Here is a 44,662-nt window from a genome sequence, read left to right on the forward strand (position 1 = left end):
GTTCTCGGTCCTGGTGGCGGGCCTCGGCCTGCTGCTGTCGCTGGCGCTGGCGGTCTTTGCCGACCGCGTGCTGCGCGGCGCGTCGGTCTACAAGGCACTGCTCATCTGGCCCTACGCCGTGGCGCCCGCGGTCGCCGGCGTGCTGTGGCTGTTCATGTTCGCCCCTTCGATCGGCATCGTGAGCTACTGGCTGCGCAAGGTGGGCGTCGAGTGGAACCACCTTCTCAACAGCGATCAGGCGATGACGCTGGTGGTGTTCGCCGCCGTCTGGAAGCACATCTCGTACAACTTCCTGTTCTTCCTGGCGGGGCTGCAGTCGATCCCCAAGAGCCTGATCGAGGCCGCCGCCATCGACGGCGCCGGCCCGTGGCGCCGTTTCTGGAGCATCGTGTTCCCGCTGCTGTCGCCCACCACGTTCTTCCTGCTCGTGATCAACATGGTGTACGCCTTCTTCGACACCTTCGCCATCATCGACGCCGCCACCGAAGGCGGCCCCGGCAAGGACACGGCGATCCTCGTCTACAAGGTGTACTACGACGGCTTCAAGGCGCTCGACCTGGGCAGCTCCGCCGCGCAGTCCGTCGTGCTGATGGCGATCGTCATCGCCCTCACGGTCATCCAGTTCCGCTACGTCGAGAAAAAAGTGAACTACTGATATGGTCGAACGACGTCCCCTCGCCACGGCCGTTTCCCACCTGGTGCTCGCGCTGGGTGTGCTGGTCATCGCCTTTCCGCTCTACGTCACCTTCGTCGCCAGCACCCATACGGCGCTGGACATCGTCCAGGTGCCGATGCCGATGTTGCCCGGCCCGCACCTGGTCGAGAACTACACCGCCGCCATCATGGGCACCAGCGACAGCGCCGCCTCGACAGCGCCGGTGGGCCGCATGATGGTCGTGAGCCTGATCACCGCCTTGGTCATCGCCATCGGCAAGATCGCGATCTCGCTGCTGTCGGCCTTCGCCATCGTCTACTTCCGTTTCCCGGGACGGATGTTCTTCTTCTGGGCGATCTTCGTGACGCTCATGCTGCCGGTGGAGGTGCGCATCGGGCCCACCTACCAGGTGGTCTCCGACCTCGGCATGCTCAACTCCTATGCCGGGCTGACGGTGCCGCTGATCGCCTCGGCCACCGCGACGTTCCTGTTCCGCCAGTTCTTCCTCACTGTCCCCGACGAGCTGGTGGAGGCCGCGCGCGTCGACGGCGCCGGCCCGATGCGCTTCTTCAAGGACGTCCTGCTGCCGCTCTCCACCACCAGCGTCGCCGCCCTCTTCGTGATCCAGTTCATCTACGGCTGGAACCAGTACCTGTGGCCGCTGCTGGTCACCACGGACGAATCGATGTATCCGGTGGTGATGGGCATCAAGCGCATGATCTCCGGCGGCGATGCGGCCAACGACTGGAACATCGTGATGGCCACGGCCATCCTGGCGATGATCCCGCCGGCGCTGGTGGTGCTGCTGATGCAGAAATGGTTCGTCAAGGGCCTGGTCGATTCCGAGAAATAGAAATGTCAGCAATCTCCTTTCGCAATGTCGTCAAGCGCTACGGCGCCGGCAAGCATGCAGTCCAGGTGATCCACGGCGTCAACGCCGAAGTGGAGACCGGCGAGTTCGTCGTGATCGTGGGGCCTTCCGGCTGCGGCAAGTCCACCTTGCTGCGCATGGTGGCCGGCCTCGAGGAGATCACCGAGGGCGAGATCCACATCGGCGGCCGCGTGGTCAACCGGCTCGAACCGGCCGAACGCGACATCGCCATGGTGTTCCAGAACTACGCGCTGTACCCGCACATGAGCGTGTTCGACAACATGGCGTACGGCCTGAAGATCAAGAAGGTGCCGGCCGCCGAGATCAAGGCCCGCGTCGACAAGGCCGCCGGCATCCTCGAACTCGGCCAGCTGCTCGAGCGCAAGCCGCGCCAGCTCTCCGGCGGCCAGCGCCAGCGGGTGGCCATGGGCCGCGCGATCGTGCGCCAGCCCAAGGTGTTCCTGTTCGACGAGCCGCTGTCCAACCTGGACGCCAAGCTGCGGGCGCAGACCCGCATCGAGATCCAGAAACTGCACCGCGAGCTGGGCATCACCTCGCTGTTCGTCACCCACGACCAGGTGGAGGCGATGACGCTCGCGCAGCGCATGCTGGTGATGAACGCCGGCGTGATGGAGCAGTTCGGCACGCCCGAGGAGGTCTATCACCGGCCGGCGTCCACCTTCGTCGCGAGCTTCATCGGCTCGCCGCCGATGAACCTGCTGAAGAACGCGCCCGGCAGCAAGCCCGGCACCATCATGGGCGTGCGCCCCGAGCACCTGGACATCGCCGACGCCGGCTGGCCGCTGCGGGTGGAAACCACCGAGTTGCTGGGCGCCGAGCGGCTGGTCTATGGCCGCCTGGGCGACGAGCAGGTGATCGTGCGCCACGAGGAGGGCCACGTCGAGCCGCCGAAACCCGACAGCACGATCCACGTGCGCCCGCGCGAGGACCGCGTGCACTGGTTCGACGCCGGCAGCGGCAAGCGCATCGCGAGCTGATGAAGCCCTGGCCGTACCCGCGCTGGATCGCGCACCGCGGCGCCGGCAAGCTGGCGCCGGAAAACACCATGGCCGCCTTCCGCCTGGGCGCGAGCCACGGCTACCGCATGTTCGAGTGCGACGCCAAGCTCTCAGCCGACGGCGTCGCCTTCCTGCTGCACGACGCGACGCTGGAGCGCACGACCAACGGCGCCGGCATCGCCGGCGAGCAGCCGTGGCGCGAACTGGCCCGGCTCGACGCCGGCGGCTGGCACTCGCGCGCCTATGCGGGTGAACCGGTGCCCACGCTCGAGAACCTGATGCGGTTCTGCCGCGCCGGCGGGTACTTCCTGGACCTGGAGATCAAGCCGACCCCGGGCGTCGAGCGGCACACCGGCGAGGTGGTCGCGCGCGAGGCGGCGCGCTGCTTCGCCGACGCGGCGGTGCCGCCGTTCCTCACCTCGTTCCGGCCCGAGGCGCTGGCCGGCGCCCAGGCCTCGGCGCCGCACCTGCCGCGCGGGCTGCTGCTGGACACGCTGTGGAACGGCTGGTTCGACGTCGCGCGCCAGCTCGATTGCGCGGCGATCGTCTGCAACCACGCGCTGTGGGACGAGGCGGTCGTGGCGCAGGTGCACGGCGCCGGGATGCGCTGCCTCAGCTACACGGTGAACGACGAATGGGCCGCCGCGCGCCTCATCGCGCTGGGGACCGACGGGATCGTCACCGACCGCGTGGACCTGTTCAGCCCGGCGGACTGAGCGGCGCTCAGCTCTTGCCGCCGCCGGCCGCGCGCCCGGCCACGCTGGCGGGATCCTGGGCGGGGGCGCCGATCGGCCCGCTGGAAGCCAGCAAATCCTTGTTCCCGCCGACCAGGTCCACCCGCAGCACCTGCGCGATCAGCTGGCCCGGCCCGGGGCCGATGGCCGCTTCCTGCACGAACACGTAGACGCGCAGCGAGCCGGTGAGCGCCAGCGGCGTATTGGTGCGCAACTGCTCGATCCTGCGCGCCGCCGCCTCGTCCTCGACCCGCAGCAGGGCGAAGTCGGCGCCGTTGGAAAACGCCAGCGAGTAATCCGCCGCCGTCCGCGCGAGGTCGAAGCCGCGCATGAAAGTGATCTTCGAGTCGGGGCCGACGGCGCGCAGCGGAAAGCCCTTCCTGAACACGTCGTACGGGCCCAGCGTGGCCTCCGTCTGGACCACGCGGTAGCGCAGCAAGGGATTGGCGGCGATGCGCCGCGCGCCCTCGCCGATCTGCGCGGCCAGCTGCGCCGTCGTTTCCTTCTTCTTCGCCTCGTCATACTGCGACTTGACGATCGGGGCGTCCGCGGCCTCCTTGGCCGCATCCACGGGTTGGCCGCTCACGGCGTAGAACAGCTCCGCCAGGTCGCGCCGGGTGGCGATGTGCTGGGAGGCAAAGGATTCCGGCTGGACGGCCGGGTCGGCCAGCGGCACCGCGGGCACGCGCGGGGCCGGGGCAGCGGCGGGCGCGGTGGACGAGGAAGCGGCGTTGGCCTGCGTCCATACGTCGGCGCCCTGGCCGCTGCACGCGCCCAGCAGCGACAACGAAATCCATGCGGGCAACAAACGACGCATCCCGGTGCTCTCCCTAGCTCGACTTCAGGCCGGCTCCACGGGGGCGCCGACGGCGCACCTGTCCTGCAGAGCCATAGCGTGAGATTAAGTCACTTCCATGACCATCTGTGTAACACGGTTGGGCGACCGGCGCGAACCGTGCAGTAGTACCGCACTCGAGTTGCGGGGCGGCGACTGGAGCGGCGCGCTACCGCAGGTCGCCCGCCAGGCAGGCGAGGGTCTCGGCGGGGATGGCGACATGCGCCGGGTAGTTGCGGTGGTCGCACCCGAGCTTGACGCCGGCACCCGCCCGGATCGCCGCCGCCGTCGCCGCCGGGAATTCGAACCGCAGGAAATGCACGGCCGACGTCTTCTGGTCGTTCTCGCGGTCGAGGTCCTCGTCGGCGATCGCGTACACCCTCGGCTGCCCTTCCACCTCGACGAACATGCGGTCCTCGATCCCGATCAGCCGGGCCAGTTCGCGCTGGCGTTCGTTGACGTCGGGATACTCGATCAGCATCGTGGCCTTCCAGTTGCTGCCGTCCGGCGCCAGCGGCGCGTAGGTCTCCAGTTCGTGCCCGATCGCGTCTTCCTCGAAGATCTTCTCGATCCGCAGCATCTCCTGGATCTGATAGCGGATGGTGCGCTCGTCCTCGAACTGCAGCGTGACGTGGTCGCCCAGCGCGACACTGCGCAGCTTGCGGTGCGCGATGACCTCCGCCTTGTGCTGCTTGCGCCAGGTGCTGTAAGCCTCCAGCGTCATGAGGCTTTCGCGGGTGATCTTTCCGGTCAGTTGCATGATCATTTCAATCCATTGGCGACGGGGCCGAAGACCTGTTCAGTCAGTTGGGGACAGAGCTGGAGATCTGTCCCGCAAGACATTCCGGGAATCAGCTCAATCCATAGGCCTTGCGCAGCAGCGTCAGCGGATGCGCCAGCCGCGGCTCGCCGAGCTGGTTGACCTCGAAACCCTGCTCGATGTGGTGGCCGCCCAAGGGGCAGTCCGAGCTGATGTAGTCGGGCAGCCCGCCCTGCGGGTGGTCGGCCATCTTCCTGAACAGCGGCTTGCCGATCTTCATCGCCATCGCATGCCCGTGCTTCTTGACGCCGTAGGTGCCGGCGTGCCCTGAGCACCGCTCCACGGTCTGCACCGAGGTCTGCGGAATCAGTTTCAGCAGCTCCTCGGTCTTGCGGCCGATGTTCTGCACCCGGCCATGGCACGGGACGTGGTAGCTCACCTTGCCGAGCGGCTGCGGGAACTCGGTCTTGAGCAACCCGTCGCGCTGGCGCGCGGCCAGGTATTCGAACGGGTCCCACATCGCTTCCTTCACCGCCTGCACGTCGGGCTCGTCCGGGTACATCAGCGGCAGTTCCTGCTTGAACATCAGCGTGCAGCTCGGCACGGCGCTGAGGATCGCGTAGCCCTCCTTCGCGTATTTCGCGAGGACGGGGATGTTCGCCTCCTTGGCGCGGTTCACCGAGTCGAGGTCGCCGATCTCCAGCTTGGGCATGCCGCAGCAGCGCTCCTTGTGCACCAGTTCGTAGGGAATCTCGTTGTGCCGCAGCACGGCCAGCAGGTCGTGGCCGATGCCCGGCTCGTTGTAGTTGATGTAGCAGGTGGCGAAGATCGCGACCTTGCCCGGCGTCTTGGCGCCGTCCTTCACCGGGAACTGCTCCGACTTCCCGGCGCCGGACCGGAACTTGCGCGTCGCCAGGTCCGGCAGCCAGGCGTCGCGGTCCACGTGCATCACCTTCTCCAGCGCGGCGCGGGCCGGCTTCGTGTGGTTGATCGCGTTGGCGGCCTGCACCACGACCGGGATGCCGGCCAGCTTGCCGTGCACGTCGGTCGACGCCAGCAGGCTGTCGCGCCGCGACACGCCGCCGTTCCTGAACTTGATCGCCTTGGCGCGCAGCATGGTGTGCGGGAAGTCCAGGTTCCACTCGTGCGGTGGCACGTACGGGCACTTGGTCATGTAGCACAGGTCGCACAGGTAGCAGTGGTCGACCACCTTCCAGTAGTCGGCCTTGGCCACGCCGTCGACCTCGCCCGACGAGCTTTCGTCGACCAGGTCGAACAGGGTCGGGAACGACCCGCACAGGCTCACGCAGCGGCGGCAGCCATGGCAGATGTCGAACACCCGCTCCAGCTCGGCGAACGCCTTCGCTTCGTCGTAGTACTCGGGATTGCGCCAGTCGACGGGATGGCGGGTCGGCGCTTCGAGGCTGCCTTCGCGTGCGGCCATGATGCTTTCTTTCTAGAAGGGCTCGGGTGAGGAGCGCGCCCTCACCCCAGGCCTCCGGTGGCGGGGGGTATTTGCCCCCACCCCAACCCTCCCCCGCTGGGGAGGGAGCCAATGCGCCCTCCCCGGAGGGGGAGGGAAGCAAAGACCTCAGTCGGTCAGTTCGTTCAGCGCCTTGGTGTAGCGGTTGGCGTGCGAGCGCTCGGCCTTGGCCAGGGTCTCGAACCAGTCGGCGATCTCGTCGAAGCCTTCGTCGCGCGCCGTCCTGGCCATGCCCGGGTACATGTCGGTGTACTCGTGCGTCTCGCCGGCGACGGCGGCCTGCAGGTTCTCGCGGGTCCGGCCGATCGGCAGCCCGGTGGCCGGGTCACCGCACTGCTCCAGCCACTCCAGGTGGCCGTGCGCATGGCCGGTCTCGCCCTCGGCGGTGGAGCGGAACAGCGCCGCCACGTCGTTCTGGCCCTCGACGTCCGCCTTGTTCGCGAAGTACAGGTAGCGCCGGTTGGCCTGGGACTCGCCTGCGAACGCGGCCTTCAGGTTCTCTTCCGTTTTGGAGCCTTTGAGTGCTGCCATGGTGACCTCTCCTTGGGTTGATGATCGGCGACCGGGCGCCTCGCGGCGCCCGGACCGACCGAAGATTAGACGCGGGTCCGGGCTGCGTCTAATTGGATGGATTAATTCACATCATAGCCGTTGGCTATGGTAGAGATAGAAATCATTGCCTTGTTCGCGACGCGGTCCGCCGGCATCTCGCCGCCGGCGGCCGGCTTAGCATCGCACCGACAGTCCGCACCAGTGAATCCAGGGAGACTTCCATGGCCGCCGTTCCGCAAGCAGGCGCGATTCCCGCGCCGCCGCCGATCCAGCAACTGCACCACTACGCCTACCGCGCCCGCGACGCCGAGGAGACGCGGCATTTCTACGAGGACATCCTCGGGCTCCCGCTCTACCACATCATCCAGAGCGACCACGTCCCCAGCACCGGCGAGTACTGCCCGTACACGCACTTCTTCTTCCGGCTGCAGGACGGCTCGTTCATCGCCTTCTTCGACCTCGGCGACGACGTGAAGTGCGAGCCCTCGCCCAACACGCCGATCTGGGTCAACCACATCTCGTTCCGGGTCGACTCGATGCAGGCCCTGCTGGACATGAAGGCGCGGCTGGAAGCGCACGGCATCGAGGTACTCGGCGTCACTGACCACCACATCTTCCACAGCATCTACTTCTTCGACCCGAACGGGATCCGCCTGGAGCTCACGGCGCAACTGGCCGACGAATTCCAGATGCTGCAGGAGAGCCGGACGGCCCATGCGCGCCTGCAGGAGTGGACCGCGCGCAAGGAGCAGTGGCGGCGCGAGCGGGCCGCCGGCCAGGCCGCCGAGCCGCTCAAGCCGCAGCGCAACGACCGGCCCGAGGTCGGCGCGCGACAATAGGGCCGTCCGCCTGGTCCGCGCGGCGCCGCGCGCCGCCGGCCAGCCGCGGCAGCACGAGGAGAAGCACATGCCGGCCGACTACGCCGAGACACCGTTTGCCAGCGGCTACGAATTCACCGAAGGCAGCGGCTACCAGCTGCCCGAGTATCCGTTCGAGGCGCCGCCCGAGATCGCGAGCGGCCAGACCAGCCATCACCACGTCGTGATCGTCGGCGCCGGGCTGGCCGGGCTCACGCTGGCCTGCGCCCTCGCCCGCTACGGCGTGCCGGCGCTGCTGCTGGACGAGGACAACACGGTCGGCGCCAAGGGTGCATCGTCGCGCGGCATCTGCTACACCCAGAAGTCGCTGGAGATCTTCGAGCGGCTGGGCGTATACGAGCGCATCGCGGCCAAGGGCATCCAGTGGAGCGTGGGCCGCACCTTCGCCGGCAGCGACGAGATCTATTCGTTCGACCTGCGCCAGCAGAGCAACTACAACCTCTCGAGCCAGCCGCCCTTCATCAACATCCAGCAGTTCTACATCGAGGGCTACCTGGTCGAGCGGCTGGCCGAACTGGGCCACGTGCAGGTGCGCTGGAAGAACCGGGTCACCGCGTTCCGCCAGGACGGCGAAGCGGCGACGCTCACGGTGGCCACGCCGGCCGGCGATTACCAGGTGCGAGCCGACTACGTGGTGGACGCCACCGGCGCGCACAGTCCTTTCCGCGGCTGGGTGGGCGCCTCGGTCACGGCGAAGAAGGGCGACGACCGCTGGTGCATCGCCGACGTGCGCTTCTCGAAGCGGCCGCCGGTGGAGCGCCACACCTGGATCGAGGCGCCGTTCAACGACAACCGCGCCGTGTGGCAGCACCTGATGGCCGACAACGTCTGGCGCATCGACTACCAGATGGCGCCAGACTCGGATCCGGTGGCGGTCAGCAAGGAGTCGGTGGTGCGCGAGCGGCTGGCGCGCCAGTTCGGCGCCGACTGCGAACTGGACATCGTGTGGGTGGGGCCGTACGCCTACCGCAGCGAGTGCATGGACCGCATGCGGCATGGCCGGGTGTTCTTCATGGGCGATGCCGCCAAGGTGGTGAGCCCCTTCGGCGCCCGCGGCGGCAACACCGGCGTGTCCGACGCCGACAACCTGGCCTGGAAGCTGGCGGCCGTGATGAAGGGCCGGGCCGACCCGGCGCTCCTGGACAGCTACGACGAGGAGCGGCACGAGGCGGCGCTGCAGAACGTGCGCGTCACCAACCGCACCTCGCGCTTCCTGCGGCCGCAGCCCGGCCAGCAGAAGCTGTTCCGCGACGCCGTGATCAGCCTGGCGCGGCGGCACGCCTTCGCCCGGCCACTGGTCAACACGGGCCGGATGGCAATCGCCAATCCGTACACCCGCTCCAGCGCCTGCGACAGGACCGGCGGCCAGCCGGTGCAGAACGTGAGCTTCGGCTGGGCCGACGGCTCGCCCGGCAGCGTCAACGACCTGGTCGAATGGGCCGAGGGGCGCCTGTTGCTGCTGGTCTTCGGCGACACCAGCCCGCAGGCGCTGCAGCGGCTGGCCGCGATCACCGAGACCATGCCGGTGCGCGCGGTTCAGGTGGTGGGCACCGAGGACATGCCGATGGCGCTGGAGCACGTGCTCGATCCCAAGGGCCACCTGCAAGGCGCCTGCCACGTGTTCGGCCACGCCTGGGCGCTGGTGCGGCCGGACAGTTACGTCGCGGCCACCGGCGAGAGCATCGATGCGACGCTGGTGCATGCGATCGCCAGGGCGCTGGGCCTCAAGGACGAAGCCGCCGGCCCGGCCGCCCAGATCCACAGCCCGCAACTGGGCGCGGAGCCACCCAGCTTCGAAGCGACGGGCGAGGAGGCGGCGTGAGGCCGGCGTGCTCGCCGGCGCGCGCCGGCGGCCCCAGGCGACTCTAGTGCGACTGCGATTGGCCGATGTGCGCGACCAGCGCGACAATCCGCCTCTGGACGTAGCCCTGCTGCGGATACGGCACGTCGCGGCAGTACTCGGCGGCTTCGCCGGTCTCTGCGGCGAGCAATCGCGCCCCCAATACCCTGGGGAATGTCAGGCGCCGACGACCTCTCCGTAGAAGGCGACACCCTCTCCACTGACACCGACCAGCGCCAGCATCGAGTGGTATTCGGCCGCGTCCGCGGTGAAGTAGTGGCCGCCTGAACTCCCGTTGGCAGGGTTGAAATCCTTGTCTTGAATCCAGACGCGGTAGACGGGTATGGCGGACTTGCCGGAGCTGTCCGTGGGCGATGAGTCTCTATAGACGCGGAAGCCTTCACCCTCGAGCCGCCAGTCATAGCCATTGATGCCGCTCGCTGACCACGTAAGGATTTGATCCCTTTCGGCAGTGTTGATGGTGAAGAAATGAGATTGGTGCTTTTCCGACCAGAACCGATACAGCGAGACGGCAGAGTCTGGGTTGCTATGGGCAGCTTCAAACGTAGATGTCCTCTGTACCCACGGCCATGCCGACTGCGACTTGACGAAAGCTGCCTCACTAGCTTGGACCGTATAAAAGTATGCGTAAGAGGCAGGGTTCACGCCGGGTCCGACCTTCTCGCTCTTGAACACGTACACCACATCCTTATCTGCGTCGCCTTTCGCCTGGTCCGTGGCCGACGGCTGTGATGCTGCTGAAACCACCGTGAAGGTATATGACTTTTTGTTGTTGGCTTCGACGCTCTCCGTCACCCAATTATTGTCATCGGGATTTAAATACAAGGTGTGCGTTCCGACAGCCAGGCTTGTGGTGTCCAGCGTGTAGTTGTAGGTGAATCCATTCGCCGGAGATATCGATGGAACTGCCGAGAAGCCGTAGTAGACGCTCGCACCGTTCGCACTCGTTTCCGAATCCAGCCGTATGCCAGGGTAAACCACAACGCCAGACGCGGCCGTCCCGATGTTCGAGACAGTCATCGAAAACTTCAATGCGCTTCCTTGAACGATGCTCGTACTTTCGAGCGTGGCGTTAACGATCAAATCGGGAAGAAGGGAGGAGGAGGCCGGTGCAGTAACCGTCAACGCCACTCCAGGCGAGGGGTTGTTGGTCTCGTTGCTCTCGCTGATCGCTGCGTCGTAGTCCGCAACCACGCCGATGTAGTAAGTCCCCGCGGCGGTCGTGTCCGGAATGGTCACCGTCGCGTTCTCGCTGGACCATGAGCCTGCCCCAATCGCGCCCACCGCGTCCGATGCCAGCAACACGTCTGCCGTGCTGATCGTGCTGTTTGTCGACAGATAGATGCCCGCCAACGAGGCACCCGCCGCAGCCGTACCCAGGTTGTCTACTGAGTAGGAGAGCGCGACCGTGCCGCCTTTGACCACCGACGTGCTGCTCAGCGTGGGGGTATATGCAGCGTCAAGGTCCACCGACGTCACGGGTGCAGTAACCGTCAACGCCACTCCAGGCGAGGGGTTGTTGGTCTCGTTGCTCTCGCTGATCGCTGCGTCGTAGTCCGCAACCACGCCGATGTAGTAAGTCCCCGCGGCGGTCGTGTCCGGAATGGTCACCGTCGCGTTCTCGCTGGACCATGAGCCTGCCCCAATCGCGCCCACCGCGTCCGATGCCAGCAACACGTCTGCCGTGCTGATCGTGCTGTTTGTCGACAGATAGATGCCCGCCAACGAGGCACCCGCCGCAGCCGTACCCAGGTTGTCTACTGAGTAGGAGAGCGCGACCGTGCCACCTTTGACCACCGACGTGCTGCTCAGCGTGGGGGCATGTGCGGCGTCAAGGTCCACCGACACAGCAGGCGTCGGCGCTGGAGCCGGGCTCGGTGCTGGCGTCGGCACCGGGCTGGAAGACGCGAGCAGTTCTGCTCCAGTCTTGATTACGCCGTCCGAGAACTGAAAACTCTCAATGGACCGAAGCGTGTCCTCCCCCGCGGAACCCGAAAGCAAAAGGCCGCCGCCCGTCGCAGCCACCGTATACCCCCTTCCGAACGCATAAGGGAGCTTGACGATATCGGTGCCAGCACCTCCATCGACAATGTTATTGACATTTTCGGCAGACATCGTCACGGTGTCCGCGCCGCTCCCCCCGACGATATTTTCGATGCTGACGATAGTTTCAACGATCGAGTCTGCGCTGGCCGTGCCGCTCGTCGCCAGTTCGATGCTCCACGTTGCCGAACTGTGCGAGAAATCAACAGTATCGGTCCCTGTGCCGCCGTCGAAAAAGTCGCGGCCAGGCCCCCCTACCAGCAGATCGTCGCCCCCTTCGCCATAAAGCCGATCAGGCCCGGCCCCGCCGAAGATGCGGTTGTTCGCGCTCGTGCCTCGAAGGTCATCAGAGTCGCTGGAAGTCGCGCCCGCCCAGTTCCCGGTACCGAATATATCCGTCGCTGCGATCTCCGATGGATTGCTGACATTGATGGTGTTCCCGACAAAGGCGAAATCGAAGAAGTCTGCAAAGAACGCCGGCGGAGCCGCATCGCCGCCGCCCCACGCGCGCATGATGTCGCCTGTGCCCTCAACCGCCGTCCGCGTGGTGGTGGACCCGAAGTGCACGTGAATATGCGGCCCGAAAGACATGCCGGTGTTGCCCGAGTACGCGATCTGAGTACCTGCGCCGACGAACTGGCCCACCCGCACCACGTCGGAATTGAGGTGGGCGTAAGTGGCATAGAAACCTCCGGTATGCAAAACCGTGACGAAGTTGCCGTACCCGCCGGCACCGCCCTCTCCGTTGTAACTGCCCGTGCGGATCGACACGACCGTGCCGGATGCGACAGCCAGTACGGGCGTGTTGGCGGCTGCGCTGAAGTCTACTGACCACGGATTCGGGCCATGGCTCGTGTCGCCCCCGTATCCCTGCGTGACCAAAGCACTCCCGCCCAACGGGAACTGAGTAAGTGCAATAGGTTTCGCCACGACTGCTATCGCTGGAGTTCGGCGCGCGTCGGCTCGTCGAGCATGCCGGTCGCGGGCAACTTGCGGTCAGCCTGGAATGCGCGAACCGCGGCCGCGGTTTTGCGCCCCAGCAGCCCATCCGGTGTCCCGGTGTCGTACCCCAGACTGCGAAGCCTTTCCTGCGCCTCCTTGACTGTGAGCCCGCTGCGCGGCGCAGGCGCCGCTGCCGCCCCGTCCACGGCCAGCTTGCCACCGGCGCCCAGCCCCTCGCCGCCCATCGACTGTGGCGTGTAGTTTCGGACGGCTTGGACCAACTGGTTGTACGCATTCAGGAAAGCCGCCGCGACGACCTTTCCCTGCGGTGTGTTGGTGTATCCGCCCAAGCCCACGGCACCGGCGCCACCGGCGACCAATCCGCCGAGACCGAAGTCGGCATTCTTGGCGCTACCTTCCGCAGCGGCTACTTGCACTCCCGACCGGTTGTCCACAAGCGTGAGAATGGCTGCGGCTTCGTTGGTCCTGATGCCTGCGACGAGCGCGCCGACGATCGGATTAAACATGGCTACCGCACCGCCAATGCCGCCTGTGCCTTGCTCGCTAAACAGCACTTCGGGGTTGATGCTGTAGTCAGCACTGACCATCTGCCCCTTGCCGAAGTTGCTGTTTGCCCGAAGCTCACCGGTTTGTTGGAACGCCCGTTCCTGCTGCATGTTGGCGAGCGCCCGCCCGCGGTCCACGACGACGAAGCAATTGCTCTGCTGCACCAGCAGGCGCAGCACCGGGACGGTGGAAGGAAGCCGGTACTGCGACGTCAATTGCTGATACCAGGCCGCCTGTTGGTCTTCGACCAACGCCATAGTGCCCAATGGTTGGGAGCATTTCTCCAGTTGGGATGAAGCGTTCTGTGCGTTCGCACCGCCTGCGGACCCGGTCGCGGCAGTCTTGGCTGAGCCATCTCCCAGTTTGGGCGCCGTAGCGACGCATGCCTGGAGGGCCGCTGCCAGCGTGGCGAGCGCGATGAGATGCACACTCTTCTGACTCATGCGTCTTCCCCGGTCTGTTACGGAAAGTAATTCAAAACCTTTGTCACGGCGCGGTCAAGGTGCATGCCTGGGGGGTTGCAGCCGCGGCGGCGAATGCGGCAGACGTCCGCGAACAAGCTATTCAATCCATCGCTCGCGCCGCGACGGGAGAGGAATACGTTTGCGTTCGAGCATCCGACGCTGACAGACAGGCGACTTCGCGCTGCGTGTGACGGTACGACCCCCCTCGTACTTACCCTTAGAGGTTTGCTACCACTTGATGACCTGAATCAAACGTGACGTGGCTATGGTCAGCAACTCCGTCCAGGTGTATCTCGGTCGCGGCGGCCGCAGCGCTATAGCTGGCATCGCCTGCACCAGGGCATAGGAGGCGCCGCCCCATCTCACGACTCAACAAATCGAGGAAGCAACCTCTTGACTCGCCGGTCGGGTCTGATCGAGATGCGCAGCCGCGCGCGAACACGGTATAAGACTGCCGTCGAGATCGCCCTGACCATGAAAGGAAAGCGGATCAAGGGCACCGCCGGCGCACGGGGCGTGCGCGCCGGATTTCCGCGCGAGCCATGAAGACCACATTCCACATGCAGGACGGCGACGGCTTCTACGAGCAGTTGCTCGACGCCCACGAAGGCCTGACGAAAGAGCAGTCCGACCTGCTCAACGCCCGCCTGATCATCGTGCTGGCGAACCAGGTCGGCGACGCGAAAGTGCTCAAGGAGTGCATCGCCACCGCAAAATTGGGGTCAGATTCCAATTAATCGGGCGCGGACCGCGAGGCCCGTGGCCCCGGGCCGCTCTCCCCGCCTGGCTAAAATCGAGCCCCAAGTTCCATGCCCGCGGGGTCGGATTCCAATTGAGGGATTAATTGGAATCTGACCCCATTTATATGACCACCCTCCAGCAGCCCGGCCTCGAAAGCCTGTCGAAATCCTTCGAACCCGCCGCCATCGAAGCCAGGTGGGGGCCGCTGTGGGAAGAGCGCGGTTACGGCCGCGCGGGCCATCGCGGCACGGGCGCGCCGAAGGCCGGCGAGCCCTCCTTCGCCATCCAGCTGCCGCCGCCCAACGTCACCGGCACGCTGCACATGGGGCACGCGTTCAACCAGACCATCATGGACAGCCTCACGCGGTACCACCGCATGCGGGGCTTCAACACGGTGTGGGTGCCGGGCACCGACCACGCGGGCATCGCGACCCAGATCGTCGTCGAGCGCCAGTTGCAGGAACAAGGTCTCTCGCGCCATGAACTGGGCCGCAAGAACTTCGTGGCCAAGGTCTGGGAGTGGAAGGAGAAGTCCGGCAACACCATCACCACGCAGATGCGCCGCATGGGCGACAGCGTGGACTGGTCGCGCGAGTACTTCACGATGGACGAGAAGCTCTCGCCCATCGTCACCGACACCTTCGTCAAGCTCTACGAGCAGGGCCTGATCTACCGCGGCAAGCGGCTGGTCAACTGGGACCCGGAGCTCAAGACCGCCGTGTCGGACCTCGAGGTGGAGAGCGAGGAGGAAGACGGTTTCCTCTGGCACATCCGCTACGAGCTGTCCGACGGCTCGGGGCACGTCACCGTGGCCACCACGCGGCCCGAGACCATGCTGGGCGACGTGGCCGTGATGGTCCACCCCGAGGACGAGCGCTACCGGCATCTGGTGGGCAGGACGGTGCGCCTGCCGCTGTGCGACCGCGAGATCCCGGTCATCGCCGACGACTACGTGGACCGCGAATTCGGCACCGGCGTGGTCAAGGTGACGCCGGCCCACGACGCCAACGACTATGCCGTGGGACACCGCCACCAGCTGCCGATCATCGGCGTGCTGACCCTGGACGCGAAGATCAACGACAACGCACCGGCCGCTTACCGCGGCATGGACCGCTTCGAGGCGCGCAAGAAGGTGGTCGCCGACCTGGAGGCGCTCGGCCTGCTGGAGGAGACGCGCAAGCACAAGCTGATGGTGCCGCGCTGCGCCCGCACCGGGCAGGTCGTCGAGCCGATGCTCACCGACCAGTGGTTCGTCGCCATGACCAAGGTCGGCGAGCAGGACCCCACGGGCAAGTCGATCGCGCAGAAGGCGATCGATGCGGTGCAGTCCGGCGCCGTGACGTTCGTGCCGGAGAACTGGGTCAACACCTACAACCAGTGGATGAACAACATCCAGGACTGGTGCATCTCGCGCCAGCTCTGGTGGGGCCACCAGATCCCGGCCTGGTACGACGAGCAGGGCGAGGTCTACGTCGCGCGCAACGAGGCCGAGGCGCAGGCCAAGGCGCCGGGCAGGAAGCTCACGCGCGACCCCGACGTGCTGGACACCTGGTACTCGTCGGCGCTGGTGCCTTTCTCCACGCTCGGCTGGCCGGCGAAGACGCAGGACCTCGACCTGTACCTGCCCTCCACGGTGCTGGTGACCGGCTACGACATCATCTTCTTCTGGGTCGCCCGGATGATCATGATGACGACGCACTTCACCGGACAGGTGCCGTTCCGGCATGTCTACATCCACGGCCTGGTGCGCGACTCGCACGGCAAGAAGATGAGCAAGTCCGAGGGCAACGTGCTGGATCCGGTCGACCTGATCGACGGCATCGCGCTCGCGCCGCTGCTCGACAAGCGCACCACCGGCCTGCGCAAGCCGGAAACGGCGCCGCAGGTGCGCAAGAACACCCAGAAGGAATTCCCCGAAGGCATTCCGGCCTTCGGCGCCGACGCGCTGCGCTTCACCTTCGCGTCGCTCGCCACGCTGGGCCGCAACATCAATTTCGACCCGAAGCGCTGCGAGGGCTACCGCAACTTCTGCAACAAGCTCTGGAACGCCACCCGGTTCACGCTGATGAACTGCGAGGGCCACGACCTGGCCGAGGCCGGTGCCACCCTCACGCCCGCCGACCGCTGGATCGTCTCGCGGCTGCAGCGCGCCGAAGCCGAAGTCGCCGAGGGCTTTGCCACTTATCGCCTCGACAACGTCGCGAACGCCGTCTACCAGTTCGTGTGGGACGAGTTCTGCGACTGGTACCTGGAGATCGCCAAGGTGCAGATCCAGACCGGGGGCGCCGAGCAGCAGCGCGGCACCCGCCGCACCTTGATGCGCGTGCTGGAAGCGATCCTGCGCCTCGCCCATCCGGTGATCCCCTTCATCACCGAGGAGCTGTGGCAGAAGGTCGCGCCGGTCGCCGGCAAGCAAGGCGAGTCGGTGAGCATCGCGCCGTATCCGCAGGCGCAGGAAGCCAACATCGACCCGCAGGCCGAGGCCGCGATCGATCACCTCAAGCAGGTAGTCGACGCCTGCCGGGCGCTGCGCGGCGAGATGAACGTGTCGCCGTCGACGCGCCTGCCGGCCTACGTGCTGGGCGACGCCGACTTCATGCGCCAGGCCGCGCCGGTGCTGCAGGCGCTGGCCAAGCTGAGCGAGGTGAAGGTGTTCGACGACGAAGCCGCGTGGGCCGCCGCCAGCCAGGCCGCACCGGTGGCCGTCGTCGGCGACGCGCGCCTGTGCCTGCACATGGAGATCGACGTCGCCGCCGAGAAGGTGCGCCTGTCCAAGGAAGTCGCGCGGCTTACCGGCGAACTGGCCAAGGCCAACGGCAAGCTGGCGAACGAGGCGTTCGTGGCCAAGGCGCCGCCCGCCGTGATCGAGCAGGAGCGCGGCCGCATCGCGCAGTTCACGCAGACGCTGGGCAAGCTGCAGGACCAGTTGAAGCGGCTGGGATAAGGGACGGCGCGGACGGGCGCCAGTCCCGTCTCACCGCTCGGAACGAGCGTCGTTGCGCAGCGGACGCTCCGGCGCTGTTCAACTACACCAGACGTCGCGTCCACCGGCGGCGTTCCAGTCCTGTTGGATGGAGCGCGCATCCTCGTCGGAGCGCGGTTCGACCATCATCAGGATGCCGCCCGCCTGGATGCCTGCTTCGTAGTGGCGGACCCGCTCCTGCGGGATGCCCCAGTCGCCGAGGGCGCCGATGAGGCCCGCCGCCAGTCCGGCCGCGCCGGCGCCAGCGAGTGCCGCGGCGACGGGGCCGGCGGCAACGAAGCCAAGGCCTGGCAGCGCCAGCGCGGCGCCCGCCGCGGCGAAGATCGTCACCAGGATCTCGACGCGCCCTCCCGCGGGCCCGCCGAGCTCCCCTCCTTCCGCCTTCTTGCGCGCCAGCACCGTGGCGGCCTCGCTGCCGTCGGCGAAGAGGCGATGGCGAGTGTCCTCGGACATGCCGATGTTCACATCGCCGATCTGGTAGCCGCGGTCGGCGCAGGCCTGCCACGCGCGCCCGGCGCTGTCGCCGTCGCCGAACAGGCCCGTGATCATCCTGCGCTTGCCGCTGTCGGATGCAGTGGCCATCGATTCCTCCCCGCCGGCCCTCCAGGCGCGAGCCGGCTCTTTCGTCAGACGACGAGGTCCTCGATCACGAGGAAACGATAGCGCTGCCCGTAGGAGATGTGCGTGTCCTTCAGCAGGTCGATCACGTGCTGCGAGTTGACCTTGGCGCCGGCGTGCACGAACAGCGCGTAATGGCCTTCGTGCGCGAGCTGGCGAAAGTGCTGCGCCGTCTCGCCTTCGGTGCCGACGGAGGGCAGCACCCAGTCGCTGTCTTCCTCGGTGGCGCCGGTGATCTGGCTTTCGAATTCCCGGGGCGTCGCGAGGCTCATCTCCTCCTCCGATACGCCGTCCTTCTTGAGCAGCTCGCACGCGTGGCGAGCGTCCTGTTCGGTCGGGAACATCAGCACCATGTGCCCGGTGGGGTAGAAGACGCCGCGCATCGCGGACTTGAAGGGAAAGAGGCTGAAGTGTTTCATCGGCGACTCCTGGACGAACTTCAACGAAAGTGAGCATAGGCTTGCCATCTCCGCGCGGAAACAGGAGACCATGACTGCGCAGGGGCGAACGCATCGGGTGTAAAAGCTGGTGCTCTGCGCTGTCGCGGCGCAAGGGAGGCACCATGGACACACTCCTGTGGTTGCGTCGCGCGGGATTGCGCGCGATGCACCGGACTGCGGTGGCATCCGGTTCGCTCTCCACTCCGGTCGAGCTGCCTCGCGGCGCCGGCGGCACCGCACGCTAGCCAGCCATGGCGCTCGCGATCGCACTGGTCGGCCTGGCCCTCGGCTCCGTCCTGTTCCACTTCCTCAGCCCCTGGTATTTCACGCCGATCGCGTCCAACTGGGGGGCCATCGACACCACGATCGCCATCACCTTCTGGGTGACCGGGATCGTGTTCGTCGCCGTGAGCTTCTTCATGGCGTGGGCGTTGGTCCGTTACCGCCACCGCGCCGGTGCGCGCGCGGCCTACGAGCCCGAGAACAAGAAGCTGGAGTGGTGGCTGCTCGTCCTCACGGGCGTCGGTGTCGCCGCCATGCTGGCGCCGGGGCTGGTCGTGTGGGCTGAGGTCGTCCAGGTACCGAAGAATGCCCAGGTGGTCGAAGTGCTCGCCCAGCAGTGGCACTGGAGCTATCGCCTTCCGGGCAAGGACGGAAAGCTCGCGACGGTGCATTCGCGTTTCGTCAACGACGGCAATCCGTTCGGAATCAACCCCGCCGATCCCAACGGCGGCGACGACGTGCTGTTGTCGACTGCCGAAGTGCATGTGCCGGTGGGCCAGCCCGTCAAGCTGCTGCTTCGGTCCAAGGACGTGCTGCACAACTTCGCGGTGGCCCAGCTGCGCGTGAAGATGGACATGGTGCCGGGCCTGGTCACGTATGCCTGGTTCACGCCCACCCGCACCGGCTCGTACGACCTGCTGTGCGAGGAACTTTGCGGCGTCGGCCATTTCGCGATGCGCGGCCGGCTCGTGGTGGACGAGCCTGCCGCCTACCAGGCCTGGCTGGACCGCCAGCAGACGGCGGCCCAGGCCCGGGCCCGCCCCGCGGCCGACGTCGCGGCGGGCAAGGCCGCCTACGCGCCATGCGCTGCCTGCCATGGCGCGAACGGCGAAGGCAACGTCGCCCTCAACGCCCCACGGCTGAGCGGCCACGGCGCCTGGTACCTCGAGCGGCAGCTCAGGTCGTTCAAGCAGGGCCTGCGCGGCACGCACGAGAAGGACGTGTTCGGCAGGATGATGGCGCCGATGGCCGCGACCCTCGCGGATGACAAGGCCGTGGCCGACGTCGCGGCCTACGTCGCCGGCCTGCCGGACGCGCCCGTGCCGGCCACCATCAAGGGCAACGTGAAGAACGGGCGCGAGCGCTACGCGACCTGCGCCAGCTGCCACGGCGCGGACGGGCGCGGGATCATGGCGACGAACGCGCCGCGGCTCCAGGGGATGAGCGACTGGTACATGGCGACCCAGCTGAAGAATTTCCGCGACGGCGTCCGCGGCGGCCATCCGCAGGACATCTACGGCGGCCAGATGGCGCTGGTGGCCGGCATGCTCGCCGACGACGCGGCGATCGGCGACATCCTGGCCTACATCAACTCGCGCTGACCCCCGTGGAGGAGCGATGACCACTTACGTTGCACACGAGGAATCGGAGTTCGCACCGGCCGCGGAGGTGGGCGAGGTCGAGCTCTACCACCCCAGGACGTTCGTCGGCAAGTACATCTGGAGCCAGGATGCGAAGGTGATCGCCATCCAGTACTCGGTGACCGCGATCGCGATCGGGCTGGTGGCGCTGGTGCTCTCCTGGCTGATGCGCCTGCAGCTGGGCTTTCCGGGCCGGGCCGGCTTCATCGATCCCAGCACCTACCTGCAGCTGGTCAGCATGCACGGGATGATCATGGTGATCTACCTGCTCACCGCACTGTTCCTGGGCGGCTTCGGCAATTACCTGATCCCGCTGATGGTGGGGGCGCGCGACATGGTGTTCCCCTACGTCAACATGCTCAGCTACTGGCTGTACCTGCTGGCGGTGCTGCTGCTCGCGGCGAGCTTCTTCGTTCCGGGCGGACCCACCGGCGCCGGCTGGACCCTGTACCCGCCGCAGGCCATCCTGGACGGCACCCCGGGCGCGAGCTGGGGCATCATCCTGATGCTCGTCTCGCTGATCGTCTTCGTCATCGGCTTCACGATGGGCGGCCTGAACTACGTGGTCACCGTGCTCCAGGCCCGAACGCGGGGCATGACGATGATGCGCCTGCCGCTGACGGTGTGGGGCATCTTCATGGCCACGATCCTGGCATTGCTGGCGTTCCCGGCCCTGTTCGTCAGCGCCGTCATGATGCTGCTGGATCTCACGCTGGGCACCAGCTTCTTCATGCCCGCGCTTGTCTCGAAGGGACAGCAGCTGAGCTACTCGGGCGGCAATCCGCTGCTGTTCCAGCACCTGTTCTGGTTCTTCGGCCATCCCGAGGTCTACATCGTGGCGCTGCCTGCCTTCGGCATCGTGTCCGACCTGATCAGCACGCACGCGCGCAAGAACATCTTCGGCTACCGCATGATGGTCTGGGCCATCCTGGTGATCGGCGGCTTGAGCTTCGTCGTGTGGGCCCACCACATGTACGTGAGCGGCATGAACCCCTACTTCGGGTTCTTCTTCGCCACCACCACCCTCATCATCGCGGTGCCGACCGCCATCAAGGTCTACAACTGGGTGCTGACGCTGTGGCGCGGCAACATCCACCTGAACGTGCCGATGCTGTTCGCCATCGCGTTCATCTTCACCTTCGTCAACGGCGGCCTCACGGGCCTGTTCCTGGGCAACGTGGTGGTGGACATGCCGCTCTCGGACACCATGTTCGTGGTCGCGCATTTCCACATGGTCATGGGGATCGCTCCGGTGCTGACGGTGTTCGGCGCCATCTACCACTGGTACCCCAAGATCACCGGACGCATGCTGGACGACACGCTGGGCCAGGTCCACTTCTGGATCACCTTCGTCGGGACCTACGCGATCTTCTACCCGATGCACTACCTGGGCTTCATGGGCATTCCGCGCCGCTACTACGCGATCGGCGGCACCAGCTTCATCCCCGACTCGGCGCACCTGCTGAACGCGTGGATCTCGCTGGCCGCCTTCGTCGTCGGCGCGGCGCAGCTGGTATTCCTCTACAACCTGTTCGCCAGCTACTTCAGGGGCAAGCCGGCCGGACCGAACCCCTGGAACGCCACGACGCTCGAATGGCAGACGGCGCACACGCCGCCCCGCCACGGAAACTTCGGCAAGGAACTGCCCGCCGTCTACCGCTGGCCCTACGACTACGGCGTTCCCGGCCTGAAGACCGACTACATCCCGCAGAACGTGCCCCCGGCGGCGGTCCCGGCCGAAGGCTGGACGCGGACCGCGCAACCGGCAGCAGGGTAGCCACATGACCATCGGACTGGTCTTCCTCACCGGCCTGATGGCCGTGATCGTGTGGTGGCTGTTCCGGCAGACGATCGACGTGCAGCCGTGGCTGGCGCACGCCACAGCGGGCGACACGCGCGGCGCGGCGGCGCGGCCGGCGGTCAAGACGGCCCTGTGGGTGTTCCTCGGCGTCGCCACGTCGCTGTTCGTGCTGTTCGTCAGCGCCTATGCCATGCGCCTGCCGCTGGCGGACTGGACGCCGCTGCCGCGGCCCCGGTTGCTCATGTTCAACACCGCGCTCCTGGTCGGCGCGAGCCTGGCGATGGAGTGGACGGTGTACGCCGCCCGCCGCGCGAATCGTGACGGCGTCGCCCGCGGCCTCTGGGCGGCCGGCCTGCTGACGTTCGGCTTCCTCGCGGGGCAGTTGTTCGTCTGGAAGCAGCTCGACGACGCGGGCTACTTCGTCGCGGCGAGCGCGGCCACGGCGTTCTTCTACCTCTTCACCGCCGTGCACGGCCTGCACGTGCTCGGCGGGCTCGTGGCATGGGCGCGCGCCGTCCTGCGGGTGTGGCGCGGAGCGGAACCGGCGAGGGTGCGGCTCGGCGCCGAACTGTGCGCGACCTACTGGCATTACCTGCTCGCCGTGTGGGTGGCGCTGTACGCGCTGCTCGTGTCGGACGGGATCGGATTGGCGATCTGCTCTTCGGCCACCTTGTGAACCACGGCCGCCAGCGATGAAGGAGCCGCTCTCATGACGCACCAGGCAACCGGCACGGCAGGACCGCTGCGCTCGCGCGGCCAGTGGCAGAACCTCGTCGCGGACGTGTCCTCGGACCAGCGCGCCTTCAAGGGCGTGCCCTGGGGCAAGCCGATGATGTGGATCTTCCTGCTCAGCGACACCTTCATCTTCGGCAGCTTCCTGGTCTCGTACATGACGGTGCGCATGTCCACCACCGTGCCATGGCCGAATCCCAGCGAGGTGTTCGCGCTGACCATCTTCGGCAAGAGCGTTCCGCTGCTGCTGATCGCGATCATGACCTTCATCCTGATCAGCAGCAGCGGCACCATGGCCCTCGCGGTCAACTTCGGCTACCGACGCGACCGCAAGCTCACGTTCATGCTGCTGATCGCGACGGCGGTGCTGGGTGCGACCTTCGTCGGGATGCAGGCATTCGAATGGTCAAAACTGATCCACGAAGGCGCGCGCCCGTGGACCAATCCCTGGGGTGCGCCGCAGTTCGGATCGGCGTTCTTCATGATCACGGGCTTTCACGGCACGCACGTCACGATCGGCGTCATCTTCCTGGTGATCGTGGCGCTGAAGGTCCTGCGCGGCGATCTCGACCGCGAGCGGCCCGGATTCCTTACCGGGCGCCGAGGGAATTACGAGATCGTCGAGATCATGGGCCTGTACTGGCACTTCGTGGACCTGGTCTGGGTCTTCATCTTCGCGTTCTTCTATCTCTGGTAGGACGGAGGCCGCACATGGAGCACACCGAGCACGCACCTGCCCCGCCCGCGGGGGAACGCCGGTCCGCCGACGTCCATGGCCAGCAGCATCCGCTGGGGGTCTACTTCAAAATATGGGGCCTGCTGTTCGTGCTCAGCGCGGCCTCCTACGCCGTCGACTATTTCCAGTTGCAGGGCCTGCTGCGATGGTCGCTGATCATCGTGTTCATGCTGCTGAAGGCTGGCCTCATCGTCGCCGTCTTCATGCACATGATGTGGGAGCGGCTCGCCCTGGTCTACGCCATCCTGGTGCCGCCGCTGCTGCTGGTCACGCTGGTCGGCATCGGGGCGTTGGAGGCCGACTACACCTTCCTCACGCGCGGCACCTTCTTCGCGCCCGCGGGCGAGCAGGCGGCGACCCCTGCCCGGTAGAGCCAGGCGATGCGCACGCGCGTCTACTGGCTGCTGCCCGACCTGGCGAGCGCGCGGGCGACCATGGAAGACCTCATCGGCTCGCGCGTCGAACGCCGCCACCTGCATTTCTTCGGCCGCAGCGACTGCGACCTGTCGGACCTGCATGCCGCCAACGTGCTGCAGACTTCCGACGTCATCTGCTCGGCCGAGGCCGGACTGGCCGTGGGCGCCGCGGTCGGCGGCCTGCTCGGGTCGGTGGCGGCGGTGAGCTATCCCGGCGCCGGGGAGCCGCCCCAGTGGAGCCTGATCCCCCTGCTGGTGCTGGTGGGGGCCCTGTTCGATGCCTGGACCTCCAGCATGATCGGCATCTCCGCTCCCAACCGGCGGCTGCGGCGGTTCGCGGCCGCCATCGAGCAGGGCAGCATCCTGCTGGCGGTCGACGTGCCGGCGGCGCGGGTCGCGGAACTCGAAGCGCGCCTGCAGGCGCTGCACCCGGAGGCACGTCTCGCGTGGAGCGAACCGGGCAAGCCGTCCTTCCTGTAGGGAAGCTCTGAACAAATCGCGTCGCGCGCGCTCGAGGCAAGAACGGGATGATTTGTGCGCCAACGTTTCGCAGCCGGTGCTGGACGCACCGGCCAGGAACTTGGTGCGCAAAGCGCCCGTTGTTGCCCGAGCCCTTCGGGACGGCGCTTTTCCGGGCGACCTGCCGCGTTGCCAGACCAGGCAAGCCGTCCAGGCTTGCCTTGGGTCCGGCGCCTTGCATCTCATCCCGGAAAAGCACCGTCGCGCACGGCGGGATTTGTTCAGAGCTTCCCTAGCGCCGTTACGACGTGTAGCGGTCATCCGCGCGATGTCGAGCAGCCCGCCCTTGTCCGGGCGCGCCCGGCCGCAACCGGACCGCCCGCGCGGCGACACCGCCGGTTACCGGACCTGTGATAGTTGACAGGGGACCGGCTGTGCCTCGCGGCAGTACAAGTGCGGTTCGCGCGGCTCGGCAACGGCCGGATCCGGCAGGACCGGCCACCGACTGCGCCGATGGCGCCGCACGGCCCCGCTCTGGCCGGCGGGGGACGGCCGGGAGAGCACAACTCATCGGGGAGCCGCCATGTTGTACCTCTACCTGTTCGGCCACCTGTCCGTCGCCCGGTGCGACCGGCCTCAACCGTGGCCGGCCGTCGATCTCGAGGGGCGGCCCGGCAGCTTGCTGGCCTACCTGGCGCTGGCGCGCGGACGCTTCTTCGCGCGCAGCGAGCTGCTGGCCGCGCTGTGGTCCGGGCAGAACGACACCGGCAGCCTGCACTCGTTCAACACGGCGCTCTGGCGGCTGCGCAAGGCGCTCGCCGGACCGCCGCTGGAGCAGACCGACGTGGTGGTCTGCGACCGGCGCGGCGCGGTAGGCCTGCGGCCCGACGCGCGGCTGCGGCTGGACGTCGACGAGTTCTCGGCGCTGGTGAATCCGGTGCTGCGGAAGTCCCTGGAGGAGCTCGACGCAGCGGACGTGGAATGCCTGCGGCGCGGCGCCGGCCTGTACCGCGACGACGTGCTCGCCGGCTTCACCGACGACTGGGCGCTGCGCGCGCGCGAACTGCACCGGCGCACGCTGCTGAACGCCCTCGGGCGGCTGATGCAGGTGAGCACGCTGGCGCAGGACTGGGCGGGCGCGATCCGCTTCGCGCAGGAGATCCTCGACCGCGACACCTTGCGCGAGGACGTGCACCGCGAACTGATGCGCCTGTTCGTCCTGAACGGCCAGCGCGCCATGGCGCTGCGGCAGTTCGAGCTGTGCCGCGCGACGCTGCGCAAGGAACTCGCGATCGAGCCGATGCGCGAAACGATCGCGGCCTACCAGCGCATCGCCGACGGCGCCATCCGACGCGGCGGCGACATCCCGCCGGCGCCAGCCCCGCTCGCGCCCGTGCCGTGGTTCCCGCCATCGCCGGTGCGCGCGTCACCCGGCAGCGACGGCGCCTTGACCCTGGAGGAGCTCGTCAGCCGCGCCCACTGGTACGTGGCGCAGGCCGATGCGCGGCTGAAGCGCGGGCCCTCGGCGGCGGCCGCGGAGGAGCCGGGAACCGGACCGACGTAGAGGCTCCTTCCCCCGCGCGGGAGGGTTGCCGAAAGGAACTCCCTCCCCCGCTGGGGGAGGGTTGGGGTGGGGGCCGTGCGTGCCCTCACCCCCGCCCTCTCCCAGGGGGAGAAGGAGGAAAACCCGTCAGGGTGCCGGTGTCGGTGCCGGTGTCGGGGCCGGCGTCGGGGCCGGCGTCGGGGCCGGCGTCGGGGCGGCCGTCGGCGCCGGCGTCGGATTGCTGCCCGGCTGCGGCACGCGCAGCGGCTCGGCGGACATCGCCGGCGGCGTCACCGAGCGCACGCTGCCGTCGACCCCGGCCCGGCGCGCTTCCTCCGCCGTCCGCGCCCCGGCGATGCGCTCGTTCATCGCGCGGCCGGCCGCCAGCTCCGCTTCGTGGTCGGGATTCAGGCTGGCATTGCGCACGCGGTCCGCCTGCGCCTGCGCGGCCAGCCGGTTCAGCGGAATCGCATCGGTATGGAAGTGCAGTTCCACCGACGAATTGAGGTCGGCGCTGGTGTTGATCTCCTCGGTGGTCTGCTGCCGGTTGGTGCTGACGAACGAGATCGTGTTCTCCACCTCGGCGCTCACGCCCCAGGGGCCGGCGCCGAAACTGCCGCCGGCGCGGATGCGGTTCTGGATGCTCGACTGGTTGGCGCGGTCCTGCGCGGCGGCGCTGCGGGTGTCGATGTGGAAGCGCATCGCCGCGTTGATCTTCCCGGCGTCGATGACGATGCGCTGCATCCCCATCTGGACCATGGTCGCCAGCATCTGCTGGCGCTGGCGGGCGAGCTGCCGGCGTGCCAGCGGCACCAGCGCTTCCGGATTGCTGGCGTTGAATTCCTGTCCCGGCTGCACGCCCAGCGCCGCGCGCAAGGCTTCCTCGGGCGGCATGCCGGCGCCGGCCACCAGGCGCAGCCGCGGCGGCTCGACGTCCTCGGGATCGGGCGGCGGGTCGCCGGGCTCCGGCGGCTCGGGCAGGTCCATCTCGAACTTGTCCGGGAAGTGGTCGACCAGCCAGGCGCGCACCTGCAGTTCGCTGGTTTGTGTCTGCTCGAAACCGCCGGCGGTGCTGGACACGGCGTTGAGCAGTTGCAGGTACTGCTGCATCTGCGCCTGGCTCGAATCGTTCATCGCGCGGAACACACCGTTGAGCAGGTCCGTGACGAAGCGCGGAAACGAGATCGCCTGCAGCGTGTCGCGCGTGATCTGGCCGATGCGGCGCGCCGATTCGCCGAACTCAGGCTGCTCGGCCAGCGTGCGCGACAGCGGCGGGGCCGCATCGATCTGGGCCTGTGCTTCCTGCTCCTGCGCGATGCAGTCGGCCGCCAGCTGGCCCACCCGCACCATCGCCTGCGCCAGGTCGCGGCGCTCGGTCGCGCCCATGTCCTTGTAGCTGCGCGTGCCGCGCAGCACGTCGCGCACCGCAGTTCGCAGCCAGGGCGGCGGAGGGTGGGTGGCCGTGGTCCGCTGGTCAGGCAGCGGCGACGCCAAGGCGGTCATGGTCGTGGCCCGGCTCGGCAGCGCCCGGTTCGGTGTTGGACAGCCACCGCTGCGCGTGGGCCATCAACGTCTGCAACTGCGCCGCCTGCGGGTCGATCGCGAACCCCTGCGCCGCGGCCGTCGCCAGCCAGCGCAGCACGGCGGCGCCGGCCTGGGCCCGCTCGGCCAGGCGGCGGGCGCGCTGCCCTTGCCGGCCGCCGGCGCGCTCGCTCAGCTCGATCAAGGCGTAGAAATCGCGCACGGCGAACGCCGTCTGCAGCGCGCGCGGCGACAAGAGGGCGACGGCGGCGCGGGTCTGCGCCAGCAGGTCGGCGGCGGCCGCGGCGGGCGCACCCTCCAGGCGGGCGGCGCCCAGGTCCAGCAGGGCGGCCGCGGCCACCTGCAGCCCCACTTCCTCGCGGACGTCGCGCTGGCCGGCGTTGTCGGCCAGCGCCACCAGCGCCGTGCACAGGCGCCGCAGCGCCGGCTCGAAATCGCGCGGATCGAACACGAGGCCCAGCAGGTGGGCGCGCTCCGGCGCCGTCAGGCGCTGGCGCCGCGCTCGCCAGTAGTCCTGCAGCGCCTGGCCGCGATCGGGCAGCGGCACCTGGATCGCCCCGCTGGCCCACAGGCCGGCCACCGTCTCCGCGGCCTGCAGCAGCCCGGCCTGGTCCAGCCCCCACACCCAGTAGAGCGTCGGCAGCACGGCCAGCGTCCCGGCATGGCGCGGCGGCGCCGCCGGCGCCGGCAGGTCGATGTCGCCCAGCGACGCCAGCGCCAGCGTGAGGATCTCCGGCGTCCAGTCCTGCGCCTCGGCCAGCGCCGACGCGAGTGCCTGCGCCTCCCCGGATGGCGCCTGCGACAGCTCGCCAGGCACCTGCGATGCCGCCGGCGCGGCGTCGGCGTCGGCGGGCGCGGCGTCCAGCGGAACGAGCACGGCGGCGTCCATGGGTCGGCCCTCAGGCGGTCACCCGCGCCGCTGCCGGCGCCGGCGCGGCGGCGGCACCCGCGGCCGGGCGCGGCGGATTCGGATCGAACGGCGTCGCGTTGCCCTGGATCGAGGCGATCATGCCGGGCGAGGCCAGCTTCTCCATCGGGAAGTAGTCGCTCTTGAAATTCACGCGCACCTCGCCGCTCAGCCTGGCTTTCAGTTCGGCCTTGGATTCGCTGGTCTCGTCCACCGACGACTGAACGGTCGTGACGTGGCTCTGCTGGTTGGTGTTCACCGTCGCGGCGCCACCCCAGGGCATCACGAAGCCGCCACCGGTGGTGTTGGTGTTGCTGCTGGCCTGCCGGTCGTACAGCGACGCCCGGGCGCGGCGCTGGGCCTGGTCGCTGGCGCGGAAGTCGAACATCACCTTGGCGTTGATCAGGCCGTCGGTCACCACGATCCGGTTGATGCCCAGCAGCACCATCGACGACAGCATCTGCTGGCGCATGCGCGCCATCTGCAGCCGCGCGGCGCCCACCAGCCGCGCCTCCTGTTCGGGATCGGCGAGGTCGGTGACCGGTTTGAGCAGCTGCTGCTCCTCGTTGATGCGGCGCAGGGCCGCATCCTGGTCCTCGCCACGCACGGCCAGCCGCGGGCCCGCCGCCGCCTCCTCGTCTTCACCGCCGGTCTCGATGGTGAGGAGGTCCGGGTACCTCTCGGCCAGCCAGTCGCGCGCGTTGTTCATGCTGATGTTGTCCTGCGCGAACTGGTCCACCGTCTGCGCCACCGCCTTCAGCAGCTTGCCGTAGGCCTCCATCTGCTGCATGGAGGCGGTGACGATCGCCTGGAACACGTTCTGGATCAGGCCGCCGACGAACGCCGGAAAGTCCACCGCCCCCACCAGGTTCTTGAACTCCTGCGTGCCTTGCTGCAGCGCGCCGGCCTTGAAGTCGGCGCCGGCGAAGGTGCCGAGCTTGGCCGATGCCTTGTTCTTCGCGTCGTCCACGCCGGCCAGAGCCTGCGCCACCGGCTCGCCCGGGCCGGCGCCGCCGCCCAGGTCTTTCGCCAGCTGCGGATTGGCGAACTCCTCGCGCGCCAGCCCGTGCGGGTTGGCCATGTAGGCCGCCACCCGCACCATGGTCTGCGCGATGTCGCGCTGCTGCGCCGCCGACAGGCCGGCGAAACCGGGCGACTGCTCCAGCAGCGCGCGTACCGGCCGGCGCACGGCGTCCAGCGTCGCATCGTCCGGTGCCGGCGGCGCTGCGCCGACGAGCGTGGCGGCGGGTGCCATGATGGTGCTCCGGTGGGCCGCGCGCGTCTCAGGCAGCCGGGGTCGTGGCAGGCGCCGCCGCGGGCGCCGCGGCGGCCGGAGCGGCGGCGGGCCGCTGCGGCCGGCCGGCCATGGTCTTGACCATGCCGGGCTGCGCGTTCATCTGGATCGCGGCGATGTTCTCCGGCGTGGCCATCTTCTCCAGCGGCAGGTAGTCGCTCTTGAAGTTGACTTCCACGTTGCCGAGCAGCGAGGCCTTGGTCTGCAGCGACGAGTCGTCCGCCAGGCGCGAGCTGCTCATCGCGGTGATGACCGGCTTCTCGGAGTACTTGTACGTGCCCTTGCTGTAGTAGCCGGCGCTGTCGCTCGAGACCGAGCCGTCCTTGTCCCGGGTGTAGCTGCCGCCCTTCGAGCCGCTCTCGTACTCGCCTTCGTAGCCGCGGGTCTTCTGCAGGTTGCCGTACGCGTCCTTGGCGTAGTCGAACTGCGACGCGCTCGCCTGGTAGCGCCGGTTGTCCTTGGCCTGGAAATCGAACATCACCTTGGCCTGGATCTTCCCGTCGGTCACCACGATGCGGTTGATGCCCATCATCACCATGGTCGCGAGCAGTTGCTGGCGGCCGGTGGCGATCTGCGTGCGCGCCGCCGGCACCAGCAGCGCCTCCACCAGTTCGTCGTCGAGCTTCGTGACCGGCTTGTCCAGCGGCAGCGAAGCGTTGACGCGCGCCACCGCCTGGCGCTCGTCCACGCCTTCGCGCAAGGCCACGCGCGGGCTCGCGGGCGCGGAGGAGTCGCCGAAGCTGGCGAACGGATCGTCGCCCGGCATCTGCAGCTCGAAGAGGTCGGGGAACTGCTCCACCAGGTGGTCGCGTCCCTGGTTGGCCGTCGTGTTGTCGTCGCGGAACTGGTTGAGGCTCTTGGACACGTCGGCCACCAGCTTGCCGTAGGCCTCCATCTGCTCGATCGAGCTCTTCACGATCGAATGGAACACGCCTTCGATCAGGCCGCTCACGAAGGCGGGGAAGTTCACGCCTTCGATCAGCGCCACCGCCTGCTCGACGCCGGTCCGCACGGCCTGGCCGAACTTGGGCTGGTCGCCGACCTTCGTGGAACCCGAGTCGGCCTGCGCGAGCGACAGCACGTCGGGGCTCATGTGTTTCGCCGGCACCCGCATCCCCGGCTCGGCCAGGAAGGAGCCGACCTGCACCAGGTCGTGCGCCAGCGCCTTGCGGCTGGCCTCCGGCATCCGGGCATAGGCCTCGCTGCTTTCGAGCAGGGTGCGGACCGTGTCGCGCGCGGCCTGCAGGGTCTCCGCGCTGACCGGTGGCTTGGTTGCGGTGGCCGACATCGTGCTCTCCTTGGGCTTTACGGGACTGGGGACCGCGGGTCGCTACGCCGCCTTGCGCTCCTGCAGCGTGTCGCGCAGCTCGAACTCGATCGGCCGCACGTACAGGCTGATGCGCGCGCTGGACTTCGGCGTCACGCGCACCGACAGCACCGAGAAGTTGCCGCCCTCCTGCGCGTCCTCGACGCCGAAGGCGCCCAGCCAGCGCTCCAGCGCGCCGAGCTGGCGCGGCCGCTCGGCCAGCCCCAGGCGCAGCAGGTCGAGGAAGCGCACCGGCAGGTCCGGCAGCGCCGCCAGCAGCACTTCGAGCTTGAGCTCGACGCCGCTCTGCGTCTCGCGCAGGCCGATCAGCACCGCGCCCTGCGGCAACTCGAAGCGCCCGCCCAGCGCCACGCCGACGGTGCGCATCAGGCTGGGCAACTGGTGGCCGATGCCCAGGTGGTTCATCAGCGGCCCCAGGCTGTTCAAGGCGAGCGGCCCGCGGTGCATGAAGGTGACGCGCTGGCTCCCGGTGTCGCGCTTGCAGCCGATGGAGGTGAAGATCGGCGCCAGCCGCGGCATCACTTCCATGGCTTCCCGCGTCAGGCGCGCCAGCGACGGCGCCAGCGCCTCGATCTGCTGCGGCGCCAGCTCGTAGTAGATCTTGGTCGCGTACAGGCCGTCCTCGTCGAACGCGCTGCCGAACCAGGCGCCGTAGTTCATCCAGCCCATGCCGGAGAAGCCGCGCCACGCCTCGCTGCGGGCGTCGAACCAGCGCAGCGAGTCGCGGCCGAACGCGGGCCCGACCAGCCGGCGCATCTCGCGCGTGGCTTCGTCGCGCCGCGCCATCGGCGAGGCGTCCGGGCCCAGCGGCTCGATCGTGAAGCGCAGCGCCTGCGGTTCGGTCTCGGAAAACGAAGGCTCGTAGGCCACCGCCCCCGGCGCCAGGTGGTTGTAGGCGTAGCGGATGTCGTCGTCGGGCCGGGCGAAGCTGCGCCGGATCAGCCCGTCCAGGTAGGGGACCGGGTCCCTCACCCCCAGCGCCCGCGATGCGTTGTGCAGGGAATGCAGGACGTGCTCGGCCATCGGCGTGGCGCTGCGGTCGGCATCAGGCATGGTGGTTCTCCGTTGGGGTGGGGACGGCCTCCGTCACGCCGGCAGGCTGATGCCGGCCGAATCGAGCGCGTCGCGCGCGAACTGCGGCATGCCGATGGGCCGCGCCGAGGTGATCGGCGCCTCGATCGGCTGGGCGTACTGCTCCACGCTCTGCCCCTGCACCCCGCCGACCGCCAGCCACTGCTCGCAGGCGTTCACCAGGTCCCAGTCGGTCGGATCGATCGTGGGCTTGTGGTTGGACTCGACGCGGAACATCTGCGGGTCGACGATCTGGTCGATCAACAGCACGGGTCCGGCGATGTTGGTGAGCGCCTGGACGTGGTTGGCCAGCCAGCGGATGATGATGGCGCCGTTGCGCGACTGCGTGCGGAAGCGGTGCGTGTTGCGCGCGCCGCCCAGGTAGTTGGCGTTGACCAGGTCGATCACCTGCCACATGTCGCGCGCGCCGAACACGTTGCGCAGGTCGGGATTGGTCAGCACCGTCTTGAAGTCCAGGATGGACTGCTGCATCTCGATGGCCGCGTTGTAGGCGATGCCGTAGCCGTTGCGCGAGAGGTTGGCGGCCAGGTCGCGTCCGGCCTTGCGCACCTGCTCCTGCGACACGGCCACCGGCACGTTGCTGCGCAGCATGCGGTCGACGCTGAGCTGCCGGGAGAAGCTGGAAACCGCGGACAGGAAGCGCAGCCACAGCTCGTTGAAGTCGCGATTGGGTTCGCCCATGTTGGGGTTGCCGCCCGGCGCGCCGAAGCAGCGGAAGTACAGGTCGCGCCGTTCGCCCTCGGTCATGCGTTCCCCGGCCTTCTGGTAGTAGTGGTAGAGGAAGTCGCTGACGTAGCCGCGGCCGAGCGGCAGCATGCCCTGCCGGAACAGGTCGACGATGCGCTCGACCACCTGGAACATGCGCATCTCCTCCAGCTGGTAGGTGAAGTAGATGGCCTGCACCGCCTGCAGGTTCTCGGGGTCGATGTCGACGCCGCTCTCCACTTCCAGGTCGGGCAGGTCGATCTCGATGGAGGACGGCGGCGCGCCGTCGATGGCGCCCGTGAGGCGGCTGAAAGCCGTGTCGATCCGGCTGGCCAGCCAGGGGTCGTTGGGCGTGATCTTCTCGGTCGCCAGCCGCCGCACCACCTGCGCGACGGTGCGCGCGGAGATCGCGCGCACGAGTTCGTCGGCGCCGGGCACCTGCTTCCTGGTCTCGTCCACGCGGTCGTCGATGGAGTGGTCCGGCTCGATGCAGCCGATGACCGACTTGCTCACCGTGCCGTTGTCGATCTGGCTTTGCAGGGTCACCTCCGAGCGCTGCTTGGCGCGCTCGTAGGCGGCGTCGAACAGCGCGAGGTGCTGCCGGTACTCGCCCTGCCGCTCGGCGATCCTGGTGGTGAACTTGTCGTGCGCGGGATCGGCGAGGTTGTCCAGCTGCAGCAGCCCGCAGACCATCGCGATCTCGCGTTCGTTGACGCCCAGGTCCGCCGTCATCGACGTGCGCTGCGAGCCGAACAGGCCGTACTTCAGCACGTACTCGGGATCGGATCCGGCCGACAGTTCCTTCCAGGTCTTGCGCGCCACCTCGGCGGCGACGGCCTTGTAGAAGTCGTCGACCGGGTTGTCGGAGTTGAGCCTGGCCAGCAGTTCGGCGAGCCGCGCCGTCTGGTCGATGCTCAGCGCACCGCGGGCGGTTTCGGGCAGCTCCCTCTGAAGCTCCTGCCCCAGCTGCTCCGGCGTGATCCCGGGCTTCTCCCTGGTGATGCGCTTCACTTCCTTGAGGATCACGTCGAGCTGCGCGGACTGGCCCGACACCCGTCGGCTTTGGGTCTGCAGCTCGTCGATGCGGTTCTTCAGGCGCGTGCGCGCCTGCATTTCACGTTCAGCGAGATCGATCAAGAGAATGCGGCTCATGGCACGGGCTCCTTCGGAGGTGGACTTGGCAAAGGCGGAAAACGCGGCGGGCGGGACCGTTGGAATGGCCGGCCCCGCGGGAGCGCGGGCAACGACCGGGATCGGGGCCTGCACCTGGGGCGTCCCGGAGGCCGGGAGACGCCGGCGGGGCGCCGGGGGCGGTGGGGTTCTGGGGCTCTTGGCCATGGCGTTCTCCTTCGTCGGCGCTACGGGGCCTTGACCGGATCGCCGTCGCCGGCGTCTTCTTCGTCGTCCATGCTGGCTTCCAGGGCGCGCAGCGCGGCCCACACGTCCAGCACGCCGGCGCCGCAACCGGTGGTGTCGGCGCGCCGGTGGGGCTGGCAGCTGGCCGCCAGCAGCGTTCGCGCGTCATGGCTGTTCAGCGGCCAGGCGCGGGCGTTGGCGCGCGCGGCCAGCAAGGCGCAGGCGGCGCTGACGAACGGCGCGGCGAAACTGGTGCCGTTGGCGCGCTGCAGCCCGGCCCCCGCGCCGTCGAGGCCGCAGGTCCAGATGCCTTCGCCCGGCGCGCACAACGCCACGTGGTCGCCGCGCGTCGAAAAGCGCGAGGGCTCGCCGCGGGCGTTGACGGCGCCGACGGCGATCACGCCGTCGTGCGCCGCCGGGAAGTAGCGCTCGGCGAGGCCCGAATTGCCGCTGGCGGCCACCAGGATCACGCCGCGCGCCAGCGCGTAGCGCACCACCTCCAGGTGCGGCAGCGCGCCGCCCGGGGGCAACTGCCCTTCCGCCGTGCCGAAGCTCATGTTGATGACTTTCACCCCCAGGTCGACCAGGCGCTTCATCCCGGCGTCGATGTTGGCGATGGAGCCAACCCCGACGCGGCGCTCGCCCGACATCGCGGCGGCCAGCACGCGCACCGGCAAGAGGCTGCATTGGCCGGCGGCGCCGGGCGGCAGTTCCAGCCCGTCGGCGCGCAGGATGCCCGCGCAGCCGGTGCCGTGGCCGACGTCGTCACCGGGGTCTTCGTCGCGCTGCCGGCTGTCGCCGACCAGTCCCAGGCCGCCGACCGAAGCCGGATCGAGGTCCACGGTGTCGAACCCGCGCCGCACAGCCGCCTCCGGCAAGGCCAGGTGCTGCGCCATCACGCCGGTGTCGACCAGCCCGACGATCACCGCCGGGTCGCCTTGCGTGTACCCCAGCGCCTGCGGCAGGCGGATCAGTTCGCGCGCCTGCCACGCCTCCTGCGCGTCGTACTCCCGCGCGGCCTGCGCCTGCGCGAGCGACCCGAAGTTCTGCGCGTCGAGCGGCGCGAAGCTGAGGTGCTCGCACAGCGCAGCCTCCACCGTCGGCACCTGCTGCAGCGCCTGCAGCAGGTCCGCGAGCCCGTCGTCCTGCTGCACTTCGATGCGCAGCACCCGGCCCACGCCGCTCAACTGCTCGACGTCGTCGAAGCGCCGGGCGCCCGGCACCGCCGTGCTGCGCGGCAGGCGCGCGCTGTGCACCCGCGCGCAGCGGAAGTCGCCGCCGTGGCGGTGCAGCAGCCGGTCGACGATGCCGCCGTCGATGCGTTCGGCCGGCGCCACGCCATAGCGCGTGGTGGCACGCCAGGCCGGCATGTCGTCGGGCACTTCGCCCAGGTGCAGCGTCACCAGCAGGCGCCGCGGGACGCGTGGCACGGTGGCGTTCACGGCGACTCCTCGCTGGCCGCCTGCCAGGCGCCCACGCTGCCGTCCTCGAGGCGGACCGACGCCAGCTGGCCGTCGCCGAAATCCAGCTCGGCCACGCTGCCCAGTTGATGCGCGAGCGGCTGCAGCACCAGCGTCTGGTCGACCGCCTGCACCACCGGCACCGGCAGGCCGCGGGCGCGGATCGTCGGGAGGCGGCCGGCCTTGAGCAGCGGCGCTTCCAGATGCACCCGGGCCGGCTGCGGCAGCGGACCGGCCTTGACCGGGCCGACCGCGACGTCGGCCTTGGGGACGACGCGCGGCGGGATGACGGACGGGGCGACCGGCGGCGCGCCGGTCGGCGTCGCTCGCGGCGGCGGCGTGAACGGCGCCACGGCGACGGGCGGCGACGGCGGCGCGTCGCGCTCGACCTTCGTGACGCGCGGCGCGCTCGCCGCCAGCATCGCCTGCTGCAGCCGGTTGACCGGCATGCGCGCCAGCCGCGCGACCACGTCGGCGCCGGCTGCCCGCCGCAGTTCGTTCAACTGCACGATCGAGCGCACGCCGATGCGCTCCAGGCTGCGCTGGTCCTGCTCGCTGATCTGCTGGCCGAGCGCCTCGCGCAGCGAGAACTTCGGGTCCTCGGCCTGGAAGCTCATGGCGTTCTCCTCGATCATCGGCTTGGTGATCGTGGTCAGCGCCAGCTTGATGCTGCTCGCCCCGCTGTCGCCGGGACCGGCCGGCCGCACGTACACGTCGTCGTCGACCAGCTGCACGAAGGCACGCAGTTCCAGCGACACGTCCTTCACCGCGAACGTCATCGGCAGCTTGCCGACCCGCGCCTTCAGCGCCATGCTGGCCTGCGCCTTGTCCAGCTGCTCGGTCAGCGCCTGGATCAGCACGTCGAACGGCACACCCGCGTTCTGCAGCAGCGGCGGCAGGGCTTGCGCCGTGGCAGTGGTGGTCATGCGCCCTCCCCCTGGCCGGCCGGCGTCGCCGCCAGCGTGAACTGGAGCCGGTTGGGTTCCTCGTTCCAGCTGGCGTCGGCCAGGTTGCGCGGCACGTCGGCCAGCAGCGTGCAGCCGCCCCCGCGCAGCACCAGCGCCATGTCCAGCGGCAGGTCCACTTCGACGGCGCTCACGCGCATGCCGGCGCGGGCGGCGGCCGCCAGCGGCGCCACGCTGTCCTGCAGCTCGGCGACGACTTCATGCAGTTCGCGCAGCATCAGCGTGCTCCCGGCGTGGCCACGGGTGCGGGCAAGGCGGGCGCGGCCGCGACCGGCGCCGTGGCACCGCGCACCGCGTGCCGCTGGATCAGGTTGCGCTGCACCGGATCGGTCAGCTTGTCCAGCGGCAGCGTCTCGGAAACGAAGTTCAGCTTCACCTCGCCGAACAGGTCGGCGCGCAGGTCGGTGCTGCTCTGGGCGTTGACGCTCACCGTCTGCACCAGGGTCTGCACGCCGGCGTAGGCGTTGTTGCCGCGTGTGCCCCAGTTGCTCGCGCCGCCGGCGCTGCCGTCGGGGCTTTGCGCGTACTGCACGTTCGAGGCGTCCTTGGCGGCGGCGCGGAACATCACTTTCGCGCTCACCGACCCATCCTTCACCGCCACGCGGTTCAGGCCCAGCGTGACCATGGTCGACAGCAGTTGCAGCCGCTCGGAGCCGACCTTGTTGCGCACCTGCGGCAGCACCTGCTGCTCCAGGATTTCGGCCGTCAGCTCCTGTCCCTCCAGCCCGTATTCGGCGAGCCACGCCGGACTCGCGCCTTCGGTCCTGGGCGCCAGTTGCGCGCCCACGGCCACTTCGTCGGTGCCGCGCGGCAGCAGCAGGGCCACGTCGCCCGGATGGCGCTGTGCCAGCCAGTCGCGCGCCTGGTCGGGCGTCACGTTGCGTTCGGTGAACTGCTCGGTCGTCATGGCCACGGCGGCCAGCAGGTCGGCGTAGCTCTCCATCTGCCGGATCGACGCGTCGACGATGGCGTCGAAGGTGCCGTGCACCAGTTGCGCCACGAAGCCGGGGAAGTCGACCTCGTTCACCAGCGCGCCGGTGCGCGCGGCCAAGGTCTCGGTGGCCGGCGCCGCCTTGGTCGGGACGGGCGCGGCCGGCGCGCTTGCCGCCGGCTGCGTAGCCGCCGCCGGACGCGCGCCGCCCGGCAGTCCGGGCAGCATCCCCGGCAGGCCGGCAAGCGCCTGCACCGGTGCGTCGGCGTCGGCAAAGCCGATGTGCGCCGGCGGCGGGCGGGATGGGCGGGCGTCCATGGCGGGGCGTGCTCGACGTGGGGCCTACAGGAAGGTGTTCTGCGTCCAGTCGCCGGCCAGGTTGTAGCTGCCGTTGGCGAACAGGTGCACCTCGCGATAGGCCAGCCGGTCCGAGCCCACCACCGCATGGAAACGGTAGTCGAAGCGGATCCGCAGCGCCGCGAAGCTCGGGTTGTTGCGCGGGTAGACGATGTTGTCGTCCATGATCTGCGCCTTGACGTGCAGGCCCCAGCCCACCGCGTCGTTGGTGCCGACGTTGGAGATCTGAACGTTGCCCAGCGACTTGCCGTTGTACTGCCACGCGATCTCGAAGCCGGCGCTGATCTCGTCGACCAGGCCGACGTCGAACTTGGGCCAGCCGACCAGCCGGATGACCGGGCCGTCGTTGAACGCCGGCACGGGGTCGGGCGCCTGGTCGTTCGGGTGCTTGAGGCCGCGCAGCTGGTCCAGCTCCCAGGTGATGTCGCCGACGTTGTTCATGACGCGCGTCATCGTCGCGCCCAGGATGGTCGTGGCGATCGGCACCACCACCGGCGCGGCCTGCGCTTCGGACACCGGCTGCTGCACCTGCGGCGGCGGCGCCGGCATGGGCCGTGCGTCCGCCACGGCCGGCTGGGCCGCGGGCGCGGCCCTCGTCTGCTCCTCGGCGGCGGCCTGCGCGGCGGCCACCGGTTCGACCGCCGGCTCGGCCAGCGCGGCCGGCTCCGCGTCGTCGACGCTGAGCGTGAACGGCGCGCCGAGCGCGTCGGCCAGGCCGAGCTGGATGCCCAGCGGCACGTCCTCGGCCTTCAGGTGGCCGACGTAGGCCAGGTTGCTGCGCGCGATCTGCACCACCTGGCTGGGCGTGCTCTGGCCCGGCCGGCCGGTGGCCAGCGGCACGCCGGCCCGCTCGAAGCTCTCGAGCACCAGCTCGGAGCAGTACACGGCGCCGGCCTGTCCCACCTCCACGCCGAGGCGCCGGCCGATCGCGTCGACGACGGCCGCCGGCAGCGGATTGAGCAGGCGATAGCCCTGGTAGGCGACGCCCGCGTAGTTGTACGGATTGCCCACCCGCGTGCGGGCGTAGGCCACCAGCACCGTGGCGCGTGCGGCGTCCAGCTGCGGATGGCGATAGGCCACCGCCAGGATCGCGTCGTCGATCGCCGCGGCCAGCGTCGTCTCGCGCACGCCGGAGCCGACGGCTTCGATCACGCGGCCGTCGCCCACGTACAGCATCACGTGGCTGACCGGCGACAAGGTGCCGAGGCGGATCGCGCGCGAGACGAACTGGCGCGTGGTGGAGACGATGATGTCGCCGGCCTGCAGCGCGCTGGTACCGATGGAGCGCCCGCCCACGCCGGGATCGAGGGGGATCGCCAGCGCGTCGGCCAGCTCGGCGTCCTCGACTTCCATCGCGTTCGACTGGCCCCACTCGGCGGCGCGGGCGCGGATCCAGGCGATCTTGGCGTCCGTCAGGCGGCAGCCCCGGTTGGTGACGTCGTCGGCGCCGGCCACGTGCACGCCCACCAGGTGGGCCCGCGGGTTCGCGCCGCCCTCGATCCAGTACACCGGCGAGCCGCTGGCCCCGGGCAGCGTCTGGATGTCGTAGGTGAAGGTCTCGTCGTCCACCGTGCGCACGGCGCCGGCATGCAGGTGCTGCTTGCGCGTGTCGATGGTGCGAGAGACCAGCCGGCTGACGATGTCGCTCTGGCGCGAGCGCACCGAATAGCCGCACACCGCCACGCCCTCTCGCCGCGACTCGCGCAGCTCCTCCAGCAGGTTGAACCAGCGGCCGCCCGGCGCCGCGGTGGTGGTCTTCACGATGGCCAGGTCGAAATTTCGGCTGCCCGTCGTGTAGCGCTCGTGGGCCCGCCAGTTGCTGCTGGCCACCGTGAAGCGCCCGAACGGCTCGTGCGTGGCGTCGATGCCCTGGCCGTTCTTGCCCGGCACGAACACCAGGTTGCGCTTGCCGGCCACCACGTGGGCGGCGGTGAGCAGCAGGTTGCGGCCGATGTAGAAGGCCGTGCCGTGTTCCTGCTCCGGCCCGGCGGCCGGGTCGAACACCTGGCAGATGGCCGAGTGCGGGAACGACCGCGTGCTGGGCACGCCGGCGAACCACTGCACGCTTTCGGCGAAGAAGCGCAGCTGCTCGGCCAGGCCGTCGTGGTAGTCCTTCAGCAGCAGGTCCAGCGCGCCGGCGACCGGCGGCGGCTCGGGTTCCGGGAAGGCGCCGAAGCCGTCGTCGTAGGTGTCGCCGGCGGCCACCGCAACCGGCGCGACCTGCGCCGGCGCGGCCGGGCTGGCGGCGGGTTGGGTGCGGATGGGGGCGGGCGTTCCCGGCGCGGCCGGCGCCGCGGCCGGCGTGGCCGGGCTGGCGCCCGCATCACGCACGGCATCGCCACCCCAGTCCAGGCTGGGATCGCGGCCGTTGACCTGGCCGTACGACGAGACGATCTGCGGTGACAGCGAGCGGCGCAATCCGCGTTCGGTGAGCTGGCGCATGCTCACGTACATCGAGCCGTCGCTGGGCGCCTGCACGAAGTCGGGCGCGCCGCGCGAGTTCTCGCGGTAGGTCGCCAGGCCGAAGTACAGGCGGGGCTGGCCCACGAAGTTGCCGAGCACGTCCGGCGGCACCAGGTACACCGCTTCGCCGCGGCGGGCGCGCGTGACGCCGTGGGCGCGGCTGGAGAAGAAGTTGCTGCGGGCGCGGCGGCCGCGGTTCTCGGGCTTGAACAGGTTCGGGTCGGTGGCCACCGCCACTTCGAACAAGGGGCTTTCCGTGCGCACGGTGAAGCCGAGCACGCTGAAACGATCGTCGATGGTGTCGCGGTTGGCCTGGATGCGGGGCATGGCGCTCTCCTGATGTTGACGAGTGCGGCGGTGGGTGCGGTTTGCTGCTGGCGTGGCGGCCGGGTCAGCGGCCGTGGCGTTGCGCCTTGCGGGCAGCCGCGGGCGGTGCGGCCGCGATGTCGGGACAGGCCTGCAGCGGGGCGGCGACCAGGTCGTCCATGCGTTCCCAGAAGCGGTTGGGCTCCTCGATGCCCAGCGCGACGAGATGCGGTCTCATGAAGGCAATCACGGCATCCAGCTCCGTAAAGAAAACCCGTTGGCCGGTGGACACATGCTCGATCGACCCGCGCCAGGCGCGCACCGCGCCCGGCACTTCGCCACCGCTTTCGCACCAGACCCGCACGATGAATGCGGCGCTTCGGTCTTCCAGCAACGCCATGGGAGTTCCGGTGTGCAGGGTCGGGTGGGTCTTTGCGAGCTCGAGGCCAGTCTCGCGCCCGCCGATCACCGGCCGGTCACATCCGGATCACGTGGCCATCACCGAGGTGGAAGCGGGATGGGAAGGTCGAGCAGGCGCGGTCGAGTTTGTTGCTCGCGACTGCCGCTGCGACGAGGTCGAGTCATCGGGGTCGGATCACGATTCGCGCGTGGTGCTGCCGGAGCGGGAGGGCTTGCACGAATCGTGCTCTGACCCCGATGACGGGGGGGAAGAAGACCTTCATCCTCCGGCTACAACGCAATCGGGGTCAGAGCGGAATTTCGTCCACCACCGAGCCCTCCGGCCACACCATCGTCATGAATTCCGATCTGACCCCGATTGCTCGCGGCTGCCGTTGGCGCCGAGGTCGAGTCATCGGGGTCGGATCACGATTCGCGCGTGGTGCTGCCGGAGCGGGAGGGCTTGCACGAATCGTGCTCTGACCCCGATGACGGGCGGGGGAGGGGGAAGAAGACCTTCATCCTCCGGCCAGAACGCAATCGGGGTCAGAGCGGAATTTCGACCACCATCGCGCCCTCCGGCCACACCATCGTCCTGCGATCTGACCCCGATTGCTCGCGGCTGCCGCTGCGACGAGGTCGAGTCATCGGGGTCGGATCACGATTCGCGCGCGGTGCTGCCGAAGCGGGAGGGCTTGCACGAATCGTGCTCTGATCCCGATGACGGGCGGGGGGAAGAAGACCTCCATCCTCCGGCCAGAACGCAATCGGGGTCAGAGCGGAATTTCGTCCACCACCGAGCGCTCCGGCAACACCATCGTCCTGAATTCCGATCTGACCCCGATTGCTCGCGGCTGCCGCTGCGACGAGGTCGAGTCATCGGGGTCGGATCACGATTCGCGCGTGGTGCCACCGGAGCGGGAGGGCTTGCACGAATCGTGCTCTGACCCCGCATGACGGGGCGGGAAGAAGACCTTCATCCTCCGGCCAGAACGCAATCGGGGTCAGAGCGGAATTTCGACCACCAGCGCGCCCTCCGGCCACACCATCGTCCTGAATTCCGATCTGACCCCGATTGCTTGGCGATTGCTCGCGGCTGCCGCTGCGACGAGGTCGAGTCATCGGGGTCGGATCACGATTCGCGCGTGGTGCCACCGGAGCGGGAGGGCTTGCACGAATCGTGCTCTGACCCCGATGACGTGCGGGGGGAAGAAGACCTTCATCCTCCGGCTACAACGCAATCGGGGTCAGAGCGGAATTTCGTCCACCACCGAGCGCTCCGGTAGCACCATCGTCATGAATTCCGATCTGACCCCGATTGCCTGGCGATCGCGTCCTGAATTCCGATCCGACCCCGATTGCTCGGCGCTGCGGCACCCTCACCCTAACCCTCTCCCAGAGGGAGAGGGAACCAGACAGGTCTACAGCGGCGCCGGCGCGCTCAGGATCTGGTCGAAGGCCGTGCTGCGCGGCATGGTCAGCGTCTCGTGGATCCGGTGCGCCACGTACCAGCTGGCGCGCAGGCGCGCCTGGTGCGTGTGCGCGCCCAGGCGCGGCGTGAGGTACAGGTTCTCCACGTCGTGCAGCGGCGAGCCCCTGGCAGCGAAGCCCTCCTCGCCACCATCGAGCATGCAGGCTTCGATGCGCCCGTCCTGCAGCGCCTCGGACAGCGCCTGCGCCTCGAACAGCGACGACCGCGTCGTGCCCACCCACACCTGCCCCGGCTTGCAGTGGGCGAGCAGCTTCTCGTCGATCATCCCGCGGTAGCGCGACGCGTACAGCACGGTGACGCACACCGCGTCGGCAGTGGCCACCACCTCGCGCGCGGTGACCGGGCGCACCTTCAGCCGCTCCCAGATCGGCGCCGTGTGATGCACGGCCGGGTCGTAGCCGATCATCCTGACGCCCAGCGCCGCGAGCATCCCGGTCAGGACGTGCGCGCTGGGCGCCAGCCCCAGGATGCCGACGACGCTGCCATGCAACTCCTGCCCGATCAGCGGCGGCGCGTGGCGCTCGCCCGCGAACGACAGGCCGATGCCCTGCCGCAGCAACAGCAGCAGCGCACCCAGCAGGTATTCGGCGTTGGAGCGCACGCTGGCCGTGGACGGATGGATCACGCGCACCCGGCGGTCGCGGCAGGCCTCCAGGTCGGTGTTGTCGGTGGCCACGTGCAGCCTGGCCACCGCATCCAGCAGCGGCGCGAAGTCGAGGAACTCGCGGTTGACCGGCAGCTTGCGCGGCAGCACCAGCGCGCGCACGTTGTAGATCGCCTTGCGCAAGGCACTGGGGTCCTTGGCGAGCTCGGGCCGGTATTCGACCGAGTGGCGCTCGGCCAGCCAGTCCTGTGCTTCGGGCGCCAGGTCGTCGACGAGTAAGATTTCCAAGGCTGAATGCGTCCTTGTCTGACAAGATGAGGCGGCATTTGCCCGGATAGTGACGCAGCCGCCCCGACGAAGGGCAAAACTCTAGCGCCAAACCACGAGCGAGTCGATGACGAAAACCCCCAGGATTCAAAAGGCAGTCTTTCCGGTGGCCGGGCTGGGCACCCGCTTTCTCCCCGCGACCAAGGCCATCGCCAAGGAAATGCTGCCGGTGGTGGACAAGCCCCTGATGCAGTACGCCGTCGAGGAAGCCTACGACGCCGGCATCCGCCACATGATCTTCGTCACCGGCCGCAGCAAGCGCGCGATCGAGGACCATTTCGACACCTCGTACGAGCTGGAACACGAGCTCGAGGCGGCCGGCAAGAACGACCTGCTGCAGCTGATTCGCTCGGTGATGCCCGAAGACATGGTCTGCTCCTACGTGCGCCAGCCGCGCGCGCTGGGCCTGGGCCACGCCGTGCTGTGCGCCCAGCCGCTGGTGGGCAACGAGCCGTTCGCCGTCCTTCTGCCCGACGACCTGATGTGCGGACCCGAGGGCGGTTCCAACGTGCTGGCGCAGATGGTGGACGTGTTCCAGGACTTCCCCACCTCGCTGGTGGCGGTGCAGGAGGTGCCGGTGGAACACGTCAAGCGTTATGGCATCGTGGCCGGCGCGCAAGTGGGCGATCGCATCATCAAGGTCGACCGGATGGTGGAAAAGCCCAGCCCCGAGAACGCGCCTTCACGCATGGGCGTGTCGGGCCGCTACATCCTGACGCCGGCGGTGTTCGAGGAGATCCGCAACAACCCGCGCGGCGCCGGCGGCGAGATCCAGCTTACCGATGGCATCGCCAAGCTGATGGCCACGGAAGGCGTGCACGCGTACCAGTACCAGGGCAAGCGCTACGACTGCGGCAGCAAGCAGGGCTTCCTGGAGGCGACGGTGGATTTCGCGCTGAAGCACGAGGAAGTGGGCGCTGCGTTTCGCGAGTTTCTGAAGAAGACGGTGGGCTGAGGGGCCTGCCCTCACCCTAGCCCTCTCCCGGAGGGAAAGGGAACTCTCAAACGCCCTCTCCCCTCTGGGGAGAGCGAAGCGAGGGGCCGGGCGGGGGTGAGGGGCAAGCCCGTCATCGGGGTCAGAGCACGATTTCGTACGAGACCGCGCGCTCCGGTGGGACCTTCGTCCTGAATCGTGATCTGACCCCTGCCCTCACCCTAACCCTCTCCCAGAGGGAGAGGGAACTCTTCACTCCCTCTCCCCTCCGGGGAGAGGGTGGGGGTGAGGGGCAAACCTAACGAGGCTGTGCAAAAACCGCCTTCGCGGCCGCAGCGAAGTGGGCGATTGGATCGAACAGGAATTGCATCGCGGTCATGCTCGCTCGGGGCGCCGATTTGATCTCCAGCCGATTCTGGCAGCCT

Annotated in this window: 38 protein-coding genes (1 of these 38 only partly in view); 16 read left to right on the forward strand and 22 right to left on the reverse strand. The window is 68.7% G+C overall.

Going from position 1 to position 44,662, the window contains the following annotated elements; all coding sequences use genetic code 11:
• The 4 genes in view from ugpA to ugpQ are tightly spaced (at most 2 nt apart) and all read left to right on the forward strand, a layout consistent with a single transcriptional unit that may run on beyond the window.
• Nucleotides 1-655, forward strand: the 3' portion of a protein-coding gene (gene ugpA / locus RAMLITH_RS15870) for a sn-glycerol-3-phosphate ABC transporter permease UgpA (RefSeq protein ID WP_168108405.1). The gene continues 233 nt to the left of window position 1, outside the view; the window shows 655 of its 888 coding nt (coding positions 234-888); its start codon lies beyond the left edge, outside the window; it ends in the stop codon at nucleotides 653-655.
• Between the two features lies 1 nt (nucleotide 656).
• Nucleotides 657-1,508 (forward strand): sn-glycerol-3-phosphate ABC transporter permease UgpE, encoded by an 852-nt coding sequence (gene ugpE / locus RAMLITH_RS15875; RefSeq protein WP_168108406.1) that lies wholly within the window; start codon nucleotides 657-659, stop codon nucleotides 1,506-1,508.
• 2 nt (nucleotides 1,509-1,510) lie between these two features.
• Nucleotides 1,511-2,524 carry a sn-glycerol-3-phosphate import ATP-binding protein UgpC gene (locus tag RAMLITH_RS15880; RefSeq protein ID WP_168108407.1) on the forward strand — a complete coding sequence of 338 codons (1,014 nt, stop codon included), beginning with the start codon at nucleotides 1,511-1,513 and terminating at the stop codon, nucleotides 2,522-2,524.
• A complete protein-coding gene (ugpQ, locus tag RAMLITH_RS15885) occupies nucleotides 2,524-3,261 on the forward strand; it encodes a glycerophosphodiester phosphodiesterase (RefSeq protein WP_168108408.1) in 738 nt (245 codons plus the stop codon). The genes RAMLITH_RS15880 and ugpQ overlap by 1 nt, the downstream gene beginning before the upstream one ends.
• A gap of 7 nt (nucleotides 3,262-3,268) precedes the next feature.
• Here the strand turns inward: ugpQ and RAMLITH_RS15890 are convergent, their stop codons facing one another.
• From RAMLITH_RS15890 to RAMLITH_RS15905, 4 genes are all read right to left on the reverse strand, one after another.
• The gene (locus RAMLITH_RS15890; protein WP_168108409.1) at nucleotides 3,269-4,096 is read right to left on the reverse strand and encodes a hypothetical protein; all 828 of its coding nucleotides are present in this window, start codon (nucleotides 4,094-4,096) and stop codon (nucleotides 3,269-3,271) included.
• 187 nt (nucleotides 4,097-4,283) lie between these two features.
• On the reverse strand, nucleotides 4,284-4,874 hold the full coding sequence (locus RAMLITH_RS15895; RefSeq protein WP_168108410.1) for a DUF3501 family protein: 591 nt from the start codon (nucleotides 4,872-4,874) through the stop codon (nucleotides 4,284-4,286).
• Between the two features lie 91 nt (nucleotides 4,875-4,965).
• Complete coding sequence (locus RAMLITH_RS15900; protein WP_168108411.1) at nucleotides 4,966-6,318, reverse strand: heterodisulfide reductase-related iron-sulfur binding cluster; 1,353 nt, start codon at nucleotides 6,316-6,318, stop codon at nucleotides 4,966-4,968.
• 147 nt (nucleotides 6,319-6,465) lie between these two features.
• Nucleotides 6,466-6,888, reverse strand: coding sequence for a rubrerythrin family protein (locus RAMLITH_RS15905; protein ID WP_168108412.1), 423 nt, complete (start codon nucleotides 6,886-6,888; stop codon nucleotides 6,466-6,468).
• Between the two features lie 242 nt (nucleotides 6,889-7,130).
• On the opposite strand from RAMLITH_RS15905, the gene RAMLITH_RS15910 reads away from it, so the two are divergent.
• Together RAMLITH_RS15910 and RAMLITH_RS15915 are read left to right on the forward strand one after the other, a co-directional pair.
• Complete coding sequence (locus RAMLITH_RS15910) at nucleotides 7,131-7,748, forward strand: VOC family protein (RefSeq protein ID WP_168108413.1); 618 nt, start codon at nucleotides 7,131-7,133, stop codon at nucleotides 7,746-7,748.
• 67 nt (nucleotides 7,749-7,815) lie between these two features.
• Nucleotides 7,816-9,609: an FAD-dependent monooxygenase gene (locus RAMLITH_RS15915; RefSeq protein WP_168108414.1), complete on the forward strand. Its 1,794-nt coding sequence runs from the start codon at nucleotides 7,816-7,818 to the stop codon at nucleotides 9,607-9,609.
• Nucleotides 9,610-9,652: 43 nt separating this feature from the next.
• Here RAMLITH_RS15915 and RAMLITH_RS26085 read toward each other — a convergent pair whose 3' ends face one another.
• Genes RAMLITH_RS26085 through RAMLITH_RS15925 form a run of 3 tightly spaced genes read right to left on the reverse strand, consistent with a single transcriptional unit; the run spans nucleotide 9,653 to nucleotide 13,643 of the window.
• Nucleotides 9,653-9,778, reverse strand: coding sequence for a hypothetical protein (locus RAMLITH_RS26085; RefSeq protein ID WP_272954192.1), 126 nt, complete (start codon nucleotides 9,776-9,778; stop codon nucleotides 9,653-9,655).
• 26 nt (nucleotides 9,779-9,804) lie between these two features.
• Complete coding sequence (locus RAMLITH_RS15920; RefSeq protein ID WP_168108415.1) at nucleotides 9,805-12,573, reverse strand: CARDB domain-containing protein; 2,769 nt, start codon at nucleotides 12,571-12,573, stop codon at nucleotides 9,805-9,807.
• A gap of 53 nt (nucleotides 12,574-12,626) precedes the next feature.
• Nucleotides 12,627-13,643, reverse strand: a complete 1,017-nt coding sequence (locus RAMLITH_RS15925) for a peptidoglycan-binding protein (protein ID WP_168108416.1) — start codon at nucleotides 13,641-13,643, stop codon at nucleotides 12,627-12,629.
• A gap of 563 nt (nucleotides 13,644-14,206) precedes the next feature.
• Here RAMLITH_RS15925 and RAMLITH_RS15930 point away from each other — a divergent pair.
• Nucleotides 14,207-14,401, forward strand: coding sequence for a DUF2783 domain-containing protein (locus tag RAMLITH_RS15930; protein ID WP_168108417.1), 195 nt, complete (start codon nucleotides 14,207-14,209; stop codon nucleotides 14,399-14,401).
• A gap of 128 nt (nucleotides 14,402-14,529) precedes the next feature.
• Nucleotides 14,530-17,349 carry a valine--tRNA ligase gene (locus tag RAMLITH_RS15935; RefSeq protein ID WP_168108418.1) on the forward strand — a complete coding sequence of 940 codons (2,820 nt, stop codon included), beginning with the start codon at nucleotides 14,530-14,532 and terminating at the stop codon, nucleotides 17,347-17,349.
• A 78-nt stretch (nucleotides 17,350-17,427) separates the two neighbouring features.
• Here the strand turns inward: RAMLITH_RS15935 and RAMLITH_RS15940 are convergent, their stop codons facing one another.
• Nucleotides 17,428-17,970 carry a hypothetical protein gene (locus RAMLITH_RS15940; RefSeq protein ID WP_168108419.1) on the reverse strand — a complete coding sequence of 181 codons (543 nt, stop codon included), beginning with the start codon at nucleotides 17,968-17,970 and terminating at the stop codon, nucleotides 17,428-17,430.
• Between the two features lie 44 nt (nucleotides 17,971-18,014).
• Nucleotides 18,015-18,425, reverse strand: coding sequence for a hypothetical protein (locus tag RAMLITH_RS15945; protein ID WP_168108420.1), 411 nt, complete (start codon nucleotides 18,423-18,425; stop codon nucleotides 18,015-18,017).
• A gap of 272 nt (nucleotides 18,426-18,697) precedes the next feature.
• Here RAMLITH_RS15945 and RAMLITH_RS15950 point away from each other — a divergent pair, with 272 nt between their 5' ends.
• The 7 genes from RAMLITH_RS15950 (at nucleotide 18,698) to RAMLITH_RS15980 (ending at nucleotide 25,797) form a co-directional block, all read left to right on the forward strand.
• A complete protein-coding gene (locus RAMLITH_RS15950) occupies nucleotides 18,698-20,050 on the forward strand; it encodes a c-type cytochrome (protein WP_168108421.1) in 1,353 nt (450 codons plus the stop codon).
• Nucleotides 20,051-20,066: 16 nt separating this feature from the next.
• Nucleotides 20,067-21,866, forward strand: a complete 1,800-nt coding sequence (locus RAMLITH_RS15955) for a cytochrome c oxidase subunit I (RefSeq protein WP_168108422.1) — start codon at nucleotides 20,067-20,069, stop codon at nucleotides 21,864-21,866.
• 4 nt (nucleotides 21,867-21,870) lie between these two features.
• Entirely contained in the window at nucleotides 21,871-22,566 is a 696-nt protein-coding gene (locus tag RAMLITH_RS15960; protein ID WP_168108423.1) for a cytochrome c oxidase subunit 3, read from the forward strand.
• A gap of 33 nt (nucleotides 22,567-22,599) precedes the next feature.
• Nucleotides 22,600-23,319 carry a heme-copper oxidase subunit III family protein gene (locus RAMLITH_RS15965; protein WP_168108424.1) on the forward strand — a complete coding sequence of 240 codons (720 nt, stop codon included), beginning with the start codon at nucleotides 22,600-22,602 and terminating at the stop codon, nucleotides 23,317-23,319.
• A 14-nt stretch (nucleotides 23,320-23,333) separates the two neighbouring features.
• Nucleotides 23,334-23,729, forward strand: a complete 396-nt coding sequence (locus RAMLITH_RS15970) for a cytochrome C oxidase subunit IV family protein (protein WP_168108425.1) — start codon at nucleotides 23,334-23,336, stop codon at nucleotides 23,727-23,729.
• 9 nt (nucleotides 23,730-23,738) lie between these two features.
• Nucleotides 23,739-24,254 (forward strand): DUF1269 domain-containing protein, encoded by a 516-nt coding sequence (locus tag RAMLITH_RS15975; protein WP_168108426.1) that lies wholly within the window; start codon nucleotides 23,739-23,741, stop codon nucleotides 24,252-24,254.
• Between the two features lie 562 nt (nucleotides 24,255-24,816).
• Nucleotides 24,817-25,797 carry an AfsR/SARP family transcriptional regulator gene (locus tag RAMLITH_RS15980; protein ID WP_168108427.1) on the forward strand — a complete coding sequence of 327 codons (981 nt, stop codon included), beginning with the start codon at nucleotides 24,817-24,819 and terminating at the stop codon, nucleotides 25,795-25,797.
• 126 nt (nucleotides 25,798-25,923) lie between these two features.
• Here RAMLITH_RS15980 and RAMLITH_RS15985 read toward each other — a convergent pair whose 3' ends face one another.
• The 13 genes from RAMLITH_RS15985 to RAMLITH_RS16045 form a co-directional block, all read right to left on the reverse strand.
• A complete protein-coding gene (locus RAMLITH_RS15985) occupies nucleotides 25,924-27,279 on the reverse strand; it encodes a hypothetical protein (protein WP_168108428.1) in 1,356 nt (451 codons plus the stop codon).
• Nucleotides 27,251-28,207 (reverse strand): hypothetical protein, encoded by a 957-nt coding sequence (locus RAMLITH_RS15990; protein ID WP_168108429.1) that lies wholly within the window; start codon nucleotides 28,205-28,207, stop codon nucleotides 27,251-27,253. The genes RAMLITH_RS15985 and RAMLITH_RS15990 overlap by 29 nt, the downstream gene beginning before the upstream one ends.
• 10 nt (nucleotides 28,208-28,217) lie before the next feature.
• Complete coding sequence (locus RAMLITH_RS15995; protein WP_168108430.1) at nucleotides 28,218-29,480, reverse strand: hypothetical protein; 1,263 nt, start codon at nucleotides 29,478-29,480, stop codon at nucleotides 28,218-28,220.
• A gap of 28 nt (nucleotides 29,481-29,508) precedes the next feature.
• Complete coding sequence (locus tag RAMLITH_RS16000; protein ID WP_168108431.1) at nucleotides 29,509-30,807, reverse strand: hypothetical protein; 1,299 nt, start codon at nucleotides 30,805-30,807, stop codon at nucleotides 29,509-29,511.
• A 42-nt stretch (nucleotides 30,808-30,849) separates the two neighbouring features.
• On the reverse strand, nucleotides 30,850-31,899 hold the full coding sequence (locus RAMLITH_RS16005) for a hypothetical protein (protein ID WP_168108432.1): 1,050 nt from the start codon (nucleotides 31,897-31,899) through the stop codon (nucleotides 30,850-30,852).
• 33 nt (nucleotides 31,900-31,932) lie between these two features.
• The gene (locus RAMLITH_RS16010) at nucleotides 31,933-33,795 is read right to left on the reverse strand and encodes a hypothetical protein (protein WP_168108433.1); all 1,863 of its coding nucleotides are present in this window, start codon (nucleotides 33,793-33,795) and stop codon (nucleotides 31,933-31,935) included.
• 206 nt (nucleotides 33,796-34,001) lie between these two features.
• Entirely contained in the window at nucleotides 34,002-35,441 is a 1,440-nt protein-coding gene (locus RAMLITH_RS25800; protein ID WP_202883275.1) for a S8 family serine peptidase, read from the reverse strand.
• Nucleotides 35,438-36,385, reverse strand: a complete 948-nt coding sequence (locus tag RAMLITH_RS25550) for a hypothetical protein (protein ID WP_202883276.1) — start codon at nucleotides 36,383-36,385, stop codon at nucleotides 35,438-35,440. Before RAMLITH_RS25550 ends, RAMLITH_RS25800 begins: the two co-directional genes overlap by 4 nt.
• Nucleotides 36,382-36,642 carry a hypothetical protein gene (locus tag RAMLITH_RS16025; protein ID WP_168108434.1) on the reverse strand — a complete coding sequence of 87 codons (261 nt, stop codon included), beginning with the start codon at nucleotides 36,640-36,642 and terminating at the stop codon, nucleotides 36,382-36,384. The genes RAMLITH_RS25550 and RAMLITH_RS16025 overlap by 4 nt, the downstream gene beginning before the upstream one ends.
• The gene (locus RAMLITH_RS16030) at nucleotides 36,642-37,673 is read right to left on the reverse strand and encodes a hypothetical protein (protein ID WP_168108435.1); all 1,032 of its coding nucleotides are present in this window, start codon (nucleotides 37,671-37,673) and stop codon (nucleotides 36,642-36,644) included. Before RAMLITH_RS16030 ends, RAMLITH_RS16025 begins: the two co-directional genes overlap by 1 nt.
• 24 nt (nucleotides 37,674-37,697) lie before the next feature.
• A complete protein-coding gene (locus RAMLITH_RS16035; RefSeq protein WP_168108436.1) occupies nucleotides 37,698-40,502 on the reverse strand; it encodes a trypsin-like peptidase domain-containing protein in 2,805 nt (934 codons plus the stop codon).
• A gap of 64 nt (nucleotides 40,503-40,566) precedes the next feature.
• Nucleotides 40,567-40,881: a hypothetical protein gene (locus RAMLITH_RS16040; RefSeq protein WP_168108437.1), complete on the reverse strand. Its 315-nt coding sequence runs from the start codon at nucleotides 40,879-40,881 to the stop codon at nucleotides 40,567-40,569.
• A gap of 1,420 nt (nucleotides 40,882-42,301) precedes the next feature.
• A complete protein-coding gene (locus RAMLITH_RS16045) occupies nucleotides 42,302-43,264 on the reverse strand; it encodes an NAD(P)-dependent oxidoreductase (protein WP_168108438.1) in 963 nt (320 codons plus the stop codon).
• A 106-nt stretch (nucleotides 43,265-43,370) separates the two neighbouring features.
• On the opposite strand from RAMLITH_RS16045, the gene galU reads away from it, so the two are divergent.
• Complete coding sequence (gene galU / locus RAMLITH_RS16050) at nucleotides 43,371-44,258, forward strand: UTP--glucose-1-phosphate uridylyltransferase GalU (RefSeq protein WP_168108439.1); 888 nt, start codon at nucleotides 43,371-43,373, stop codon at nucleotides 44,256-44,258.
• Nucleotides 44,259-44,662 lie beyond the last annotated feature (404 nt).

This window comes from Ramlibacter lithotrophicus (assembly GCF_012184415.1).
Lineage (GTDB): Bacteria > Pseudomonadota > Gammaproteobacteria > Burkholderiales > Burkholderiaceae_C > Ramlibacter > Ramlibacter lithotrophicus.

Bases quoted from the DNA above. Each gene is read 5' to 3' on its own strand.
- RAMLITH_RS15880 (WP_168108407.1), top strand. From the start codon at position 1,511: ATGTCAGCAATCTCCTTTCGCAATGTCGTCAAGCGCTACGGCGCCGGC.
- RAMLITH_RS15905 (WP_168108412.1), bottom strand. From the start codon at position 6,888: ATGGCAGCACTCAAAGGCTCCAAAACGGAAGAGAACCTGAAGGCCGCG.
- RAMLITH_RS16035 (WP_168108436.1), bottom strand. From the start codon at position 40,502: ATGCCCCGCATCCAGGCCAACCGCGACACCATCGACGATCGTTTCAGC.
- RAMLITH_RS15910 (WP_168108413.1), top strand. From the start codon at position 7,131: ATGGCCGCCGTTCCGCAAGCAGGCGCGATTCCCGCGCCGCCGCCGATC.
- RAMLITH_RS15980 (WP_168108427.1), top strand. From the start codon at position 24,817: ATGTTGTACCTCTACCTGTTCGGCCACCTGTCCGTCGCCCGGTGCGAC.
- RAMLITH_RS15965 (WP_168108424.1), top strand. From the start codon at position 22,600: ATGACGCACCAGGCAACCGGCACGGCAGGACCGCTGCGCTCGCGCGGC.
- galU (WP_168108439.1), top strand. From the start codon at position 43,371: ATGACGAAAACCCCCAGGATTCAAAAGGCAGTCTTTCCGGTGGCCGGG.
- RAMLITH_RS15915 (WP_168108414.1), top strand. From the start codon at position 7,816: ATGCCGGCCGACTACGCCGAGACACCGTTTGCCAGCGGCTACGAATTC.
- RAMLITH_RS15890 (WP_168108409.1), bottom strand. From the start codon at position 4,096: ATGCGTCGTTTGTTGCCCGCATGGATTTCGTTGTCGCTGCTGGGCGCG.
- RAMLITH_RS15995 (WP_168108430.1), bottom strand. From the start codon at position 29,480: ATGGCACCCGCCGCCACGCTCGTCGGCGCAGCGCCGCCGGCACCGGAC.
- RAMLITH_RS15935 (WP_168108418.1), top strand. From the start codon at position 14,530: ATGACCACCCTCCAGCAGCCCGGCCTCGAAAGCCTGTCGAAATCCTTC.
- RAMLITH_RS16010 (WP_168108433.1), bottom strand. From the start codon at position 33,795: ATGAGCCGCATTCTCTTGATCGATCTCGCTGAACGTGAAATGCAGGCG.
- RAMLITH_RS16025 (WP_168108434.1), bottom strand. From the start codon at position 36,642: ATGCTGCGCGAACTGCATGAAGTCGTCGCCGAGCTGCAGGACAGCGTG.
- RAMLITH_RS15895 (WP_168108410.1), bottom strand. From the start codon at position 4,874: ATGCAACTGACCGGAAAGATCACCCGCGAAAGCCTCATGACGCTGGAG.
- RAMLITH_RS15975 (WP_168108426.1), top strand. From the start codon at position 23,739: ATGCGCACGCGCGTCTACTGGCTGCTGCCCGACCTGGCGAGCGCGCGG.
- RAMLITH_RS15985 (WP_168108428.1), bottom strand. From the start codon at position 27,279: ATGACCGCCTTGGCGTCGCCGCTGCCTGACCAGCGGACCACGGCCACC.
- RAMLITH_RS15945 (WP_168108420.1), bottom strand. From the start codon at position 18,425: ATGAAACACTTCAGCCTCTTTCCCTTCAAGTCCGCGATGCGCGGCGTC.
- RAMLITH_RS15970 (WP_168108425.1), top strand. From the start codon at position 23,334: ATGGAGCACACCGAGCACGCACCTGCCCCGCCCGCGGGGGAACGCCGG.
- RAMLITH_RS15930 (WP_168108417.1), top strand. From the start codon at position 14,207: ATGAAGACCACATTCCACATGCAGGACGGCGACGGCTTCTACGAGCAG.
- RAMLITH_RS16030 (WP_168108435.1), bottom strand. From the start codon at position 37,673: ATGGACGCCCGCCCATCCCGCCCGCCGCCGGCGCACATCGGCTTTGCC.
- RAMLITH_RS25550 (WP_202883276.1), bottom strand. From the start codon at position 36,385: ATGACCACCACTGCCACGGCGCAAGCCCTGCCGCCGCTGCTGCAGAAC.
- ugpQ (WP_168108408.1), top strand. From the start codon at position 2,524: ATGAAGCCCTGGCCGTACCCGCGCTGGATCGCGCACCGCGGCGCCGGC.
- RAMLITH_RS15990 (WP_168108429.1), bottom strand. From the start codon at position 28,207: ATGGACGCCGCCGTGCTCGTTCCGCTGGACGCCGCGCCCGCCGACGCC.
- RAMLITH_RS15950 (WP_168108421.1), top strand. From the start codon at position 18,698: ATGGCGCTCGCGATCGCACTGGTCGGCCTGGCCCTCGGCTCCGTCCTG.
- RAMLITH_RS15900 (WP_168108411.1), bottom strand. From the start codon at position 6,318: ATGGCCGCACGCGAAGGCAGCCTCGAAGCGCCGACCCGCCATCCCGTC.
- RAMLITH_RS15940 (WP_168108419.1), bottom strand. From the start codon at position 17,970: ATGGCCACTGCATCCGACAGCGGCAAGCGCAGGATGATCACGGGCCTG.
- ugpE (WP_168108406.1), top strand. From the start codon at position 657: ATGGTCGAACGACGTCCCCTCGCCACGGCCGTTTCCCACCTGGTGCTC.
- RAMLITH_RS16000 (WP_168108431.1), bottom strand. From the start codon at position 30,807: ATGTCGGCCACCGCAACCAAGCCACCGGTCAGCGCGGAGACCCTGCAG.
- RAMLITH_RS16040 (WP_168108437.1), bottom strand. From the start codon at position 40,881: ATGGCGTTGCTGGAAGACCGAAGCGCCGCATTCATCGTGCGGGTCTGG.
- RAMLITH_RS15925 (WP_168108416.1), bottom strand. From the start codon at position 13,643: ATGAGTCAGAAGAGTGTGCATCTCATCGCGCTCGCCACGCTGGCAGCG.
- RAMLITH_RS16005 (WP_168108432.1), bottom strand. From the start codon at position 31,899: ATGCCTGATGCCGACCGCAGCGCCACGCCGATGGCCGAGCACGTCCTG.
- RAMLITH_RS15955 (WP_168108422.1), top strand. From the start codon at position 20,067: ATGACCACTTACGTTGCACACGAGGAATCGGAGTTCGCACCGGCCGCG.
- RAMLITH_RS15960 (WP_168108423.1), top strand. From the start codon at position 21,871: ATGACCATCGGACTGGTCTTCCTCACCGGCCTGATGGCCGTGATCGTG.